We start from the raw sequence: 55,147 nt of genomic DNA, 5'->3' as shown, positions 1-55,147 counted from the left end.
CGTTCTCGGCGGAATGCAGTCCGCCGAACGCTGGGCGACCGCCGACAACCGCGGGGCCGACGAAGGCGTGCCGCAGACGGAAGCCGCGTCGCCGCCCGTCCGCGGCCAGCGCATCGGTCCCGAGAAGTGCGTCTTCATCTACAACACCAACAAGAACCGGATCGAACGCAACTGGTTCGAGGGCTGCGAGATCGGTGTCCACTTCACCGCGGGCTCGGAGGGCAACGACATCACCGGCAACGCCTTCGTGGCCAACGCCAACCAGGTGAAGTACGTCGGCACCCGGCATCTCGATTGGTCCAAGGAGGGACGCGGCAACTATTGGAGCGACAACCCGGCCTTCGACCTCAACGGTGACGGCGTCGCGGACACGGCCTATCGGCCCAACGATCTGATCGACCGGGTACTCTGGACTGCGCCGGCGGCGAAGGTCCTGATCAACAGTCCCGCCGTGCAGGTAATCCGGTGGGCTCAGGCGCAGTTTCCGGCGCTGCTGCCAGGCGGCGTGGTCGACAGCCATCCGCTGATGTCGCCGCCCAAGCGCCGAACGGCCGAGGAGGCGCGGCGATGACCAGCACGGTACAGGTCAGCGACGTCACCAAGGAATACGGCCGGGTCTCGGCCGTACGCGGCGCTTCGTTCGCACTCCACGAGGGCGAGCTGATCGCCCTGATAGGCCACAACGGCGCTGGCAAGACCACGCTGATGAAGCTGATGCTCGGACTCATCCGGCCGACCAGCGGATCGGTCGAGGTCCTCGGCGATAATCCCGCTGCCGGAGAGTTCGCCGGCCGTCGGCAGCTCGGCTATCTGCCGGAGAACGTCTCCTTCGATCCTGCCCTGACGGCGCGCGAGACGCAGGCCTTCTACGCCAGGCTGAAGCGGGAGCCGGTCCCGAAGGCCTTGGAGTTGCTGGATGCCGTCGGACTGGGAGCCGCCAGCCGCCGCCGCGTCAGCACCTACTCGAAGGGCATGCGGCAACGGCTCGGTCTCGCGCAGGCGCTGATCGGACATCCGCGGGTGCTGCTGCTGGACGAGCCGACCACCGGCCTCGATCCGGAGCTGCGCCAGACTTTCTACGAGATCATCGAGAAACTGGCCCGCCGGGGCGCAACCGTGCTGTTGTCGTCTCACGCCCTCACCGAACTGGAGGAGCGCGCCGGCCGGGTGATCATCATGAACCGCGGGATCAAGGTCGCGGATGGATCGATCGAGGAGCTGCGCCGTCTCGCCCGCCTCCCGACCAGGATCCGGCTCAAGGTCAAGGGTTTGGCCGCGAACGAGATGCCGGCTTGGGCGCCGCCGGACGCGGACTGTCGAAGGATCAACGGTCACGTCGTCGAGATCGACGCCGCACCGGACCGGAAGATCGAGCTCCTTCACCGCGCAACGGCCGCGGGCAATTCCGTCGAGGACGTCGACGTGATCCCGCCGACCCTCGACGAACTCTACGCCCACTTCCTCAGGCAATCGGAGCAGGCGCCATGAACGTGCTCATCATCGCGAGGAAGGAAATACATCAGGCCATCCGCAATCGATGGGTGCTCGCTGCGACACTGCTCCTCGCCGGGCTGGCCCTGTCCCTGACCTTTCTCGGCAGCGCGCCGACAGGGAACGTGGGTGTTCGCGCCCTCGACGTCGTCGTCGTCAGCCTCTCGAGCCTGAGGCGCACGGAGAAAAGACCCTGGAAAGCGGGCTCGGCGAAACGCCTGCATGGTGGGCGACGATGAAGCCTCCGCAACCCGACGGCAAGGAGATCCAAAAGATAGAAATCCGCCATCAAGCGCTGACGGCGGCCAAGGACGCGCTCACCATCGGACATTTGGCCGAGCTCCTTGTCGTTCATGAAAGTTACTGCGCAGGGCGCGAAGGCAACGAGAAAATTTCGCCAGGTGTGCGTTACGGCATCTGGTGGCTGGCATTGACCGCCAACCGCCGGTTCACGGCAACAAGACTGAGCCGCTCGTCGCTCAAATGGCCCGATGAATGGAATCCCTACTCCACCCCTGACCAACCCTGGGGCGTTGCCGAATGGCCGCCTGAGTTCGTCAAGGCCAAGCTCCCGTTCATGCTTCCCATCCCACCAATCGGCATTCACATCGCTTGCTGTTGCATGTGGGATTGGGAGGCAATGGTAACGAAAAAAAGGGGTTTCAAGAGGGCAACCCAATGGGTCTTTGCATCGACCAGACGAAAGGCTCGCCGCGGCCATCCGGAGAATCCTGATCCAGGGATTTATCCGAACAGCCTAAACGCCCACCTTCGGGCACTACGTGGCCGAAAAAAGAGCGGCAAGAACAGGACGGACCTGCTCACGGACCTGCCGGACTTCTGGCCTCACCTGATCCGGTCGATAACGACGAACTTCTTCGCGCAGCATCGCAAGACGCTTCCCGCGGCAGCCGCATCCGCAATGCTCGGCCATGTGCTGCCGAGCGATCGAGAAATCGATTGGCGGCAGATGTCGAAGACGACGCTCGACTATTACCTTACGGCTCAGCACATGGACTTGAAGCGCGAAGCTATGAAGCTCTGGAGCGAGAAGCTAATGCAAGCCTACTATGAGGCCGGTGGTACACTTCCGATCCGGAGCGAGCCACGAATTCAGATTAACGACGGCTTGCCGAGAGTCCCCTCCGCGGCGCCTCGTTCACCGGTCCATGAGTCCTCCTTCGTTCCCACGGGAACGGAAAAGGACTAGCGAGGCACAGATTTCAGATATTCCCTGCCCCACATTTCCGATCGACTGAACCCGCGGGCACAAATGAGAGTAACAATTCAAGCATCGCTTTGCAGTCAAACGGCACTTCGCGTGCCGAATGCAGTCGTCTTCAGCGATAGGGCTTCTGCTCGAAGATCGGCCAATATCGCTCCGCGAACTTGCGGTCGAAACCACTGTTATGCGCGATCGTGATGACCGCGTCGTCGACGAATGCGGAGACGGCGGCATCGTCGATCCGCTGGCCGGCGACCATCTCGTCGGTGATGCCAGTGATCGCGGTTATCTCGGGCGGGATGGGAGCGGACGGCTCGTTGAAGGCGGCAAACGTGTCCCTGACGCCGACAATCCTCCCCTCGGCCGTGTAGTCGAATTTGACCATGCCGAGCGCGATGATCTCGTCCTTGCGATCATCGAGGCCGGTCGTCTCTGTGTCGAGCAGGATGCCGGTCCTGGTCTCCTGCTCCGCTGGCCGGGACGGTATGCGCGGGACCAGGCGGCGCAGCACCCGATAGTCCGACGATCGGCTGAGTGCCTCGGCCATGGCCGCGAGATCGGTCGTTTGCTGAAGCATCGATTCTCGAGGGATAGCGCTGTTCGCTTACCGGTGTGGCACAATACGGGCCCGCGAGGTATCCGAGATTCAAGCGATTCACGGCGTTTTCAGGAGCGTAGATGTTGTTCGGTCGGATTGCAGGCGCCGCAGCATCGGCTTCGCGGCTCGGCGGCGGGCCGGAGTTCGGACCGTCTCCCAGGGTTGGGAACACGGGCCAGCCCTCCTGCGTAGCGTCATTGTTCACGACAGGCTGAGCGAGCGGATCGATGGCGAGAAAACTAAAAACCTACATCACGTCGCTGGGCTTCTACGACCAGGCCGTCGCGGCGCCGTCGATGAAGGCGGCGCTGGAGGCCTGGGGCGCCAGCAGCAACCTCTTCCACCAAGGCGCCGCGCGGGAGACGGACGACCCTGACATCGTCGCCGTCACGATGGCGAAGCCGGGCGTGGTGCTGCGGCGTCCGGTCGGCTCGACTGGCAGATTCACCGAGCACGCCGAACTGCCGACCGACCTGGCAGAAGAGGAAGGCGCCAAGCGCCCCAAGCGGGGTCAGGCCAAGCCTGCGAAACGCCCGGCCAAGGTCGACGACGAGGCCGCCCGCAAAGCAGCGCAGGATTTCGAGAAGGAGCAGCGCCGACGGGACGCCGAGCGACGCAAGGAGGAGGCCGCTCGCGAGAGGGACCGCGCCCGCCGCGACAAGGCTATCGCCAAGGCGCGGGCCGATCTCGAGAAGGCGGAGCGGGCGCACGAGGCGAGGGTAAGCAATATCGAAGCCGAGCGGGCCGCGCTCGACGAGCGCGCCGAGGCCGAGGACGCGCGCTGGGAGCGGGAGCGCGAGAAGCTGCAGACGGCTCTCCGGCGGGCGCGAGATTAGGGCGCGCTGGCCCCCGGGCTCAGAACGGCTCGGCTCCCAGGCCGGGGCCGAAGGCCATGGCCGCCAGCAATGACGGCAGCAGGCCGGCACCGCAGAAGATCGCGATGATCTTCAGCTCCTCGGTGCCGACTTCCGCGTGGGCCGCACACGAGAACGCTTTGGCCAAGCTGGCAAGCATCAGTCTTCTCCGAAGAACGGGAGAGGACACCGTAGCTGGATGGGTCTTGGCGCCGTGTGAACTGGGTCTCACATGCTGCGCGATTTGACTCGCGGATTTGGCGCGGACGGCCAGCAACTGCAGTGAGCAGCGGTCGTTATCTCCCATGGAGAATGAGAGAGCCAAATTGCTGGCCCAGGCCGAACGGTGCCGGAGGCTTTGCCTCCATCACGGATCCGGACACGGTCGAGCGTCTCACCGGTCTTGCCGAGGAATGCGAGAGGCGCGCCGCCGAGATCACTTCCCAAGGCGAAGAGGGCGATCAGTGAGGTTCGCTTGAAGATCTATCAGGCCTCGCCAGAGCCTGAGAACAGCACCGTCGGAGGCGTCGCCCGCGATGGCGGGATCGACCTTCCGCCCGAGGTTCCGGGTCTGCTCCTGAGATCGTATCGCTGGGCCAGGTCGAGCAGTCGTCGCCTGGTGAACGGATCCGCGTTCTCGGCCAGATCGCGCGCCCGCTGCGCGAAGCTCCTGTAGAACTCTTCCACGACGCCCCCCCCGCAACATCACTGAAAGCCGAATTTCAACGCGGGGTGGCCGTCGCGTCAAGAGATCTGACGCAGTCGGATAGCTTCCTGCGATCCGCTTGCGCTCTCCTCACGTCGGGAACTAAGCTGCCTGAGGCAGGGGGCCAATGCGATGGCGGTGCTTTTTCAGGTTCGAAAGCCGTGTCCGACGTGCGGCAAGCCTGATGACAGTCGTCCCCGAAAATCCCGCGCACGCCCGGCCGCGCTACGTCTGCCTGTCTTGCGAGGACGATCCGCTGCGCAACCCCGCCGCGCGGAAATGGGCGGAAAGTCCGCTGCGGCCGCCGGCCAAGTAGCCAAAACAGAGATCGGCCCCGGCAACCATATCGCTGCCGAGGCCGATCTTGCTCTCAAACTGTCCAAATGCTTTCGCGGTTCAACCCGCAGTCCCGGGCTTCGTTCCCTCGAACGTGCCCACGGGTCGCTCTCGGAGCCGACGCCGTAACTGCGGTCGCAAAGATAGAGCGGAGCCCGGAGTGCCTAGGAGTCCGGGTCTCCGCAACCGTAACAGCACCGGAGCGCGCTCTTGCCGCTCGGTACGAAAGCAACTCTACGCCTGTGAGCGGGGTTCGCTTTGAGCCACCTCAACTTCGCGTGGCTGCGGCGATGGCGCCGTTCCGCAACGCGTCACGCTGGCGGCAGAGGTCTTCGAGCTTCGCCCGCATGCGCGTCGGCAAGAGCTCGGCGGATGCCGTAGGGACGGCGGCGCGCTGCAGCATCAGGATCTCGCGCTCCTGTGCGCGGAGCTGTCCTCGCGATCAACACGCTGGCACCCTATATGCTGACGGCGCTGATCGAGCGCCCCGATCGACTGGTGTACCTCAGTAGCGGCCTGCATCGCGGCGGCGAGGGCTCCCTCGCCGACCTCGACTGGACGAAGCGCACCTGGGATCCCGCGAAGGCCTATGCCGAGAGCAAGCTTCACGCCGTGGCGTTGGCTTTCGCACTGGCGCGCCGCTGGCCAAATGTCCTGAGCAATGCCGTCGATCCCGGCTGGGTGCGCACGAAGATGGGCGGGCCCAGCGCGCCGGTCGACATCGAGACCGGCCGCCGAACCCAGGCTTGGCTGGCCGTAAGCGATGATCCGGCAGCCAGGGTGAGCAGCCGGTACTGGCATCACCTCCGGCAGGAGCAGCCGGCCCGCGAAGCCGCCGATCGTGAATTCCAGGACTTGCTCGTCGCGAAGCTGGGCGAGCTGACCGGCGTCGCGCTTCCTCCGGATTAGGGATCAAGGCCGGGCCTCAAACGTCCGAGCGCGATCCTCCGGATTCTTACGGCCCCTGCCGCCATCTATCGTTTACGCACTGCTGGTACGATATCTACCGCATGGGCAACGACTTCGATCCTCAAAAACAGGCTGAGGCGGCGCTGAAGGAGGCCGTCAATGCCGATGGTTTCGAACGGCAGCGCTGGATCCGGGTCGCGCAGGCCTGGCTCGAGCTCGCTCGGCCGCATCCCCGATACACCTCTCCTGCCGCGAGGTAGGTCGTCGCTTTCGATAACTCAGCGGAAGTCCCGCTTGTTCATCTAGCTTGCCGGCGGGAACGATTTTCACGCGAAGCCGGTCGCAGCTTCGTTGAACCCCTTCGGCCACGTAGCAGAGGAAAAATAATCGCGGAGGCCTGTCACACCGGCGCCCCCTGCTTCGTCATTGTCTTGACGAATGACACGCATCTTCCGTTACCCCGAAATCGGGTAGCCAAGATGCATCAGATAATTTTCGCTGAGGTGCTGGAATGGCAAGCGATCGCGTGACCGTGACCGTAGAGGAGACTGTTGCTGACGTGCGCCTCAATCGTCCCGAAAAGATGAATGCTCTGGATCCTCCGATGTTTGAGGCCTTGGCGGCGGTCGGTGATCGGCTCAGTCACGACACAAAAATTCGAGCGATCGTGCTATCCGGCGAAGGACGCGCTTTTTGTGCTGGCCTGGACGTCGAGCGGCTCGATGCAATCTCTCGCGGCGAAAGTCTGTTGCCGTTTGCGGATCTTACCCTAGCTTCCCATGGAATTGCCAATTGGGCGCAGCATGTCGTCTGGTTATGGCGGCAGCTTCCCGTGCCCGTGATAGCGGCGGTCCATGGCTTGGCGTTCGGGGGCGGTTTTCAGATCGCGCTCGGAGCGGACATTCGCTATGTCGCACCGGGAACCAAACTGGCAGTGCTCGAGTCGAAATGGGGCTTGGTGCCGGATATGTCGGGCACGCAACTGATGCGTCACCTTGCGTCCGAAGATGTCGTTAGGGAGCTGACCTATACCGGTCGGATCTTCAGTCCCGAGGAGGCTCTGTCTTACAGGCTGATCACGCGCGTGGTTGACCAACCTTATAGCGCCGCGATGAAGACCGCGCGCGACATCGCCTCTCAGAATCCTTTCGCAATTCGCGCCGCAAAACGACTTTTGAACGAAGCGGTTGCTTGCGACGCAGCAACGGGTCTCGCGAGCGAAAGACGGGAGCAACAGGCGCTGATCGGCTCTCCAAACCATATTGAGGCCGTTGCGGCGAACGTCGCCGGTCGGGCAGCGGAATTTGCAGATCCGGAGCCGGCGCTCGCGCGGCACGATGATCAGGCAGGCCGGCCTCGGCAAGTTTCGACGGTCTGATCAGCGCGCCAGCTACAGGACCGAAAAGCCGCGCAATGCGGGCGCTGGTTTTTTAAAGGCAGGATCAGTTCAATGGAGCCGACAATCAAAGTCGCCGTCGTCTATCCTAGCGGTTTCGGCCACACGAAAAGGCAAGCGGAAGCAGTGCGAGACGGAGCTGCAGAAGTTCGGGGCGTCGACGCACTGCTAATGGATGTCACCGAAGCACAGCAACGGTGGAGTGACCTTGAAGCTTGCGAGGCCATCGTCTTCGGTGCGCCAACCTACATGGGCAGTGCGTCCGCGGAATTCAAAGCATTTCAGGACGCCACGTCCCGGCCAGTCATGGCCAACGGATTCGCCTGGTCAGGCAAACTTGCCGCTGGCTTTACAAATTCAGGCGCGCGTTCCGGAGACAAGCTTTCGAGCCTTGTCCAGATGTCGCTGTTTGCCGCTCAGCATGGAATGCATTGGATAAATCTGGGGCTTCCTCCCGCCAACAACTCCTCGAAGGGGTCGGACGAAGATTGGAACCGACTTGGCATTTGGCTTGGAGCGGGAGCCCAGTCCAATGTGGACCAGAGCGCAGATCTGGCTCCTCCCCAATCGGACCTGGAGACGACCAGGTTCCTTGGCCATCGAGTAGCTGAAACGGCCCGCCAGTTCGCTCGGGGAAGGTCACTCATTGAAACGGCTCGAATTCAGCCCGATACGCGTTAGCCTTGTTGCAATCGCGACTCGCTGCCGAGAGGCGAGAGCGTTGCCGAAAGCCAAAAGCGGGGCCGCAAGTTCCGCATGGTTTGCACCTCAGCAACTGGTCCCGTCGGGAAGGCCCAACGGCCATGTCACGAACCCTCGCCGTCCCTCGTCTCTTTGTGGTCAACCGTAAGGAGGCCGCCAAATGTCACCCCGCATCAATCTTGCAAGCCCCAACGAAGGCATCGAGGCCATGCGCGCCGCTAATCACTGGGCGGCGAGCCTTCTCGATCCAAAGCTGGTCGCACTGGTCAAGGTGAGAGCCTCCCAGATCAACGGGTGCAATTTCTGTCTGCACATGCACAGCGCCGAGGCGTTCAAGCACGGCGAAGGTCCTACCCGGCTGCTCCTTTTGGACGCTTGGCGCGAGTCGGCGCTGTTCTCGGATCGGGAGCGAGCGGCGCTGGCGTGGACCGAAAGTTTGACGCGGATTGCAGAAACTCATGCTCCCGACGATGTGTTCGAAGAAGTTCGACGACATTTCTCCCAGGACGAGATCACCGCGCTTTCCGTTGCAATCGCGCTGATCAATGCCTTCAACCGCCTTGCTATCGGAGCGCGTGCCCAACATCCGGACGAACGCACGGCCAGCTAACCATTCAGCGCGGTCTTCCTCTGGAGAGCACCATGACGGATGCCTTGCAAGACCACAGGTTGCCGGAAGAGGGCGGGCACAGGCCCGCGGACCAGTTTGAAAAGCACCGCCGCTATTTGACCGGTTTGGCGTACCGCATGCTCGGTTCAATGACTGAGGCCGAGGACGCTGTGCAGGAGGCCTACCTCCGATGGCACGGAACCGATAGGGCGCGGGTCGAATCCCCGCGGGCGTTCCTCGCCAAGATCGTCACGCGCATCTGCCTTGATCAGATGAAGTCCGCCCGCGCGAAGCGTGAGACCTATGTCGGCCCATGGTTGCCAGAACCGGTGCTGGACGCCGAGACCTTGGGCGCCGAGACGGCAAGCGACTATGCAACTGATTTGTCCGTCGGATTGATGTTGGCGTTGGAACGGCTTTCCCCCCTCGAACGAGCCGCGTTCCTGTTGCACGACGTCTTCGATGTCGAATTCGAGGAGGTCGCACGGCTGCTCGGACGCAATCAAGCGGCTTGCCGGCAATTGGCGGCGAGGGGGCGCGCCCACATCAGAGAATCGCGACCGAGATTCCGGGTTCAAGCCGATAAAGGGAGCGAAATCCTCCAAGCGTTTATGACAGCCTATCGGACCGGCAACGTCGACGGCTTGGCGAGCATCCTCTCAGAGGACGCCGTGTTGTACACCGACGGAGGCGGCAAGCGGCGAGCCGCTCTCAACCCGATCGTGGGGCGTGCCAAGATCCTGGCGCTCCTAGTGGGCCTGGCGCGCAAGCGCGCGCAGCCCGTTGTCGACCTGGGTCCTGCGACTATCAACGGGCTCCCGGGATGCCTGGCGACCCTCGCGAATGGCGAAATTCTTACCATCGCCCTGGAGGTTGCCAACGACAGGATCGGAAGGGTCTATGTGGTGAGGAATCCGGACAAGCTGAGACATATTTCCGAAAGGACGCGCGCTGGGGTTCCCGGAACAGGACTAACCGACCCGTGAGCAAGCCGTTGGCCAGGCGATGTCGGACCGATGTGTGCAAATCGCCACTATCGTTCCCCGCCGCGGGGGAGTGATCAGCCTTGAGGAAATTGGACGATGCAAGATCGCTGGTTCAGCAACACGCCTTCGCTCACCCTGGTCCTCGCCGCAGGCTTGGGCACGGCTGCGTTTATTGCCCTGGCCATTCTCGGGTGGGGTGGGACGCGCCCGTTCTTTTCGCATTCGCCACTCACGGCGCTGACAGTGGTCACGGTCTTACTGACGGTTGCGTCCATGTTCACCGCCGGAAATCTAAGCTCAGGCGTGCGTGAGGATCGGTCGAACCGCTGGGTCCTTGCCGCTTTCGTAGCTATTGGTGTTCTGATCGGTTGGCTTCCGGCTTTCACCGATCGAACAGACTTGGGGACGATCGATGGCAACGCAACGCGTTGGTCTGGCGTCGTTATCTATACGATCGGGGGTGTGCTGCGGCTCTGGCCCGTATTCGTGCTTGGCAATCGTTTCAGCGGGCTTGTCGCGATACAGCCCGAACATCGCCTCGTCACCACTGGGCCGTATCGCCGGATCCGCCATCCGAGTTATCTCGGCATGCTCATATGTATCCTGGGCTGGGCGCTGGCTTTCCGCTCGCTTGCGGGAGTTTTTCTGGCAGCCGCGACAGTCGTGCCGGTGGTCGCACGGATGAATGCCGAAGAAGCGCTGCTGATCGGCGCGTTCGGCGACGAGTACCGAAGCTATCGAGATCGCACTGCGCGTCTTTTGCCTGGCATCTATTAAATTAAAGACAAGATCGCGCAGCCGCGCCACATCAGGGAGTGTGTGTCATGGAGCTTGTGTCCCCCGACCGCGTCATGCGGCTCGATCCAGTTTTCGGAGCCATGGGACTTGAGGCTGCCCGCAGCATCTGGTCGCCATCGCAACTCTCAATGCGCGAGAAGGCCTGCCTGCTTCTTGCCGGAGATGTTGCGGTACGGGAGCTTGGTCTTCCGTTTGAGCTCCACGTCGGGATGGCATTGAGCAAGGCCGATATGTCTGTGGAAGCCGTGCGTGAACTCTTGCGTCATGTCGCGCCAGCGGCCGGCCTCAATCCGACCTCAAGGGCATTCGAGCGATTGGCGGACGTCCTCGTCGAGCTTGGCCATAGACCCGAGAGTAATGCAGTGCGCACTTCGACGCCTCATCCGGCAGCGCCCTATCCAGCAGATGCTCTCGGCGCCCTCCGAGCTGCCGATCCCAAACTTGCGTTGGCCATCGAAAGGCAATCGTCTGAGCTTTGGGCACGGCCCGGGCTGAGTCACCGCGAGCGGCTATTTGCGAGTCTGGCGATTGATATCGCGAGCGGCGCGCTCGGACGAGCCTTTGCCGCGCACGCGCGCATGGCGCTTGGCGCAGGCATCACTGTGGCCGAGATGCACGAGGCTCTGCGCGTGCTGGCCGAATACTCGACGGTGAGGGCATGGGAAGCCACCCTTGTTCTCGAGAGCGCGTTACGATCCGCTCCAACCTCTCGGGGCGGCCTGGTGGCGCGCGGTGAAAGGGGTCGCGAACCGCGCACGGTTGAAAGCTCGGTCGAAGTTGAAAGATACGAGAGGTCGGTCGTGAACGAGGCTGACGCGAGCGGCCTTTCCATCGTCGAGACACGTCTCGTCGAGAAGTTTACTGGCGGCATTGTCGGCGAGGGCAAAGCCACGCATCTCAGGCTCGAACGCGCCGACGGGACCGGCACTTTGATCTGCTACGAGCGCATCGTCGGCTCAGTAGCGGGACTAACGGGATCGTTCCTTCTTAAGGCCGAGGGAGCCATGGAGCCCGGCCCCGTCGTCCATGGCAGGTGGGAGATTGTGGACCGGTCCGGAACAGCCGAACTCCAAGGCCTCAATGGTCATGCGGAGTTTTCGGCCGACCGCGACGAAGCGTCTCCAACGGGGTGGCGCGCTAGGACCTCTTTGATGTACTGGCTCGAGCCATTACTGACATCATAACTTTCTCATGAAACAAAGATGCTTCAAGGGATAGCTGATGGGATCTGGATCTCGGAGGGCACAGACGTGTCCTTCCACGGATTTCCTTATCCGACCCGGATGGTGATCGTCAGGCTTTCTGACGGCGGCATCTGGGCTTGGTCCCCGATCGACCTCAATGACGAGCTGCGCGCCGAGCTCGCTCGCCTTGGTCCCGTATGTCATCTCGTCAGCCCGAACAAGCTTCACCACCTCTTCCTGTCTCGCTGGCAGGAAAGCTTTCCGCAAGCGAATCTGTGGGGTCCGGCGTCGACGATTGGCAAACGGCCCGACCTGACTTTCGAAGCTGCTCTTTCAGATGAGGCGCCAGCGGCGTGGAGGCGTGACATCGATCAAGCCTGGTTCCGCGGCTCGCCGCTACTGGACGAGATCGCGTTCTTCCACAAGGCATCACGTATCGCGATCTTCGGCGACCTCGTTCAGGCCTTCGACGAGGACTATCTTCGCGTGAAATGGAAGCCATGGCAGCGATGGCTGGCGCGACTTTCTGGCATCACGGCACTTGCCGGGGCTCGTGCGCCACTCGACCTCCGTCTATCCTTTATCGATCGCCGCTCTGCGCGCAAGGCGCGTGCCAAGGTACTGAATTGGCAGCCAGAGCGTGTCGTGATGGCGCACGGGCAGTGGCAATCACACGATGGAGCGGCTTTTCTCGCGCGATCGCTCTCGTGGCTGGGATGAGGATTCTAGAACGAGGCCCCCTCGGCGGGCGACCTCGTTCATTGGATCCGCATCGGAACGAAAGAAGGCGCCTCGGGTTGCTGGTTCGAAGTTCGCTCGGCTTGAAAGTGCCGATCGGTTATCGCGACCCGTCGATCTCGTATCGTTTGACGATATCGATCGTCGAGCTTGCAAGCAGAGCGTCAGCCCCGCCATCGGCTGGCGGATAGATGAGTTTCGTGTTGATCTTCTGCTTGAGCGCCTTGGCTTCGCTGCCGGTGAGCTCGACTCGTCGATCCCAACCCTGTGTCCTGACTGCACCCGACCTGCCGAGGTCCAGACAGGTGACATAGTTCGGTTGAGAGTACGGCACACAGGGCATCCCGAGCAGGTCCCGGGCGGCGTTCTCTCCGGCCACCCGGCCGATCTGCAGGGCGTGCTGGCAAGATTGCAGCGCCCGGTGTCCATCGCCAGTGTCCGCCGCCGCAGCATCGCCAGCGACGAAGACCTCGGGCGCGGCGGGCGCCCTGAGGTCCGCACCCACGATGATCCGGCCGAGTTGATCTCGCTCGCCCGGCACTTTGTCTGCGAATGGCGAGGCTCTCATGCCCGTCGCGAGCACGACGGCGTCGGCGGAAAGCACACTGCCGTCTGCAAAGCTCACAAGGCTTGACTCCAGCGCCGTGATTTTTGCGTTAAGTCGGAGCTCGACGCGGGCAGACTGCAAAGCATGCTCGATCTCCGACCGGGGCCCAAGCCCAAGCTCGGGTCCGACCACATCCGACCGGTCGATCAAGACGATGTGCAACCGTTCCGCAGCCTCGGTTGCGCCATGCGCCACGAGTCGATCGCGTAGCTCTAGCGACAGTTCGATGCCCGTGAAGCCCGCGCCAACGACGGCAATGGTAGGCTCCTTGACGTCGCGGGCGATCTCTTCCAGGCGTTGATCGAATTTGATCGCTTCCGCCTGGGTGTCGACTGAATGTGCCTCTGCGGCGCCAGACACGGGCGGACGGCACATGCGGCTGCCGGTGGCGACAATCAAGCGGTCGTAAGCGAGGCATTTGCGGTCGTCGATCGTTACAAGCTTCGCGGTGGTGTCCAGCCCAACCGCTTGCCCGCAGACGAAATTTACATCGACTTTGCTCAAGTGCGGGGGAATTTCGACAGCGAGCCTATCGGGCTTGGCCTCATAAAGTCTCGGCCTGATCTCCAGCTTTGGCTCCCTTGACACGAGAGTGATTTCAGCCGCGGACTTCGCAACTCGGCGGGCCGCTATGGCAGCCCAAAAGCCCGCAAAGCCGCCGCCGATAATCAGAATCCTTTTGGCCATTCTCATTCCTTTCTTCCTCCTCTCAAAAAGGTCCTATCAAGACTGGACGAATTGAGCTTACCTGCTGTGACACAGCATCGGAAAGTTTTGACCTCACGAGTTCAAGGCACGCTCATGCTTCCGGAGAAGGGATTAGAAGCCGTCCATCACAGATCCTCGCGCAGTCCCTTGAAGAAGGGGTGTCGGACCTTCCCCTCCGCCGACTTCGCCCGGTACTCGATCTCCGCGAGGAGTTTTGGTTCGACCCAGATGCCCTTGTGCGCGATCCGCTTGGCGTAGGGTTGCGTCTTCCGGATCAGCGGCTTCAGCCGCTTCTGCAGATCGGCGGCGGAGGCTTCGTCGAAGCCGTGATCGACCTTGCCGGCGTAGACCAGGTCGCCGCCCTTGTGCCGGCCGAGATAGATGCCGTCCCACTTGCCTTCATCGAGGGCGAAGCCGGCGATGGTCAGAGTCTCCCGCTGCGCGCAGGTCTTCTTGACCCGGCTATTGCCGCGGCCGCTCGCGTAGACGCTGTCGCGGACCTTAGAGACCACGCCCTCCAGCTTGAGCTTGCAGGCGTGGGCGAACATCTGGCCGCCGTCGATCTCGAAGCTCTCGCTGAACTGCACGTCGGTGCCCGCTGATCTTCTTGAGCTCGGCCTTGCGGCGGAGCAGCGGCTCCTTCCGGATGTCGCGGCCGTTGAGGTAGAGCAGGTCGAACGCAACCAGGACGATGCTGGTCGACTTGCCCTTGAGCTGTTCTGCAGCACCGAGAAGTCGGTGCTGCCGTCGGCGGCCGGCACCACGATTTCGCCGTCGATGATCGCCGAGCCGGCCTTGATGTGCCAGGCGTCGTCCGCGACTTTCCGGAAGCGCTTGGTCCAGTCGTGTCCGCGCCGGGTGAAGATCGTGACCGCCTGGTTGGACATATGCACCTGGACGCGGTAGCCGTCGAACTTGATCTCGTGAATCCACCGCGCACCGGATGGCTCCTTCTCGATCGAGGATGCCAGGGCCGGTTCGACGAAGCCGGGGAACGGCGCCTTGACGCCGATCGCCGGTTTTCCTCGCGGCGGCGCCACTCACGAACTCCACGCAACAACGCTGTGATTCAAACTGGCACAAATGGAATCGTTCCGGAACCCGCGAATCCCGTGTTGCGTTGGACCGGCGTGGATTCACGTTAGGGAGGATCAGATGGCGGCGAAGACGAAGACGGCGCGCGGGCGCAAGGCGGACCGGGCTCGCATGGCCGGCGGACAGAACTACGAGGTGCGCTACGAGGCGAAGAAAACCGGCCGGTCCGCGTCTGCGGTAAAAAAGGCGGTCAGGAAGGTCGGCAACTTGCGCAAAAAGGTGGAGAAACGTCTCGGCCGGTAGGCCCGAGATCGGGGGCGTCGAACACCTGACCGCCTAGTCAGACCCTGAAGGAAAAGCGGGTGAAGGCCGTCAGCCGCTGCACGCCAGGCTCGGACTGGCCGAGCGATAATGCTGCCGTTATTCTACTCCGAATGACGATGGCACGGAAGGGTGGCGGAAATGGAAGGACGCGAGGGGAATGGTGAGGATGTCGCCTATGACCGCGCGCTGCTTCTGCATGGCGCGAAACGTAACGAGGTACTGACCTTGGAGGAGGTCCGACGATATGGCAGCGACAGCTTCGGCGACGCCGAATACGTCAGGATCTATGGGATGCCGCCTGCGCAATGGTACGGTCGCGGCATTCGATTGCTCGGCCGAACAGCGGTGGAGTGCACGCGCGACGCGCTCGCGGATCTCATCGGGAGCGATGTCGCTTCTCTTGCCGCGAAGATGCCGTCGACGTCCGGCTTCGCCGTCATCGACCCGTTCGCCGGGTCTTGCAACACGCTCTATTGGATCCTCAGGCATCTCGTCAAAGCCGAAGGCATTGCCTTCGAGCTCGATCCTCTCGTCTATGCGCTGAGCAATCGCAACATCGCGGTTCTCGACCGGAACATCGAGTTGGTGCAGGGCGATTACCAGACGCTGCTGGAAAGCCGCCATATCCCGACGGATCGTGGCGTCGTCGTTTTTGTAGCGCCGCCGTGGGGTACCGCCCTGGATGAGCGGATCGGGCTGGATTTGCGACGGACGACGCCCCCAATCGGCGAGGTCGTCAGCCGCATCGAGCGTACATTCTCGGGACGGCCGCTTCTGTTCGCGACGCAGGTCTACGAAAAGGTAAATCCCGCGTCTCTTGCCGATCTTCGCGCGCTGGTGGATTGGTCGGAGCTTCGCATCTACCACCTGAACGATGAAGGCAGAAACCACGGCATCTTGCTCGCCACCAGGGGGTGGACCCCGTAGGCCTCTGGCAACTTCGCATGTGTCGATGTGTGCCTCCCAGAAAAGCCGCGCGAAGCTGAAGTCGAACAGGACGGGCGCGTTGGAGCGAAATGGGGCGCCTCCGTCCGCACTTGCGCGTTCCCGGTGATAGAAGGTCGGGTTGGCTGCGCCCTCCTTGGGTGCTTATGCTATACCGAGCCGGACCGAAGCTGGAGGGAATGCGATGTCTGGTCTTTCCCATTGGCAACTCGACGGCAGCGCGCCGGAGCTCTACGAACGCTATCTTGTGCCCGCGATCACCGTCAAATGGGCGGCCGATCTCGTCGAACGCGCCGGGGTGCGGGCCGAGGAGAAGGTCCTCGACGTGGCTTGCGGCACGGGGATCGTCGCCCGCCTCGCGAGCCATCGGACCGGGCGCGGCAGGGTCACCGGGCTCGATTTGAACAAAGGGATGCTGGCCGTGGCACGCACGGTTCCCGGCGGCGACGGTACGATCGAATTCATCGAAGGAAGCGCCTTGGATCTGCCGTTCGCAGCGGGCGCTTTCGATGTCGTGCTTTGTCAATTGGGTCTGCAGTTCTTTCCTGACCAGAAGAAGGCTCTGCGCGAGATGCGTCGCGTGCTGTTGCCGGGCGGGCGCCTAGCGGTGAGCGTCTACAGCCCGATCGAAAAGACTCCCGGTGCCCACGCCTTCGTGCAAGCGCTCGATCGCGTCTTCGGGAGCGAGGCCTCAAGGATCAAGCGCGGCGAGCATTCGTTCGCTGCAGCGCGCGATCTGGAGGAGCTCCTGCGTGACGCAGCGTTCGAGGACGTCAAGGTCGATACCGTCGTCCAGCGCATCGCTTTCCCGTCTGTTCTCGATTACGTGCGCTTCCAGCTTCTCGCGACGCCTATGGCAGCGCTGCTTGGTGATCGTCCGGAGTCCGAACGTCAGGCGCTGATCGACAAGGTCGCCTCGCAAGTCGCGGACGCGTCCGATCCTACGATGCTGCAAGGGGGCGAATTCTCCTTCCCGCAGGAGGCCTACGTCGGAACGGCTTCGGCTCCGGGCTGAGCCATAGCTTCAACAATCTCAGTTCGGACACTCCGGGCAGGTATCGCCGATCGAATTCAGGACGTCGCGTACCTCCGCGACGGCGTCCGCCGGCGAGACACCGGGCGGCGGTTCGCGGCGGGCCAAATCGAAGGCGCGCTCGCGGGCATGGGGATCGGCGCGGTCCTGCATCCAGCCGTGCTCCTCGCATTCGCGGATAGCGCCGGCCTCTTGCAGTACGCCGATCGCCCAGCCACGCAGCGTCCGGATCGCAGGCCGTCTTTCCTTCGTCATCAGCATCGAGATCGCTCCTGGTGCACTCCACGAATCCTTGAGGATCAGGGTGCGTTCCGCGCTGCTACCACAGCCCAGGGATTCGGAATCGCCGGCACTGGTCTTTTCCACGTGTTCCCTGCTCTACCGCTTTCGGAACAAGGGAGCCGCGGCCAGATTGAATCGAAGAGTGTGTTGCGTGGAGTTGGTCGATGAGCGCCGAGAAGCAGGTGCTGCAAGCTGTCGAGCGGGCTCAGCGATCCTGGCGCGCTACGTGGAGCCCGGCGAGCGGGATTGCGAGCGGACCATCAACGATCTTCTGGACGTGCTCGATCGCAACTAGGTTGTCGCGGCCGTCGAGGAGCTCGAAATGCGTGGAGAGGCCGTCGACGAACTCCGGCGTTTGCTTCAGCGGGGAGCGCCTCCTTGGAGTTCTCATTCGAAGAATTCAGCCGAGCCGGTTGGCGCCGTCCTCTATCAAGATCTCAGACGGCCCCCGTATCGTGTCGCTTAGACCGTCGAACAATTTTCCGCACACGGATGACTGTCTTTGTCATTCTCGACTCCGCTGAAGCATGAATCAGCAGCGACGCCGCCTAGCGACGCCCGGCAGCCTTCGAGTCTTCCTTCTGGATCTCGGTGTCCTGTCGTGCGACCCCTTTCGCAACCGGCGGTGCTCTTTGACTCCGGCTTCCGTGTTGCACGTGACTGTGCGGTTTCGCCGCAATGTCGCCGACCGGCCGGGGTCCTATATTAGCTGCGCTATGGCTTATATGATCAACATTGATACGCGCACGGCGCGTTTTGGTCTTCACGCCGGCCTCCTTCACGCAGGCGGTTAGCCGGACGGTGTGCGCGCCGTCCGGGCTCTCTTGCAGCTTTCGTGATCTCACCCGCGAGATCGTATTGAAGAAGGAGGTTTGTCATGCTGCCTCTTCCAAAAATCGCGCTCACCGCATCTGACTATCCGAGGCTCGAACAGCTCGCCCGCCTTGCCGCCCAACAAGGAGACTTGGACGGCATCTTCCTTATGGGTGAGATCAACAGGGCCGAGATCGTACCCGATGAGCCGGAGGGCATTCCCTCATTGGTGACCATAGGATCATGGGTCACCTATTCCACCAACTGGGGCGTTCCTCGGCGGACCGTCCAGCTGGTTTGGCCCGACGAGTGCCAAGCGGATCTGGCGCGCATTTCAGTTTTGACACCCCTAGGTGCGGCTTTGATTGGACTCCAGGTCGGCGATCAAATGCCATACTTCGTTGCCGGCTGTTTGAACGTCGTCAGGATTCAAAACGTGACCCAGCCAGATGCAAAGGTAGTGCCACTCGTGCGCAGGGCGGCGCGCCGGCAGAGCGGGCAGTTTGATGATGACCCAGGACCATCTGCGGCATAGGAGAGATCAATGGACAATTTCGAAGACGAGAAGAGTCCTGAACAGCAGCTTTTGCCACCGATCCGGATGACCGAGGACGAATCACGGCGTCTCAGCTCCCTGGCGGACTCGATCACGGATCTATTCCCTGGTCTTGCCCAATTCCTTTCCCGCGAGGTGGATCGTGCAACGCTGACGGAGGAGAACGACTTGGGAGGCGTAGTCCGGATGGGATCGAAAGTGAGCTATCGAGATGACGCAACGGGTGCGAGTCGGGATATCGTGCTCGTGTACCCGCACGAAGCGGACTCCGAACTCGATCGGATATCGATCTTAACGCCTGTCGGCGCGGCCCTGATCGGGCTGTCAGTGGGGCAGCGGATCGAGTTCGAGACACCCGGCAAGCGCACCAGGAGTCTGACCGTTCTGGCGGTTTCGGAATGATAGCCGGACAGATCGACCTCTGGCGTGCAGTAAGACCTGATTTTGCGGGGCTTTCTCGAAGCCGTTTTATTATGGCGGAGAGGGAAGGATTCCCGTTAAGGTTGCTGAACTCTCGTTAAAGTCAGAGATTTGTGGGAGCAGCGCTCGCACCCCCGAGCGCCATCGGGGTGATACAGCGCTATATGCGGCCAGATGTGTTGCTCGCGTGCTGGCAGCTCCATCGAACGCAAGGGGGACCGTAAGAATCCGGTCCCCCGACCGGCATCGATGGTCATCGAGAACCGGGAGCGGCCCGGAGCAACTCGCCGGTGACGGTATCGAATTTCGCCTTCACTGGGAGTCCGCTTTCACGGTCGACGATGCGGGCCTTGAAGACCCCGTCGTCCAGCTCGAAGCTGCCGAGATCGTAACCGAGAACCTCGATCTGCCGTTTGATCTGGTCCTGCGCCATCGCCCCGGTTCGCGGGGTCCGGTGGAAAGGGGTATCGGCGTCTTCGCCCAAGGCGATGCCGGTCGAAGCGGCGAACAGGGCGATGGCGGCGTAAATGACTGGCTTGCGCATTTTGATCTCTCGTTTTGGAGGCGCGGCGTCTGCCGCATGCGCAACCGTTACTCCAGCCCGGCCCTCACGACGCTGACGGCCGATGTCAGCAAATCGTCAGGCTTGCGCAACAGTCGTGGACGGCACCGCGTTTTCGGCCGTAACGCTTAACTTCTCGAGCAACGCAGGACTCGGAGCGATTGCCGCCTTCAGGCCGCCGAGCTCCGATGTGGAGAGCTCCAATCCCCACCCGTAGGCGTCCAGAACGTCTTGCGCGATGGCGAGACCTAGGCCCGCTGCGCCACCTCGCTCGTCGAGGCGGGCGCCCCGCTCGAGCACGCGCGACATCTGGTTCGGCTCGATGCCTGGGCCGTCGTCTTCGACGACGAGGGATGGCCGGCTTCCATCGGTGGCAATGCGCACGCGTCCCGCGGCGTGCCGAGCGGCGTTCTCCATCAGATTCCCGAGGACTTCCGCGAGGTCGGTTCTGTCGAAGGGGAGGCAAACACCGTCGGCGACCAAGTCTTCGAGTCTCACTCGTCCGCCGTCGGGAGTACGCGACAAAGTCGCAACGATGGATCCGACCAGCGGCTTTACGGGAGTGGATGCCGGGGCGCTACCTCTGGCGCGGCCGCGGACCCTCGCCCGGGCGAGCTCGCGGTCCACATGGCGCCCCATCGCCTCGCCGACGGCCTCGATATCCTGGGCGATGGCGCGCTCGCCCCGCTCCCGGAGGCGCGACGCATCGGCAGCAAGAGCGGCCAGGGGTGTCTTCAGCCCGTGCGCCAAGTCCGCGGCGCGTCCGCGGGACCGTTCGATTTCGCTCTCCTGCGCATCGATCAGCGCGTTGACCTCCTCCACCAGTGGCAGCACTTCGGGAGGCACCGAAGACGGCAGATGCCGGATCCGTCCAGCCCTGACATCGCCCACTCCGCGACGCAGTCCGGCCAGCGGACGCAAGCCGACGCCGATCTGGATCCACGTCGCAGCGGCCAGCACGCAGCCGAGCAGAACGAGCGCGGTGGCAAGGTCCTTGGCGAACGCCAAGGTTGCCGCCGACACCCTCGCCAAGTCCTCGGCGACGGCGAGGCGGACGATCACCGGCTTCCCGTCCGCGGAAAGCGTAACGGCGCGCTCGGCGACCAGCACGCGCTGGCCTCCCGGTCCCGACGCTTCGTGCTGATGTGTTTCGCCAGGCCCCAGCCGGTCGGCCGGGAGCGTCATGGCGGAATCCCATAGGGAGCGCGAACGCAGGACCTGCCCGCGGTCGTCGCCGACCTGCCAATAGAGCCCGGAAAGAGGATCCGCGAACCGCGGATCGACCGGCGTCTGCGTCAACACCAGCTTGCCTTGCGGGTCGACGTCGATGCCCGCGAGAAGCTGCTTTAGATGGACGTCGAGATCCCGGGCAAGGGTGCGCGAGATATGGCGTTCGAAGACCACGACGAGCGCGCCGCCGGCGACCGCAAGCGCGATCAGGATCGCGATGACCCCGCCAGCGACCAGCCGCAGCCTGAGCGAGTGGCAGTTCATGCGGGTTCCTCGGGCATCAGATAGCCGAAGCCGCGCCGCGTCTCGATGGCATCCGCACCCAGCTTCTTGCGCACGCGGCCGACGAGCACCTCGAGCGTGTTGGAGTCGTGCTCCTCGCCGTGACCGTAGACGTTCTCGTCGATCTCCTGCTGCGAGACGACCCGGCCGCGATTCCGGAGGAGATGGGCGACTAGCCTGTACTCGAGCGGCGAGAGCGCGATCGGCACGCCGCGGCGTGTCACCTTCATCTGCCGCTCGTCGAGCACGATCTCGCCGGCGGTCATGACCGAGGAGCCATATCCCGCCGAGCGCCGCACGATAGACCGCAGCCGCGCCAGCAATTCCTCCATCCGGAACGGCTTCGGCAGGTAGTCGTCGGCGCCGGCATCGATCCCGTCTACGCGCTCCGCCCAGCTACCCCGCGCCGTGAGGATGAGGACGGGCATGTGGCGTCCATTGGAGCGCCAGCGCTTCAGGACCGCGAGGCCGTCCATACCCGGCAGTCCGAGGTCGAGGATGACGGCTCCAAAATCCTCGGTGTCGCCAAGAAACCAGGCGTCCTCGCCGTTGGCGACGGTTTCGACCACGTAGCCCGAGGCTTCGAGCATGCGCGCGACGTCGGACGCGATCCTCGGGTCATCCTCGACAACAAGAACGCGCATCACTTCTCCTTTGTCCACTCGACTTCCCCGCTGTGGGCATCGACGTGGATTTCGAACAGCCGCCCCTTGTCGTCGATGACACGGAATTCGTAGGTCCAAACGCCGGCTTCCCGTTCGAGCTTCACGCCGACAACGTCGCCAGGGAGCTTGCTTTTGACGGCGTTCAGAACGTCTGCGAGCGGGCGGATCTCGCCGGCCTCGACGGCTCGTCGTGCGTCGTCGTGATCGCGGGCGAATGCCGGCGCCCCGGCGCCCGCAACCAAGATGGCGGCAGCAAGGATCAGGGTCCGAAGTCGGTGCGGGCGTAAGGCCATGAAGCAACTCGTCATCCGGAAGATATGGATGCCAGACATCACCTGACAAATAGCTGACTTGGCTCAACAGGCGTCGGTCAGCCCGCTTCTGGCAGGTTGCCCCACATCGCCGGCGCATGGTGCGGCCGGCCACCGTCAGGAGATACCTATGCGCAAGATCGCCATTCTTACCGTCGCCGCCGTGACGCTCGGGGCGGCCACCGCCCAGGCCGGCAGCCTCGGCAAGCCGTGCACGTCGGCCCCCGAGGCCCAGTGGCTGCCGATGCCGCAGTTGCAGACGAAGGTCGAGGCCCAGGGCTACAAGGTCCAGAAGGCCAAGCTCAAGAACGCCTGCGGCGAGCTCTACACGCTCGACAAGAACGGCAATCGGGTCGAGCTGTTCGTCGACCCGACCAACGGCCAGATCGTCGGCCAGATGTAGTGGTTCGCAAATGAGAACCGTGAGCAACACGATCGGAGCCGGCGGAGCGATGCCGCCGGCCATGGTCAAGGTTTGGGATCCGTTGGTCCGGATCTTCCATTGGTCGCTGGTCGCCTTTTTCGTGGGGGCCTACGCCACCGGTGACGAGATCGAGCGGGTACACGTCGCCGCCGGCTACGCCATCGCGGGCCTTCTCGCGATCCGCATCGTCTGGGGCTTCGTCGGGCCGCGGCACGCCCGATTCTCGAACTTCGTTCGTCCACCCCGCGAGGTGCTCGCCTATCTGCGCGACCTCGCTCTGCTGAGGGCGCCCCGCTACATCGGGCACAACCCCGCCGGCGGAGCCATGATCGTCGCGCTCCTCGTCGCGCTGGTCGGCACGTGCGCCACGGGCTACATGATGACGACGGACGCCTACTGGGGCTCGAAGCTGGTCGAACACATCCATGAATTCCTCGCCAACCTGACCGTCGGCCTGGTCGTGGCGCATGTCGTCGGCGTGCTGATCGCCAGCTTCGAGCATCGCGAAAACTTGGTCGCGTCCATGATTTCCGGCCGCAAGAGGGCTGCTGACTAGGCAGCCCTCACCGAACAGAACCCACCAACGTCTGATCGGGAGCCTCCCTGTGCCAGCCACCCCTCATATCGAAAAGCACTTCACATCTTCCGAAAGCGTCCGCGACGTCGTGATCGGGATGGCCGACGGCTTGACGGTGCCGTTCGCGCTGGCTGCCGGTCTTTCGGCGGCGGTGGCCAACACGGACGTCATCGTCACCGCCGGCCTGGCCGAGGTCGTCGCTGGTTCGATCGCGATGGGACTCGGCGGTTATCTCGCGGCGCGGACCGACGCCGAGCACTACGCCGCCGAGGAGCAGCGCGAGCATCACGAAATCGATCACCTGCGCGAACGGGAGATCGAGGAGGTGGAGCAGATCTTCCGCGAGTACGGTCTCCAAGGCGAGGCGCTGAACTCCGTCGTCGGCGCGATTGCGTCCAACCGGCAGCGTTGGGTCGACTTCATGATGCGCTTCGAACTGGGACTGGAACGTCCCGACCCGAAGCGGGCACCCATCAGCGCGGCCACCATCGGCGGCTCCTACGTGGTCGGCGGCCTGATTCCGCTAGTGCCGTACATGTTCACCCCGAACATCTGGACCGCCCTACGGATTTCGGTCGCCGCGACCGGTGTCGCCCTGCTCTGCTTCGGGGCTGTCAAAGGCCATTTCACCGGCGTCAACAAGACCAAGTCCGCGCTGCAAACGCTGCTGGTCGGAGGACTCGCGGCCGGAGCGGCATATTGGCTCGCGCACCTGTGTCGGTTAGAGCCCAGAAGGGCTCGGCGGACTTTCGCCGCGCCCCACCCAGAGGCTTCTTGGCGGGCTTCTTCTGCGCCGCCGTGTCGGCCGCAGCGCCGCCCATGCTCTTCCGCAGCGCGTCCATCAGATCGACAACGTTCTCGCCCTCCGGCCGCTGGGTCGGATGACCTTTCCGGCGCGTTTTTGTTGATGAGTTCGACGAGCGCGCTCTCGTAGTGATCCTCGAACTTCTCCGGATCGAAGCGCCCCGCCTTCTGGTTCACGATGTGCTTGGCGAGATCGAGCATGTCCTTGGTGACCTTCACGTCCTGGATCTCGTCTACTCCTGCTCGCTCCTGACCTCGTACGGATAGCGCAGCAGCGTGCCGATCAGCCCCTTGTCGCGGGCCTCGAGCGCGATGATATGCTCGCGGTTGGTCAGCACTAGCCGAAGTCTCCGCTGCGGGCGCAGAGCTCTCCGTCCGCATCTCGCCAGGCTTCGCTTCCATGAGCTCGAGCAATGCGCGGCCCTTCTCGGTGATCCGCCAGCCGCCATTCAGACGCTCGACTAGACCTTGCCAGAAGATGTCGAGAGTGGGCACGCGAGCCGCAAGGCGCTTTGTCCGCTCGGCCCAGTCGCGCCCGCTCGTCGCCAGAATCGCCATATCGGGCTTGAGGTCCGCCATGACGGCGATCCCGTAGGGATAGCTCACCAGGATCTTGAGCACAGTGACCTGGAAGTTCACTCCCGCCCTCCTCTGCCTATCGCGGGCTTCGACAATGATCAGACCGGGCACCGCATCAAGTACCTGAAGGTCGACGCCGACACTGGCGACGAGTTGCCCAACGAGGACATCGTCAAGGGCTACGAGCTCGACAAGGGGCAGTACATCGAGGTGACCAAAGAGGAGCTCGAGGAGATCGCGCTCGAGTCCACGCGCACCATCGAGATCGACGAGTTCGTCGACAAGACCGACATCGACCCGCGCTACCTGATCCGGCCGTACTACATCCGGCCAGACGGCAAGGTCGGCCACGACGCCTTCGCGGTGATCCGCGAGACCATCCGCGAGATGGACAAGGTCGCCATCGGCTGCCGCAGGCGTGGGCAGCCGGCTCGGCGTTTCTTTTCCTGCAAGCGATCTTGGGCCTTCAGCCCAACGCGGCAGAAGAACGGCTATACGTGGACCCTGTGCTGCCGGATTGGTTGCCCGATATCACACTCGCAGATCTTAGAATCGGGAAGCTACGGTTCGACATTCATTTTCGCCGAGAGGGAGAGGTGACACGCTGGGATGTTCTTGGAGGCGACGAGCCATCTCGTGTCGTAGGCCGAAGCTTTAGGACCGACCGATATCTGCACCCGAATGAGCAGCGCCCCTCTCGATCGGGTTAGCAGCATTCGGGACGGTTAGAGCGTCCGGTGCGTTGAGTGCGAACGTCCTCGACCCCCGTCAACGTTCTTGGCCGGAGCGAGATGAGGCTCCGATCAAGACCGGAGCGATTCGGCCGCTCACGACGCGCGCTCTCCGTTATAGAGCTGGCAAGCGTTCCAACTCCTTCGCTCAACTTCGGGACGAGGTGTCTCTAGCGGGTTCTTTTGATCATTCCTCTGGATTCAACTGCCTTCGATATTCCCGCGCGATCGTGTCGAAGCAGGTACAGGAGACCCGCTGCAATGCCCGGGAATCGAGGATACTGACGAGGCCACGTGAGCTGTGGATCAATCCATCTTTCTCAAGCACCTCGAGACATTCGGTCACGCTGGCGCGTCGAACACCCAGCAGATGACTCAACACCTCGTGGGTGAGCGGCAACTTGTCGTCCTCAAGTGCGTTGCTGGCCACAAGCAGCCACCGCGCCAACCGTTGCTTGAGGGAATGAACGGCATTGCAGACGCCCGACTGCGACGTCTGCAGCAGCACCACGTCGATATATCTGAGAAGGATCCGCTTGAGGTTGGGGAGCTCCGGCAACATGGAAAGAAACTCGCGCGCAGACATCCGTAGCGCGGTTCCGGACACTTGCACGACGCGGCGATGAGGAGGACTTTGATCGATCTCCGTCAAGACCAGGGGAGCACCGATCATCCCCTCGGAGCCGATGAGCCAGGCCTCGACAAATCGATCGTGCTCGACCCGCGCCGAGACGGACACCAACCCGCGCTCCAGGAAGTACACGTATTCCATAGGCAACCGCCAATGATGCAGGATCTGGCGCGGGAGAATCCGCACCGCTTCAGATCTCGAGAGGACCGCCGAAAGCTCATTTTGCGGGATGAGGCGCAGAAGTCTGTTACGCACCGGAACCACATGAACTGGATTTTGACTTCCGGCTTCCATCATCTCTAACGGTTTCCCTGACGAACGACGGGAGTCCAAACAGGGACGGGCTCTCCCAAGTTCCTCGCCGCGAGGTGCGTATGATCGCGTCCAAAGTAGAGCGGTACTGAAATACCCAAGATGGATCATCGCATCATCCGGTTGCGCAACGTCTTGAAGCTCATTTGGGAAACCGCTGATGGCATCAGGGTGCATTGCGGGATCAAGAATCTCTCACGCAAGCCAGGGCCACGTCGACGCCAAACGCAGTTGGACGCCAAGATCGTCGATTTCGTCGCTGCCGCCGGGGCCGCCGGGGCTGACCTCCGAAGCATCCAGCCGGTCGTTCTCTCCGACCGGAGTGCGCCGCGCGATGTCAGCGCAATCCGCCGCCGCGGAATTCGAGAGCCGGCAGAAAGGGAAACTCGCGCCCCCCGGTACAGGGCGGACTGTCAATGCGACGGAGGATCAAGCCATGGCCTCATGCCCTTCGCCCCTGTTCGACGCTTGTTCGCCGAAGCGGAGGGCCGTGCGCACCAGCGCAATATGACTGAGCGCCTGAGGAAAGTTGCCGGCAAGCCGTTCTGCACGTACATCGTATTCTTCCGACAGCAAGCCGAGATCGTTTGCCGCATCGAGAAGCCGTCCAAAGGTCCTCTCCGCCTCGCCCCTCCTGCCCTGCATCAGTTGACAGTCAGCAAGCCAGCCGCTGCAAGCCAGGAAAGCGGCTTCCCTGGCCTCGTGCCTAGGTCCCCAGCGGTGAACATAACCGTCGTGAACCAGCTCGCGCTCGATCGTGGCGACGGTCTTGCAAATGCGTGCATCCGTCACCGGTAGGAAGCCGACAAGGGGGAGATTCAGCAGGCTCGCATCGACCTTATCGCTGCCGTAGAACGCGACAAACGTGCCGAGCGATGGATCGAACGCGCGATCGCAGATTTCGCGATGCATCCTGTCTCTCAGCGCGCGCATCCGATCGATTTGGCCCTGGTCCGACTGAGAATGGAGGTCTTGGCGCCTGGCGAAACGATCAACGGCCGCCCAGGCGGAGACCTTCGAATAGGTGTAGTGACGTGGTTTTCCCCTGAGCTCCCAGAGCCCATGATCCGGAAGGTCCCAAACCCGCTCGACGTGTTCGACCATGGACGTGATCAGCGCGATCTCCCGCTCGGAAGGGCTGATCCCTGCCTTGGCGGCGGCGGAAACGGAATCCACCAGCTCCCCATAGACGTCGAGCTGGAATTGAGAGGCGGCCGCGTTGCCGATGCGGACCGGTTCAGCCCAATTGAATCCCGGCAGCCAGGATGCAACCCATTCCTCAAGACGTCTTGAACCGTCGACGCGGTACATGATCCGCATCTTGTCCGGCTCGCCGCCCGCCGCTCTGAGAAGCCAGTCACGAAAGGACTTGGCTTCCTCATGGTAGCCGGCGTCCAGAAGAGCGCTCAGAGTGAAGGTCGCGTCGCGAAGCCAGCAATAGCGGTAGTCCCAATTCATGTCGCCCGCCATGGCCTCCGGAAGAGAAGTCGTCGGTGCGGCGATGATGCCGCCGGAGGGGCGGAAGATCATGGCTTTCAAGGTAAGAAGAGAGCGCCGAACTGCCTCCTGCCATTTCGTCTTAATCCGGAACTGTTCGATCCAGGAGCGCCAATATTGCTGAGTTGCGGACAGACTGCTTTTCGCTCCCAACGGGGGCGGCGGATCGGCGGTGGAGAGACCGTATCGCAGGCAGAAATCGACCTGCTCTCCCTCCTTGATCTCCAGCTCCGCCATGACGATGGAGCCCTCCCGTCGGAGTAGGGTTGGCGAATGCAGGACGACCAGGTCCGGTCCCACGAAAGCGACCGCGCGCTCACCTTGGACCTCGAGCGCGGGCCTCAATGATCCGTAGTCGAAGCGAAGGTCCAGCTCGCTTCGGACCTGCACCTTTCCTCGAAGGCCCTGGATCACTCTCACGACGGCGCAAGCCCCGTCGTGGACCGGCATGAAATCGACGAGTCTGATGGACCCCGAAGACGTCTCGAGCTCGGTCTCAAGGACCAGGGTATTGGCCTGGTAGCGGCGATGGATGCAACGATAGGACGTGCTCGGCGCCACCTTCCAGCGGCCATGCGCGGAGGTTCCCAACAGGGCGGCGAAGCACGCATCGGAATCGAATCGAGGCCAACACAGCCAGTCGATCGAACCGCTGCGATCGACGAGCGCCGTCGTCTGGCCGTCTCCGATCAGCCCGTAGTCTTCGATGAACCGAGGCACGATCAGCGCGCCTCGAACCGGCCGGTGCGCCGCTGCTCCGCACGCACTGCCGCCCGACTGCCACCGGGCCAGGCCCAGACAAGAAGCAGTCCCAGCACGGTACCACCCAAAAGGGTGACGGCGTACGGTGCCCAACGGTCGAGCGTACCGGGCGAGATAGGTACGGTTGTCCCGGATTCGGCGCTGAAACTGCCGCGGGTGCGGTGAAGCGAATGCACCGGCTCGTACAGATTGTCGATCCGATCGGGACCGATCGGATCGTCGGTCTGCTGGCCTCCGATGCAGACCTTCGCGAGATATCTATCTAGGAAGCTCGGCATGACCATGTTGCCCAGAATGACCTTCACGGTGCTCAACCCGATCCAGTACTCCCGGGCGGGCTTGCATACGGCCTCGAACACGGCGTCTGCGATAACCTCGGGCTCGACCACCGGGGCGACCGGCCGCGGAGCTCGCGCCATGTGCGCTCTCGCCCAGTCGAATTGCGGGGTGTTGACCGCGGGCAGTTGGAGCATGGTGAGATTGATCCGGCTCCGTTCGTGGATCAGTTCGCTGCGGAGGGAGTCCGTGAAACCTCTGATCGCATGTTTTGCTCCGCAGTAGGCTGATTGCAAAGGGATGCCCCGGTAGGACAGCGCCGACCCGATCTGAATGATCGATCCTCGATTGGCCGGCCGCATGTGACGTAGGGCGGCCATCGTGCCGTGAACGAACCCGAGGTAGGTGACCTCGGTCACGCGTCGGAATTCGTCCGCAGTGATTTTCCAAGTGGGGGAAAACACGGTCACCATGGCGTCGTTTACCCATACGTCGATGTGCCCGAAAGTTGCTGCCACTCGGTCGGCCGCGGTGAATACTGCAGCGGCGTCTGCCACATCCAAGGCCAGGACGATGGCGGTCCCTCCGAGCTTTTCGATCTCGTCCCGCACGTCCTCGAGAGCTGCCGCGTCGCGGGCCACGAGCCCCATGGAGAACCCAGCGCGGGCGAATCGATGCGCGATCGCACGTCCGACACCTGCGGAGGCCCCCGTTATCACGACCACCTTGCTTGGCTTCACCGGCAAGTCGTTCATGGCTTCGCTCCTTGGCCGATGTCCTCGAGCGCGGGAAAGGCAATGGTCGTGAGCAGCGCCATTCCCGGTTGTCGGGAGTCGAGCCTCGTATGTTGAACGATGACGGGGACATTGGCCTCGATGAGAGAGGCGTAGCTTGTGTCCCGGGGCACCGGAGCGGGATCGTCGAGATCGTTGAAGCGCATATGGAGAGTGCGTCTGGCAGGCACGGTCACCAGATACGGACCGACGGGCTCGCGGGTCTCGAAGAACAAGGTGATCTTCACCTCGGCATCCCGATCGCCCGTGTTCAGAAAGCATGCCGCTTCGTGGGAGACGAGATCATGGGCGTCGCTGACGCTGTCGCTGGGAATGTAACCTTCCGGGATGGCCCAGACCGTGCAGCCGATAACTCGCATGTCAGTTCTCCAACCTGATCAGCGCCAGTCCGCTTTGAGGATCCTTTCTCTTGCGCAGATGTGCAGGGCTCTCCTCGATGATGATCTCGAGCGTTGGGCGAACCAGGCCCGATCCCAAGTGTCCGGCCAAGGCCGTCCCGTCCCGCCGGCCGACCACCAGATGAACGTGAACGGAAGGCTCGCCCGAGGGATCCAGGACGACGTCACCGATCAGAGAAGCCACCTCGACCTGCTCTCCCACGTGGTTGCTCAAGTATTCCCTTCGTTCCCAGTCGAAGTATTTCAGGACGACCTCGCCGAAGGCGCCGATCCCGGTGATCTGCGCGGCCGATAGTCTTTGCTCTTTCGCGAAGGCGGACAGGCGCTCCATCGCCTCTTCGCCGGTCTCGAGCACCACGGCTAAGGTGCGCTGGCCTCCGCTTTCATTCAGAACTTTGTGTCTCATTTGCATTCCTCTTTCCGTTGCAGGAGACATTCGAGTCGCGCCAGAGCCGGATCTCTCCTTGACGCGCCAGAACGCGAATGCGGTCCGCGGTCCTGCACGCGATCGCCTGAATCGTCAGCGACGGGTTGGCGCCTCCGACCGTCGGAAACACCGAGCCATCACAGATCCACAAGTTCGGAATGTCCCAGCTGCGACAGTCCGCATCGACGACGCTGGTCCGGGCATCGTTCCCCATGCGCGCCGTGCCATTGAGATGACAGGTATCGTCGTCCTGGATCCAGATGTCGCTTGCGTCGACTGCCTCCAGCGCGCAGCTCATGAACTTGAGGGAGTGATCGATCAGACGCTTGTCGTTGTCGCACCAGGAATATGTGACGCGGGGAATTCGCAAGCCATACTGGTCGACCTCGTCGGCCAGGGTCACCCGATTGGATTCCTGAGGCAGCATCTCGCCGACGATCTTGAGGCCGACGACGTGATTGTAGTCTTTCATGGCCTCGACCAGGCTCTCGCCCCATAGGCCGCGAGCGCTGAACAGCGTGTTCGCCCAGAGCTGCGGTAGCGGGCCCTGGCTCATGTAGGAATAGCCGCCGAAGAAATCCTTACCCTTGTCTTCGTAGTTCCAGTGCTCGGTGATGGCGAGAGACGGCGGCCCTTTATAGGAGCGAACCTCGTGCTCCAGCCGGCCCCATACCGCCTGATTGGACTGCGCCATCAGGTTCTTTCCGACCAGGCCCGAGCTGTTGGCGAGGCCGTCCGGAAAGCGAGACGTCGCGGAATTCAGAAGAAGCCGCGGCGTTTCGATGGCATAGCCCGCGACGACGACGTTGCGTGCGCGCTGAAAGCGCCACGCGCCGTCCCGATGATAGTGAACTCCGGACACGAGCCCTGACGGCTCGACTTCGACGCGACCGACCATCGCGAGATCCCGGATTTCAGCGCCTGCGGCGATCGCACGCGGAATCCATGTGACCAGCGCGCTCTGCTTGGCGTTGGTCGAACAGCCGGTGACGCAGAAGCCGCGATAGACGCAAGGATGGGCCAGACCTCGCGGCGCCGACAGCGTCGCAAGCGGCGTCTCGGTCCATTTGATGCCCAGCGCTTCGCAACCCTTGGCCAGGGCTCGCGCCGCGCCGTTCAAGGGATGGGCGCGATAAGGGTAGCGCGGACGCGGCGGTCCCCAGGGATAGGTCACGGGTCCGGAGATCTTCAGAGCCTGCTCGACTTCGGTGTAGTAGTCCCACATGTCGCGCCAATCGAGTGGCCAGTCGGCGCCGTAGCCGAGCAGGGTGCGCGACTTGAACCATTCGGGACGGAAGCGCAGCGAGACCATTGCGAAGTGCACCGTCGAGCCGCCCACCGCCTTGCCGCTGTTATTGCTGCCGAGCTGCAGCGGATTGGCGCCGTCGACGATACGATCATCGGTCCAGTAGAGCTTGGTCTGCTCGGATTCGTCGGAGGCGAAATCCTCGAGCGGCCTGAAATAAGGGCCGGCGTCGAACGCAACGACCGAGAAGCCGTATTCGGCCAGCTTGCAGGCGAGCGTACCGCCGCCTGCGCCCGTGCCGACGATGGCGAAATCGACCGGCTCGCTCTCGCGGTATTGCCGCATCGGCATCCAGCCGCCCGGACGGAACACGTCGGGGGCCCGGCCATCGCACGCGCGGGGCACATGCAGGGGATCATCGGACACGGCGATTGCTCCGGCGTGCTGCAGCATCATTGCCGTCTTTCGCCTCGGCGGCTTCCCAGGGGTCGCGCTCGTCCATATCGAGGCGCACGTAGCCGCGTGGACTGGCAGGACCGCCCCAGCCGATCTCGCTCCACGCCGTCGGGTGAGCGTAATAGGCGAGCACGATGTCCCGTCCCATGCGATGCCTAAAGAAGGCGTCGCAGTGCAAGCTGCCCCATTCGGCCGCTTTCAATTCACCGCTTTGCGCGGCGCGGAGCAGCTTGTCCTGCAGGCCCTCTGGCAACGCTGCAAAGCGCTCGCCATACGCGGCCGAGGCCTCCGCATTCAGCGCCTTGAGGCCCAGCCGCCATGCATCACCGTCTCGGGGCACGCCGGGCCGGCGAAAGCCGTCCATGATCTGCGCGTCCAGCTTGCGATCGACCAGCGCGGCGATCGGCACCGGCGGACGATCGGGCGGCTGCGGAACGATGCGATCTGCGATCGCCACGACGGTGTCGTATTCGTCGCGCGTGAAGAAGCGCGGCTCGGGCACGATCGACAGCCGCCGCGTGATGACCTCGCGCGTCTTGTCGTTCCACGATGGTCCCGACCATTTGGCGAGCACCTCATATTCGGGATAGCGGTCGCGACGTTCATGCATCGGGATGCGCCCTCATGAGACCGAGTGCGGCAAGGCCGGCCAATGCGAGGCCGGCGAAGCTCGGCGGCGCAGGGATCGGCGGTCCGTTCAAGATGTTCTGGCTCCAGTTGCGCCAGCCGCCCATGTTTCGCGACACGCCGTACGCGTGGAAGCCGACACCGGCCGCGCCCATGGCCGTCAGCACACGCATCCACCACCGGGTGAAGCGATGCGTCCTGCCGGAGCCGCCCCCGGCCACCGACAGCAGCAGCGCTGCGCCGATCGGCGGCAGCGTCACCGGGAGAAGCATAAAAGGATTGTGATAGGCTCCGCGGAAATGCAGCAGGCCGGCCTCACCGGTCGTGCCGAGCAGGCCTGCGCTCGCAACGGCGGCGATCGTGCGTCCCGCCGGCAGCCCGAAGATGCGCGGCCGCGTTCGCCTCGCTTCCCGCACCCGTTCTGAACAGAAGCCGAGCAGCCCGGAGAGCAGGATCGCCATCGGCGCGCCGATCGGCGCGCCGTAAAACAGGTTCTGCCAGCTGAAGCCGCCCACGCGCTTGCCGACGTTGTAGAGATGGAATCCCGAGCCGACCAGCCCCGTCGCGGCCGCCAGCAAATAGGTCGCGTCGCGGGCCTCGTGGGCGAGCGGACGCATGTCGGCGGTGCCGTGGAGGCTCATCGCCAGGGTCAGCGCCGAAACGGCAAGGGGGGTGTACATCGCCTTGTTCTTGAAAGAGCCGCGGTAATGCTCGACGCTGGAATCGGCGAGCACGGAGGCGGCGAGCGTTCCCGCAGCCCGGTTGAGCTCCCGCGCGGTTTTGACTGTGGCTGCGCGGCCCGCACGCATGCGACGCGGCGCGAGGCGCGAGCCGGACCTGCGAGCCGCCGCGGTTGCCGAAAGCAGCGAGACAAGCGCCACGCCGGATGTAGCGATCCCGGCCAGAGCAAGCAGATCGCGTTCCGCCGGTTGCCTCATGCTGCCTCCGATACGGCATACGCGGCGGCATCGTCGCGCTTGAACACCAGGCCGTTTCCCGCCGCCGTCAGATCGGGTGCGATCCGGCCATCGCGCGGCTGCGGCGTGCCGTCGAAAAACATGCGCTCGATCCGGACATGGTCGTGAAACCATTCGAGATGGCGCATTCGCGGCGCGGCACAGGCGACAGAGAGATGCAGCGCCGGCGCGCAATGACCGGAGAGGTCGACGTGAAAGGCATCGCAGAGCGCCGCAATCCCGAGAAAGCCGGTGACGCCGCCGCACCGCGTCGCGTCCGCCTGCTGCACGTCGACAGCACCGGCCGCAAGCATGGTGCGCACATAATCGGCAGTATAGGCATATTCGCCGGCCGCCACGTCCATTCCATCGGGTGTGTGCTGCCGCACCATGGCCAGGCCGGGCAGATCGTCGGACGATACGGGCTCTTCGAACCAGCTGACGTCCTGTTCGCTGAAGATGTCCGCCAGCCTGATCGCTTGCCTGGGGGTGCAGGCGCCGTTGGCATCGACGAACAGGGCCGCATCGCCAATCGCGCGCCTGGCCACCGCGACGCGATGCGGATCCCGCTCCGGCTCGGAGCCGATCTTCATCTTGACGTAAGCGCAGCCGTCCTTCGCGACCCAGCCGCCGAGCTGCTGCTCCAGCTCGTCGTCGGAGTAAGTGGTGAAGCCGCCGCTGCCATAGATTGGAATCGAGGTGCGGCGCGCGCCCAGAGCAACGACGAGCGGCAGATCGAGCAGACGCGCCTTGAGGTCATGCAGGGCAGTGTCGACCGCTGAGATGGCCGTCGCAGCCAAGCCCTCACGCCCGAGGTTGCGGACCGCCCGCTGCATCGCTTCGAAACAGGCCTGCGGCGCGAGCGCGTCCTTGCCCGCGATCACCGCGGCGAGCTTGTCGCGGATCAGTCCCGAGATGCAGGCACCGCCATAGGTGTAGCCGAGGCCGACCCGTCCACCACCCTCGACCTCGACAAGCACGAGGGTGGTGGAATTCCAAGCTATGGTTCCGTCCGCCTCGGGGCGATCAGTCGGCACCGTGTACGCCTGCGCGCGCACGCTCCGGATTGGGACCTCGCACAGCATCAGTCTTTTCCCGGCAGAACACTCGTCAGCAGCTCCTTGGCGCTGTTCTTCAGCACGCTCCCCAATTCCGGCTCGGATGGGATCATGCTGACGAAGTTCTTGGCGTCCTTCAGAGTAATGTGCGGGGGGAGCGGTGGCACGTTGGGGTCGGTATAGGCCTCGAGGATGACTGGCCGATCGGCCGCGAGCGCCTCGTCCCACGCCGCACCGACGCGATCAGGATTGTCGACGAAGATGCCTTTCAGGCCGAGCAGCTCGGCGTAGCGGTGATAGGGGAAATCCGGAATGCTCTGGGTCGACTCGGTCTTTCCGGCGCCGAGCATGATGCGCTCTTCCCAAGTCACCTGATTGAGATCGCGGTTATTGAGCACCAGCACGATCAGCCGCGGGTTCGACCAGCGTTTCCAGTATTTGGAAATGGTGATCATGACGTTGAGGCCGTTCATCTGCATCGCGCCGTCGCCCATGCAGGCGATCACGGTGCGCTCAGGGTAGGCCATCTTTCCTGCAAGCGCGTAAGGTGTGCCGGCGCCGAGAGAGGCAAGACCGCCCGACAGCGACGCTTTCATGCCGCGCCGCATTCTGAGATCGCGCGCGTACCAATTGGCGACCGAGCCGGAATCGGCGGTGATGATGGCGTTATCAGGCAGCCGCGGCGACAACTCCCAGAACACCCGCTGCGGATTGAGTGGTTCGGCCGAGTTCATCGCTCGTGCCTTCAGCGTGTCCCACCAATCGGCCATGCCCTTCTCGATATCGCGGCGCCAGGACGACTCCTTCTTCTGCGTGAGCAGCGGCAGCAGCGCGCGCAACGTCGTTGCGCTGTCACCGACCATGTTGACCTCCATCGGATAGCGCAGGCTGAGCCGGCTGCCGTCGATGTCGATCTGCACGCCGCGCGCATCGCCCGGCTTGGGCAGAAACTCGCTGTAGGGGAAGGCGGAGCCCACCATCAAGAACGTGTCGCAGTTCTTCATGAGATCCCAGCTTGGACGCGTTCCCAGCAGCCCGATCGAGCCGGTGACAAACGGCAGGTCGTCCGGCACGGCGGCCTTGCCGAGCAGCGCCTTGGCGACGCCCGCCTGCACGCGCTGGGCAACTTCGATCACCTCGTCCGTCGCATCAAGCGCGCCGGCACCGACGAGCATGGCAACCTTGCTGCCGGCGTTGAGAACGTCGGCCGCGGCTCGAAGCGTGGCCTCGTCCGGCAGCTTTGCCGGTCCGGCATAACCGACGCCGGTGTGGGTCGCACCGTGGGCCAGCGGCGGATCCTTGTAGTCGAGCTCCTGCAGATCGTTGGGCAAGATCACGCAGGTGACGGCGCGCTTGGTGTGCGCAATGCGGACCGCCCGGTCGATCAAATGGCGGACCTGCTCGGGAACACTTGCCATCGCGACGTATTCGGTCACACCCTGGAACAAGGTCTGGAGGTCAACCTCCTGCTGATAGCTCGCGCCGATTGCGCTGCGCGCCTGCTGACCGACCAGCGCAACGACGGGAACGTGATCCATGTTGGCGTCGTAAAGTCCGTTGAGCAGGTGAATCGCGCCAGGGCCTGATGTCGCGTAGCAAAGGCCGACTTCGCCAGTGAACTTGGCGTGGGCCGAGGCCATGAAGGCCGCCATCTCCTCATGGCGAACCTGGACGTAGTCCATTTTGTCCTTGGCCTTTTCGAGGGCGACATCGAGACCGCCAACGCCGTCGCCGGGATAACCATAGACGCGCTTCAAACCCCATTCGGACAGGCGATGCCAGACATATTCGCTGATGTTCATTGGATAATCTCGATGATGGCGCCGAAAGCGGCGAAACTGACATGAGGAGCCAACGTGCACTCTCCGCAAACGTTGCAGGCTTACCGCTTATTAAGGTCGCTCAGAGCAGGAAATCGCCGCTGCATTGTACGTTAGCGGACGGACCGAATCGCTCGCGGCGCGGACAACTTCCTGGGTCCGGAGAAGTCGGACGTGCGACGGTCTGACGCTCGGGCTACGCAACGCCCAATCGGAACGCAACTCCATGACTGCTCGTTCACCGGCACACCACCCAATCAAGGAGCCATGCATGAGCTTGCGAAGTTCTTTTCTGATTCTCACCTCCGTCGCGGCTATCTCGGTCACGTCGGGCTCGGCCGTGCTTGCTGCGCCGATCGTTCCTTCCGTGATCGGCCCGGTCGGCGCATCCGTCCAAACCGTGCAGTACAGGCATTGGCACGGGTGGCACCGACCCTACTGGCACCGGGATTACGGACCGGGCGCCGCAGTCGTCGGTGGTCTAGCCGCTGGAGCTCTCATCGGAAGCGCGATCGCGAACAGTGAGGCAAGGGCAGACGCGGGTGCATATTGCGCGCAGCGCTACAAATCCTATGACCCTGCATCCGGCACCTATCTCGGGTACGACGGCGCCCGTCATCCCTGTCCATAGCCAGGGTTTTCCGCGTTTCCAAAGCCGTGCTTCCCGTGCGGCTTTTTAGGAGCCGAGTGGAGACGTGCGAATGGACAGGGCCGAATTCACGAAGCGCGTCGCGATCGCGGTGGCGATCGCCGCGCTTCCGTTCCTGCCTTGGTATTTTCGCTCGGTCGTCCTGGTCGCGGTGGGTGCGACGCTGCTGTCCGTTGTGCTGGATTTGCTCAGCCACCCGTTGCGCTGGTGCGGACTTCCCAGGGCAGCTTCCGTCGCTTTGACCCTGCTTCTTCTGTTCGCATTGCTTGCAGCGGCCGGGTGCGTTTCGGTACGACTCCGTCGAATGAGATGGAGGACGTGATCAACCGCGCCGATCTCGCGGCCAGGACGATAGCGGGCGATCTGCAGGGATCGCAGTGGGGCGCCGCCGTCCTGAAGCGCATAGATGCGAGCCAGCTTTCGCGGCGAGCTGGACCGGAAACATCGTCAGCGTGAGCAGCAGCGTGTTCGCCTCGATCGTGGTCATGATTGCAATGGACGGATACATCGTGGCTCAGCCGGGTCTGTATCGGGCGGAAGTCCGCAAGTTATTGCCCAGGACAAGTGCCGGGAGGGTCGAGATGACCGCCCGGCACATTTCTGTGTCGCTCAAGCTGTGGTGCATCGGACAAGCGATTCAGATGCTGCTCGTCGGCGCGCTTACCGCGCTTGCCGTCTGGCTGATCGGCTTGCCCTCACCGCTTGCCCTAGGCGTCGTCGCCGGTCTTGCCGAATTCATCCCCTACCTCGGTCCCTTGATCGCGGCAATACCGGCGCTGCTCGTGGCTACATCCCAAGGGTGGTCGCTCCTGGCTTGGACCGTCCTGGCCTATGTTGCAATCCAGCAGATCGAGGGAAATCTACTGCTTCCGATGATCCAGCGCCGACTCGTGGCCATCCCTCCGGCAGTCATACTGTTCGGAATCCTGGCGGTCGGCGCGTTCTTCGGTTTGCAAGGAGTTGTTTTCGCTGCGCCCATCACCGTGATGGTCTATGCCGCGATCGAGAAACAAGCTTCTGGCAAAGCGGCCGGGGCTTGCGCCTACCAATGAAAGTATGGCCTCGGCCGCTTTCCCATGCATAGACCGCCCGTTGGAGAGCCCCCGATGTCATCAAGTAGCGCCGACAGGATCGAGCATGACAAACCGTCCATGGTGCTTATGTCGCTACTTGTCCTGATCCCGATCTCACTTGGTCTAAAATACGCGGAAGCACCTGTCCTGACAACGTTCGTCGCCAGCGCCGGCGCCATTGCGGTGCTCGCTGAGTGGATCCGCCGTGGAACGGAGCAGTTGGCGCGACACGCGGGTCCGACGATCGGCGGCCTCGTCATGGTTAGCTTCGGCAGCGTGGCCGAACTCGTGTTGGCCCTCTTCGTCCTTGCGAGCGGCCAGCCTTCCGTCGTGCAGGCGCAGATCACCGGCTCGATCATCGGAACAAGCCTTTTGGGCCTGGGCATAGCCATTCTGGCAGGTGGGCTGTCACGACGGCGCCAGACCTTCAGCTCCAGCAAGGCCAGCCTCCTCTCGACCCTTCTGATCTTGGCAGTGATCGCGCTGCTCCTGCCTGCGATATTCGACTACGCCGCCCGGCAAGACCATTTGCACAACGTCCGTCTGACCGACGAAAAGCTAAGCCTTGGCGCATCCGTCGTGCTGCTTGTGCTCTACGGCGGAAATCTCGTCTATACATTGATCACCCATCGCGATGCTTTCGCCGACGATGAGGCTCACGGCGAGCCGGCGTGGAACCTGCGCATCGCGATCGGTGTCGTCGTGGGCTGCACCGCTCTCATTGCGGTCGAAGCGGAGATCGTCTCGAAGGTGCTGACGCAGACGGCGACCGCGCTGAGCATTTCGGAAGTGTTTCTGGGCGTCATCGTGCTGGCGCTGGTGGGTACTTCGGCCGACCTGTTCGCGGCAAGCTGGTTCGCTCGCGCCGACCGGATGACGCTGGCATTGAGCATCTGCATCGGATCCGCGATTCAGCTGGTCCTGGTCGTGACCCCGGTTCTGGTCCTGATCTCCGCCTTTATGAACAGACCCATGAGCCTCGTGTTCGGCAACCCCTGTTCGCCATCGCGAGCACGGCGTTCATCGTCAATGCCGTCGCCCGCGACGGCGAGACGACCTGGTTCGAGGGCCTGCTTCTCGTGGGAGTGTACGTTCTGTTCGCGCTCGCCTTCTTCTTCATCGGCCCGGGCTGACGGCTGCGCAGCGCCGCGCCGCCACGTCCCTTCGGCTTTCGGAAAGCGTTGCAGCTTCATCGGTATGGACCGCTTCCGAGCTCCGCTTCTTGTGCTCTCTCCGGAAAATGTGTCGGCTGATCTGGCGGTTCCGCCTGAAGGCGCCTTTCATCGTCTGGTAGGCGGCAATGCCGGGCGTCTCCTTCGACTTGTCTGACGCGCCGTAGGCTGCCGGAGCGAGGACCAAGCATGGCCGCGAACGTCAGCAGAACAAAGCGTTCGAAAAGGATCATTTCGCTTCTCCTCTTCCCTGAGCGGACTCACTTGCGATCGAGTGCCGCACGTCGGCGACTTTAGATGCCGAGACCGGAGGCGCCGAGTTTCCCCAAGCGTTCCTGACGTAGGTGGCGAGGTCGGCAATCTGCTGGTCCGAGAGCTTCCATCTGAAGGCGGGCATGGAGACCTGCGTAGGCCTTGCGTCGGTCGATGCCGCGTGGGCGCCGTTCAAGATCAAGCGCACGATGGTGGTCGGATCCCGGTCCTGGACGGCGCTGTCACCCTGAAGCCGAGGAAACATAGCCGGTACGCCTTGACCTTCGGTCTGGTGGCAGGCCGAGCAATTGTCGACGTAGAGCGCGGTGCCGGCGGTCAGGACCTTACGATCGGGCTGGGTCTGGTCCTCTTTGTGTTCTCCAGCACTTGAAGGCACTTCCTTGAGGTAGGTCGCGATCGCCTTCAGATCGTCGTCATTCAGCTTCGAAGTTGAGAAGGTGATGACCTCCGACATGGGGCCGTACGCGACCGTGCGAGAATTGCGCCCCGTCTTGAGAAACGCCACGATGTCATCCACGGACCAGCTTCCCAAGCCGGACCGCACGTCGGCAGTCAGATTGGGAGCATACCAATCTTCGAGCTTCCCGCCCCGAAGCGTGGACTGCTTTTCCGAAGCTCCGAGCACGTTGGTGGGCGTGTGGCAGGCTCCACAATGTCCGAGGCCCTCGACCAGATAGGCTCCCCGATTCCATTCCGGTGATTTCCGGCTGTCGGGCTTGAAGGTACCTTCACGGAAGAACAGCTCGTTCCACCCCTTCATCACGAGGCGTTCATTCAAGGGCCACACGAGTTGGTTTGGCGGAGGGGAGTTGGATACGGGGTCTAGCGAACTCAAAAATGCCCTGAGAGCATCGGCGTCCTCGCGGGTGACTTTGGTGTACCAGGGGTAGGGAAAGGCGGGATAGAGATAGCTGCCATCGGCCGATACGCCCTGGTGCAGGGCGCGGTAGAATTGATCGTCCGACCAGTTGCCTATCCCGGTCTTTGGGTCTGGCGTGATATTGGCCGAGTAGATGGTTCCGAATGGGGTTGGAATTGCGCGGCCGCCGGCGAACGGCTTGCTTCCGGGCGCCGTGTGGCACGCCTCGCAATCTCCGACGGCCGCCAAATAGCGGCCTCGCTCGACTTGGCCGAATGACTGTTGCTCGGCCTGGGCGGGGAAAACGCAGAATGCTGCGGCCAAGGCGCAGGAGCAGGCCAGCGCGAACCTTACGAGAGCAAACGACATCGCGCCTCTCCTACGCTTGAACCAGCGGCCCGGGACTTTTCAGATATTGCGTTCTGATGGCGTGAGCGGACCAGAGCGCCAGCGCGGCAACGGTGCCGGTCGGGTTGTAGCCTGGGTTCTGCGGGAACGACGAGGAGCCCATGACGAAAAGGTTCGAGACGTCCCAGTGCTGCAGATAGCGATTGATGACGCTCTCCCCCGGATTGGAGCCCATGATCGCGCCCCCGGTGTTGTGGGTCGTCTGGTACGGCGTGATGTCGTAGTGCCCCTTCCGGGGATTGCTCCTGATCTCCCGCGGCTTCATCGCGCGGGCGATCTCCTCGGCCTTTCCCGTCAGGAAATCCGACATCTTGTGTTCGTTGTCGGTGTAGTCGAAAGTCATGCGCATCAGGGGCCGCCCAAGAAAATCGCGGTAGGTGGGATCCAGATCGAGGTGGTTTCCCCGGTGGCTCATCACCGCGCCGTGGGTCGCTATGGACATCGAGTTCAGGTAGTTCTGCACCACGGCCTTCTTCCACTTGGTGCCCCATTTCGGCGTACCGTCAGGGACAAGGTGGGTCTCGATCGGACGTCCATTTGTGTTCCAGCAGGCGATGTATCCGCCGCCGAGAAAGCCGAGATTGGTGTGGTCGAAGTTGTCGCCGTTGAATTCGTCTACGACAGTCCCTAACGCACCGGCGCCGATGAAGGGGTTCAGGATCTTGTCGTCGTAGAACACATCGACGCTCGACACGATCTGATATGCGTAGTTCTTGCCGAGCGTCCCGGCTTTCGTGTTGGGGTCGTATGGAGTGCCGATCCCCGACAGCAGCAGAAGATGAACGTTGTGCAGAACGAACGCGCTGAGAACGATCAGATCCGCCGGCTGTTCGTACTCTTCGCCTTGGGCATCGACATAGGTGACGCTGACCGCCCGCTTCCTGTCGCTATCCAGGTTGATCTTGATGACTTCGCATCCGGTCTTCAACGTGAAGTTATTGTTTCGGAGCAGAACCGGCAGGATCGTCGTCTGGGGACTCGCCTTGGAATAGTTGCCGCAGCCGAACTTCTCGCAGAATCCGCAATAGGTGCACGGACCGAGTTGCATCCCGAGCGGGTTGGTATAGGCGCGGGACATGTTGGCGGAAGGAGCCGGGAACGGCTTCAGTCCGATGTTTCTGGCCGCGTCTGCGAAAAGAGTCGGGCCGTACGTCATCTCCATGGGCGGGTTTGGATAGTCCCTGGCGCGCGGACCTTCGAAAGGATTCCCGCCGGGCTGGATCTGCCCCTTGATGTTGCCGGCCTTGCCCGAGATGCCGCAGAGATACTCCCACTTGTCGTAGTAGGGCTCCAGATCATCGTACGTAACGCCCCAATCCTGTATCGTCATGTTCTCGGATATCGCCGCGGCGCCGTACCGGTCGGTGTTGTGGCTACGTGCCAGGAAGTCGCTCGGCAGGAAGCGCCAGTTCTGTCCGTTCCAGTGGATTCCCGCTCCACCGACGCCCGTCCCGGGGAGGAAGGAGCCGAGTCGGCGCATCGGTAGAGCGGTCTCGTTTGCCGAGTTTCGGAAGGTCAGCGTCTCACGGGTCGGCTCCTGGAAGAGCTCATAACGGTAGTAGTATCGGAGTTCGTCTTGAATGAACGTGGTGGCGAAATCGGTGGTGGTGTCGCGCCAGCCACCCCGCTCGAGCGCCAGGACGCTCAGCCCGGCATCGGTCAGCTCCTGACCCAGCAAGGCGCCCGTCCAGCCGAAGCCCACGAGAAGCGCATCGACCGGCGGCAACTTGGTGGCCATATCGGAGTCTCCTATGCTTTCGAGGTCCAGTCGCGCCGGCCGTAGATCGCGACGGGCGGCAACGGATAACGCTTGCCATGTTGACCGACGAACTCGCGATAATCGTACCTTGCACCGGGAAAACCGATCATCTTCCAGGCCGCCATATCCTTGTTTCCGCCGTACATGGGATCGGCGAAGTAGCCTTCCTGGGTGTTGAGGAGGAGCTGTTTGAAGAACGCCTTGGCGTCCACGTTCTCAAGCTTGGCTTTTCCTTCTTCGAGCTCACCGAGCAACGTGTCCTGCTGCTCGGCGGCAAGTTCAACAAAGGATTTCCCGCCGAACTTGTCGCGGCAATGGGCGTCGATCGCCTTTATCGCCGCACGGTACATTTGCGCCGGCGTCATCCTCGACTGGTAGCCTTGACTGTCCGTGCCCTTCGACCAAGGCCCGGCCATGTACCAGCGCTCGGCTCTGCCGTACGCTCCGGCGAGCTGGCGATCGATGAATAGCGTGACGCCGAGCTCGCGCGCGCCGGGCCCCGTCTCGTCCTGTGGTATCAGTCGGGAAACGGCAGCATCGAGCCACGCCGCTTCGTCCTGCGAGAGAAAGCGGTAATCGGTCCCCTCGACGGGGGACGGCGTGTTCGCCTCGCCGGGTGCCCAAGGGACCTGCTTCGAGATTGTATCTGCCGCTGCGGGGATTGTGGGAAGCGCAAGAGACGAACCCGCAGCGAGCCCGGCGGTAAGCAGGTCGCGCCGGTTTACTCCGGACTTCATCCCTCTTGAACTCGACATGACGGCAAACCCTCTTGTGGCGGCATCAACACGTTGCTCAGCGCGAGGTTCGCCCCCGGGGCACCGACTTTGCGGGGAAGTTGGTACGCTTGCGCACCGTTCCAGCAGGAGGTCCTCGGATTGCTCAGTCGCGGCTCCGCGGCTCGTCTTGGAGCAACCGCGCAAACTCCGAATCGTTTTCGGCTTGTGTCGCCTTGAGGAGACATCGATCCCGTTCTTTGCCCGGAGGCAACTCTTCCGCGGCCTGTTTGGCTCTTTCGGCGAGCTGCTTAAGTCGCTCCGGCAGTGGCACAATTACTTCAGCACGCGGACGGCGCCGGCGTTTTGCCGGATCCTTTCGACGACCTCGCCATGCTAACCGCTTCATGCCATTTCCAATCAAGCTGGAGCGCTGAACGCGGCGCTTTTACTTGGAATTTTGTTTGGAGTTGCCCTGGCTGGGCGAGGCGGAGCCCGTGGTGTTCTGCGATGAGCTACCCGACTTTGCGCCTTTGCTGTCGACGTTCATGGCTTCGAACACGGACATGCCGTGCGGTCCTATGGTCATCACGACCGGGTCTCCGTTCTTGCTCTTGGCCTGCACTACGAAGGACTCGGCGACCACGTTAACGTCCGTGAATCCTGCCTTCTGCAAATCCTGCTGGACCTGCTGCGCAGCCGCGAGCTTCTGATCGGAGGTAGCAGATTGCTGCGAGTGCGGTTGAGAGCCGGTCGAGGCGTTCTGGGCAAGAGCTGGACTTGCGAGCGCGAGCGCAACCATCGCGGAGGCCGTCATCAGTAGGTTTTTCATAGGGGGACCTTTCCTCTGGGAAATCAGATGTCTGGATAGCGGTCGAACCGACCATACGTTCCGGTTGCGAGCCGCCTGCCGCGAGAAGGTCTGTACGACAGCGAACAAGACGAGACGCCGCCCCGTGCTTTGTACGGTAGCGCGCAAAGATTCCGGGACCACCCCGCGCTTACCAAAGGCACTGCGCCGCTCTGAAATCGTTGAGCGTCACCTGGCTGCGGGCGCGCTGCAGACGCCAAACTTGGGGGATCAGTTTATGCCGGAAATTCGAGCAGACGTCTGCAGTTCTGCGAGGCACGAGCCAACTCGCCTTTGCGAGCGTTTCGAAAATCGTCGGCGGACGTCAGCAGCTGCAGACCGAGGACGATGAACGATGGAAGCAGCGATGAGGTGCTGCCAGCCGGGCCAGGTGCATGCAGATTTTCCGCCCAGGCGCTGACACGATCGCGAGAGTGCTCCTCGCCTCGTGCGGCGCCATTCCCGTCCTTCTAGTCGGACTCGCCTACGGGATCATGAGTTCGCCTTACGCAACCGGAGAAAACGTGACTCCAAACCAGCCCATTCCGTTCAGTCACGAACATCATGTCGGCGGTCTTGGGCTCGACTGCAGATATTGTCACACCTCCGTGGAAAAGGCGCGTTTCGCGGGCCTGCCTCCGACCGAAACCTGCATGACCTGCCATTCACAACTTTGGACGAATGCGAAGATGCTGGCGCCGGTGCGGGCGAGCCTCGCGCAGCACAAGCCGATCGCGTGGCAACGCGTCAACAGACTTCCTGATTACGTCTACTTCGATCACTCCATTCATGTCGCCAAAGGTGTCGGATGCACGACCTGCCACGGTCCAATCGGCCAGATGAGGCTCACGCGGCCGGCCGCCCCCCTGACGATGCAGTGGTGCATCGATTGTCACAGGGCTCCAGAGAAGGCCCTGCGCCCGCGGGACGAGGTGTTCGATCCGAAATGGTCGCTGCCCAAGAAACAGGAGGAGCTCGGTCGAAAACTGATGGCCGAGTATCACATTCGGGTCGATCATCTGACGGACTGCTCTGTATGTCACAGGTAAATGAGCTACCCATCAGAAGGCTCTCGCGCTCCAACCCCAGGATCGATCGTCGGCGCGCCTTGAGCCTCCTGGCAGCCGGGATTGCGGGTGGGCTAAGCGCTTGCACCCGGCCCGATGAGCAGATCTTGCCGTATGTGACGATGCCGGATCGGCTGGTGCCGGGTGAGCCGATGAAGTTCGCGACCACCTTGGCCCTGTCCGGCTACGGGCGCGGAGCGCTCGTGGTCTCGGTGGACGGGCGGCCGATCAAGGTCGAAGGCAATCCGAAGCACCCGGCGAGCCTAGGCGCGACCGACGTCTTCATGGAAGCGGCGGTACTGTCGCTGTACGATCCAGATCGCTCTCGGACGGTGTTGCACGAGGGAGCTATCGCCCCCGCAGACGCCTTTCGCACTGCTTTGGTTCATCAAAATCAAGCGATGAAGGAAGGCAGGGGCAAGGGGCTGCGGATTCTAACAGGCCGCGTTACTTCGCCCACCCTGCTCCGGCAGATCGACGATCTGCTGGACCGGTTTCCAGGGGCGTCCTGGCATGCCTATGATCCGATCGATGATCCCGGTGCGCGCGCCGGCGCGCTCATGGCCTACGGGCGAGAACTCGATATCGTGCCGCATCTCGATCGCGCGAGCGTCGTGGTCGCTCTCGATGCCGATCCACTCGGCCACGGTCCTGACCAACTTCGCAATGCCAGAGGTTTCGCGGATGGCCGTCGGCAGCGCGATGGTGGCTTCTCGCGGTGGTACAGCTTCGAGTCGGGCCCGACCCTGACAGGCGCGAAGGCCGATCATCGTCTCGCTCTCCAACCAGCGGTCATCGAAGAAGTAGCCGTCGCGATCGCGGGCGCGCTTGGCTCAGGCGTGCGGGCAGCCGCGATACCGGACGAAATGCAGCGGCTCGTGCATCAAATCAGCTCGGATCTTGGGTCCGCGCTGGGTCGATCCATCGTCCTTGCCGGACGAGCTCTTTCGCCACAAACCCATGCTCTTGTCCATTGGATCAACGCCTATCTCGGTGCGCCTCTCGACCTCGCCGAGTCGATCGATCGCACGCCCTCGGGACGCAAAGGCAGCACGCTTTCCGAACTCGTCGGCGATCTGCACGGCGGCGCCGTCGAGCAGCTCGTCGTCCTCGGTGCCAACCCGGCGTATGATGCATTCGCCGACCTCGGTTTCGCCGAAGCGGCTCGCCGTGCGCCGTTTCGACTGCACATCGGCTGCTATGCCGACGAGACGGCCGCCCTGTCGACCTGGCACCTTCCGCAGACCCACCCGCTCGAAGCATGGTCGGACCTGCGCAGTATCGATGGAACGGCCAGCCTCGTGCAGCCCCTGATCCGGCCGCTATATCGTACCCGAACCGACCACGAGCTTCTCGCGCTCCTCACTGATGGTGTCGACGCGCGCCCGCGCGACCTGGTGCGCCAGACCTGGCAGCCGCAAGGAGGAAGCGATTTCGAGACGTTGTGGACGCGCGCACTGCATGATGGCGTGATTTCCGGCAGCGCCAAGCCGCCCGAGCCGGCGCAAAAGCCGAAGCTGCCCGACCTTCCCGCAGCAAAAGCGGGGTCAGAGTTCACACTGGTGCTGCAGCCCGATCCGGCCGTCTGGGACGGCTCATTCGCAAACAACGCCTGGCTGCAGGAATGCCCGAAGCCGCTCACGAAACAGGTGTGGGGCAATGTCCTCACGCTCAGTCCGCCCGATGCTCAGCAGCTTGGAGTTTCGCTGGGCGACGTCGTGTCAATCCGATCGGACCACGGCTCGACCGAGGCGCCCGTGCTTATCGATCCCGCAGCGCCTGCAGGCGCCGGCAGCCTCACGCTCGGCTATGGCCGCAATCAGGCAGGGGCCATCGGAAACGGAATCGGTTCCGACGCGAGTCGGCTGCGCGCATCCGACACCCCCTGGATCGTGACAAACCCTACCATTGCCACGACGTCTCGGAGGCAGCAGCCGCTCACGACGCAGAACATCGTGCGTGCCGCAGACTATGTCGGCGACCTCTATCCCGTTCGCAAGCTGGCGGAAGCCGGGCGGAAGGTCAGCCCACCGGATGCCGAGCACGCTTCCCTGTTGCCCCGGTCGCCGCCACGAAGCGGCGATGGCTACGCGTGGGCGATGGTCATCGACACGTCGGTGTGCATCGGCTGCAATGCCTGCGTCGTCGCCTGCCAGGCCGAAAACAACGTGCCCGTCGTCGGACCCGAGGAAGTGGCGCGTGGCCGAGACATGCACTGGCTGCGGGTAGACGTCTACGATCACGGGACCGCGCATAGTCCGGCTCTTGGTTTCCAGCCTGTCCCGTGCATGCATTGTGAGCATGCGCCCTGCGAACCCGTCTGCCCCGTGGCCGCCTCCGTGCATGACAGCGAGGGCCTGAACGCGCAGGTATACAACAGGTGCATCGGCACGCGCTTCTGCGAGGCCAATTGCCCCTACAAGGTCCGCAGGTTCAATTTCCGAGGTTACGCCGACGGGCAGGAGTACGCCAATCTCGGCCTCGAATCCTATCGCGCTCAGAAGAATCCGGAGGTGACGGTCCGCGCCCGCGGCGTAATGGAAAAATGCACGTACTGCGTCCAGCGGATCAGCGGTGCCAGGCGAGCGGCCGAACGCGAGGATCGCTCCATCGGCGTCGATGAAGTAAGGACCGCCTGCCAGAGCGCCTGTCCCACCAGCGCGATCGAATTCGGCGATCTCAACCAGAGCGCCTCGGCCGTCAATCAACGCAGATCCGATCCACGGCATTATGCGCTACTTGCTCATTTGGACACACGCCCGCGGACGACCTACCTCGCCGATATCCGCAATCCTCCACCGCATTCCGATGGAGACGGCGAATGACTCTAGTCCTTGAGCCGAACGAGGCCGCCCCCGCCCCTTGGTTCTCAGCTTATCGTGCGAGCGACGTCGAGATCACCCAGGCCGTAACCGCTCCTCTTTTCGCGAGCCCCGGGAAGGCCTGGTGGCTCGCGCTTCTTGTCAGCCTACCTTTCGCGGCTTGGTTCGTAGCGGCCCTTGGTTGGGTGTTTTACTGGGGCATCGGCGTGTGGGGGGTCAATTCCACGGTCGTATGGGGCGTTGCGATCGCCGATTACGTCTGGTGGATCGGCATCGGCAACGCCGGGACCCTCATCTCCGCTATGCTACTATTGACGCGGCAAAGGTGGCGCGCTTCCATCAATCGCTTCGCCGAGGCGATGACTTTGTTCGCGGTCGCCATCGCCGGGCTGATGCCGATCGTGCATCTGGGCCGTCCGATCTACGCGTACTGGCTCGCTCCCTACCCGAACACGATGTCGCTCTGGCCGCAGTGGAGAAGCGCGCTGGTCTGGGATTTCTGGGCGATCATCAGCTACCTGTTGTTCTCGATCCTCTTCTGGTACGTCAGCCTCGTTCCTGATCTCGCGACAATGCGGGACCGGACCAAATCGCGGACCGGCCAATTGCTGTACGGCGCCTTCGCGCTCGGCTGGTGCGGTTCGGTGCGGCAATGGCGCGCAATGAAGATTCTTCATACCACCATGGCCGCACTTGGCGTGCCCCTGGTCTGCTCCGTGCATTCCATCGTCGGTCTGGATTTTGCAGCCAGCCTGATGCCGGGTTGGCAGGAAAGCATCTTCCCGCCCTACTTCGTGGTCGGCGCCATGTACTCCGGGTTCGCCATGGTGGTGGTGCTGGCCCTGGCGATCCGTTGGGGCTTTCGGCTACAGGCCATCATCACACGCAAGCACCTGGACGTGATCGCGCGTGTTTTGCTGATGTCGTCCATCGTCATGGGCTACTCGTACGCGACCGAGTGGTTCATGGGATGGTACGGTGGCGCGCGCAGCGACCGCAGTCTAGTGGCATTCGAGTTCGCCGGCACCTACGCGCCGGTGTTCTGGACTTTGCTCGGCTGCAACGTCTTCCTGCCCCAGATGCTCTGGTTCCCGCGCGTCCGTAGGTCCCTCGTTGCCCTGTTGGTAATCGCGATCGCGATCAACGTCGGGATGTGGCTCGAGCGTATCCTGATCGTGTGGAACACCCTTTCACACGGCTACATGCCAAGCCTCTGGCGAGCGTTTCACTTCACGATCTGGGACTTGGCGTTCGTCATTGCCCCTCTCGGCTTCTTTGCGTTCCTGTTTTTGATCTTCGTGCGGTTGATCCCTGCCGTCTCCATGTTCGACATGCGCGAGCTCGCCCACCGGGAGAAGCTGGCATGACCGGGCCTTTGCTCGCCGAATTTCCAGATCCGGCCACTCTGATCGCCGCTGCCCGCGGCCTGGAAAACGTTCCGCGCTTGACGGCGCTCGAGGCGTTCACGCCTTTCCCGGTCGAAGAGCTCGAAAAGCTTCCTCGCGCCAGGTGCTCGGAAATCCGACCCACGATGTTCCTGGCCGGGTTCTGCACCGCGGCGTTCGCCTTCGGCCTACAGTGGTACAGTGCGGTCGTCGACTATCCGATCAACAGTGGCGGCCGGCCTCTCAACTCCTGGCCGGTTTTTCTCCTAGTTCCGTTCGAGGTCGGGATATTCGCCGCCGCTCTCGCCGGATTCATCGCCCTGCTCTGGACAACGGGTCTGCCGCGACTGCACGACCCGCTTTTCGACGTGCCGAGCTTCGAGCGGGCGACACAGGACCACTATTTCCTGCTCGCAAAAGGAGAGAACGAGGAAACGTCGCTCGATCTTCGGGATCGTCTTCGAACCGCCGGCGCATTGAGAGTCACCGAGGTACGAGTGCCATGATCGAGCGGCTCGCTATCCCGGTCTGCGCAGTGTTGCTGCTGTCCTCGTGCGACGACGTCTCGATGACCCAGCAGAAGCGCTACGGAACTCTCTCCCGCGCCGCACTGTTCGAAAACGGCAGTGAAGCACAGCCGCTGCCGGAAGGGGTGGTCGCCCAAGGTGACGTGGAACGTAAGAACCGGACCCAGCAAAGACCCCACATCAGCGCCGGGCTGCTCGCGCGCGGCCGCGAGCGCTACGACATTTACTGTTCTCCATGCCATGGTTTATCGGGGCAAGGCGACGGAATGATCGTCCAGCGCGGCTTCCCGGCGCCCCCTTCCTATCACAGCAGCCGCCTACGGGCCGCACCCGCGGCGCACTTCTTCGATGTGATCACCAACGGCCACGGGGTGATGTTCTCGTACGCCGCGCGGATTGATCCGAGCGATCGATGGGCCATCGTCGCCTACATACGGGCGCTGCAGGAATCCCAAGGCGCAAACGTAGCGGACACTCCCGAACTGCGGACGAGATTGCCATGACTGCACAGGGCGGCGCCCTCCGTTATCAGGATTTGCGCCGATGGCCCGCGGTCTGCGGAATTCTGCTGCTGACCGTCGCCTTGATCGTGACAAGCGCCTGGAGAACGCCAGCTCTCTCCCGCGGCTGGCTCGTTGCGTTCGCCGTTTGGAGTTGCGTGCCGGTCGGCAGCATGGTGCTGTTGCTCATACATTCCCTGACGGGAGGCCGATGGGGGGAAGCGACCACAGCGATCTTAAGACCGTCGGCCGCGCTTACATCCGTGGTCGCCATCGTGTTTATCCCTATATTGGTGAGCTACGGGCAGCTGTACCCTTGGGCACAGGCCGGCTCGCCGGTCGCGCAGGACGTCATCAAGTGGTACCTGAACTGGCCGGCCTATGTCTCGCGCGCTCTGCTTGCGTTATGTGGATGGTGGGTTCTCGGGACGACATTCGCTCTGGGCAGGGGTCGTCCTTTGCTGGCGGGACTGGGGCTTGCCTTCTACGGCGCCACGATCAGCCTGGTTGCGTTCGATTGGTACCTTTCCGTAGAGCCCCGCTATGTCGCGACGGCATTCCCGGCGACCCTCGCAATCCAGCAACTTGCTGCGACTCTTGCTTTCGTCGCAGTCTTTGCGGCGCCGTCGCTGGATGAATCCGTAGCGTCCGACATCGGGGCGCTTCTGCTCGCGACGCTTCTCGGCGTCGTCTACCTGGAATTTATGACTTACCTCGTAGCATGGTATGGCGATCTGCCCGATAAGGCGGCCTGGTATCTGAAGCGAAGCTCGTCCGCCTGGGCGGCGACCATCATCGTTGCTTTCGTATTCGGGGCGGTTTTGCCGTTTTGCATCTTGTTGCTGCGCAAAGGCCGACGGAGCCGCTACGGACTGCAGTCCGCCGGAATATCCGTGCTGCTCGGCTCGGTCCTCCACTTCTGCTGGCTCATCGTACCCGCATTCGATCATCAGGTGCTCGTGGCCGCGGCGGCTGCGAGCGCTTTCGTCGTGTTGAGCGTCGGTTCGATACTAGTCGGTCGTGTCCTGATCCCGGAGGCCGGTCATGTCCGATCGTGAGATGGCGGACCGAGCGCTGCCGCAATCCCCAGACGTCGCCACACGGAGCATTCTCGTCTCGGTCTTCGGCTACCTGGGCTTCGTGGCCGTGGGCATGGTCGCGATGTTTTTCTACGTCAAGGCGGACGCGCCGGCAGCTTTCAAACCCCCGCTCGAACGTCGGTTTCCGCAACCCTCCCTGCAGACATCTCCGGAACAGGATCTGGCGGAGATATTGCTAAAGCAGCGACAACCTCTGTCGCAATACGAGTGGATCGACAAACGCAAAGGCCTGGCGAGGATCCCAATCGACGAAGCGATGGAAATCGTGACCGCTCGGGGCGAGCGGGGTTACGATTCTCTCGAAGCTCCCCTTGCGCCACCGGCTCAGACTGATCCGGGAGCGCAACAATGAGACTGTTTGCGCTCATTCTGATCCTGACCACCTGGTCTTCCTCCGCTCTGGCCGGATTGACCGAACAGCAGCTCGGCGGCTTGGGACTCGCCCCGGCACCTCAGGCGCAGGTGCCGATGGAGCTCGGATTCAAGGACACCAACGGGAAGGCAAAATCGCTCGGCGAGGCCGTAGGCGGGAGGCCGACCTTGTTGTTGCCGGTCGACTTCACGTGCTCGCAGATCTGCGGGCCGGCGCTCACGATTGTTGCTGGCGCCCTGCAGCAGACCGGATTGACGGCAGGCCGGGATTACAGCCTGGTGGTGTTTGGGATCGATTCCCGCGATGATGCTATTGCGGCCCGGCGGTTCGTCGCGGGCCAAGTCGCCGGGCCGGGAGTTTCCGTACTTATAGGAAGCGGAGCCGCCATCAAACGGCTCACGACGGCCATCGGTTATCGCTTCCAGACAGACGGTCAGAATGATGCCGTCGCCCACCCGGCGGCCTTCGTGACACTCACCCGCGACGGTCACGTCTCGCACGCCTTCTCCAGCCTAGGCCTGCAACCGTTCGATCTCAGACTAGGATTGCTGGAAGCTGGACGCGGTACAATAGGCGGCCTGGGCGGACGCATAGCCCTGCTCTGCTATGGATTCGATGCGGTGCACGGGGTCTATACCAAGCAAGTCGCATCCGCGCTAAGGCTCGGTTGCGGACTCACGCTCATATTGCTGGCTTCGGCGATAGTCTTGATGTGCCGGCGGTCGAGGCGCGGGGTGGCCGCATGAACGCGATATTCACCCTGCCGGAGGCTAGTACGCAGGCGGTAAAAGTGGACGGCATTCTCGCCGTTCTCGTGATCGTCTCGGCGCTCACGCTTGCGCTCGTCTTCGGTCTGCTCGTTACCTTCGCCATTCGCTACCGCCGGGGCTCCAACGCCAGGCGGGGCCCATTACCCCAAATAGTAAATCGCGAATTCGAGGTAGGTTGGACAGCCGCGACATTCTTCCTTTTCGCCTTCCTGTTTTGGTGGGCCGCTTCCGCCGACGTCGGCGCACTAACAGCACCGGCTCGGGCCTTGGAAGTGCATGTGCTCGCAAAGCAGTGGATGTGGAAGACGCAGCACGCCAACGGCGCACGTGAAATCGACGAACTGCACGTTCCGATCGGACGGCCCGTCCGGCTCGTCATGACGTCCCAGGATGTCATTCACTCCTTCTTCGTGCCTGCCTTCCGCATCAAGCAGGACGTGGTGCCCGGGCGAAACACGGAGACCTGGTTTCAAGCGACTAAGCTCGGCGTCTTCCCTCTGCTCTGCGCCGAGTATTGCGGCACGAACCATTCGGCGATGCGCGGCCGGGTCACAGTGATGCGCGAGGAAGAGTTCGCGAAATGGCTGAGCGTGCAGCCGGAAGGCGACGACCTGGCCCACATCGGCGCGAAGCTGTTCGTGTCGCAAGGCTGCTCCGGATGCCATGCGGCATCCTCCGGCGTGCACGCTCCCAAACTGCAGGGGCTTTACGGCCGCACCGTGCAATTGTCCGATGGACGACACGTCAGGGCCGACGACGCCTACATCCGCGACTCGATGCTCGAACCGAGGCGCGACGTCGTCGCCGGATACGATCCGATAATGCCGAGCTTCGCCGGGCTGTTGGATGACGGCGAAATACAAAGCCTCACGGCTTACATCCGCTCTCTCGGACAGGAGCAAGGCCATGACTGACGCGGTCCTCGCAGAGGAACTGCCGTTTCCGCCACGCCCGGACTACCTTTGCGCCGGGAGCACCCTCCTGTCCTGGTTGACCACCACGGACCACAAGCGCATCGCCATTCTTTATGCGCTGACCATCACGGTCTTCTTCTTCATGGGAGGTGCGGCGATCACGGCGGTCCGTCTCGAGCTGTTCGTTCCAAACGGCTGGTTCCTCACTTCCGACACCTACAATCGGCTGTTCTCGTTCCACGGCATCATCATGGTCTGGTTTTTCCTGGTCCCATCGATCCCGAATACGTTCGGCAATTTCCTGATGCCTCTGATGATCGGAGCGCCGGATGTGGCATTTCCGCGCTTGAACCTGTTCAGCTGGTACCTGACCTTGGTCGGCGGGATGTTCGCCGTGTACACGCTCCTCGCCGGGGGGGTGGACACGGGTTGGACCTTCTACACGCCGTTCTCGACGATGTTCTCCAACACGCACGTTCTGACCGCCGCTGCGGCCGTGTTCGTCGTCGGATTCGCGAGCATTGCAACCGGCGTGAACTTCATCGCGACCACCCACATGCTGCGCGCGCCCGGGATGACCTGGTTCAGGCTGCCGATGTTCGTCTGGTCGATCTACGCCACCTCCATCGTCATGGTGCTCTCCACGCCCGTGCTCGCGATCTCCCTAATGCTCGTCATCGCCGAGCGCTGGTTGGGACTGCCGATCTTCGATCCAGCGCGCGGCGGCGATCCGATTCTTTTCCAGCACCTGTTCTGGTTCTACTCCCATCCCGCCGTCTACATCATGGTGCTGCCGGCCATGGGCGTGGTCTCGGAGATCATCCCCTGCTTCGCGCGGCGTCGGCTGTTTGGCTACGATTTCATGGTGTACGCCATCGTCGCCATCGCCGGGATCGGCTTCTTCGTTTGGGGACATCATATGTTTGTGTCAGGACAATCGCCCTACGCCAGCCTAATCTTCTCGTTTCTTTCTTTCGTCATCGCGGTGCCGTCGGCGATCAAGGTGTTCAACTGGACCGCATCGCTATACCGAGGGCAGATCAGCTTCAACTCGCCTATGATCTACGCGCTGGGCTTCGTCGGGTTGTTCACCACCGGCGGGCTGTCAGGACTATTTCTGGCGTCCATACCGGTCGACGTGCACGTGACCGATACCTACTTCGTGGTCGCTCACTTCCACTACATCATGGTCGGCGGTTCGGTATCCGCCTTCTTCGCCGCACTGCACTTCTGGTGGCCGAAGATCACGGGA

59 protein-coding genes and 6 pseudogenes (2 of these 65 cut by a window edge) are annotated in these 55,147 nt (G+C 62.8%); 38 read left to right on the top strand and 27 right to left on the bottom strand.

Annotated elements, in window-relative coordinates; all coding sequences use genetic code 11:
• The 4 genes and pseudogenes from XH80_RS16645 to XH80_RS16630 all read left to right on the top strand — a co-directional run.
• Positions 1-571, top strand: partial view of a nitrous oxide reductase family maturation protein NosD gene (locus tag XH80_RS16645; RefSeq protein WP_271599495.1) — the end only. Its footprint begins 815 nt before the window's first position; the window shows 571 of its 1,386 coding nt (coding positions 816-1,386); its start codon lies beyond the left edge, outside the window; the stop codon is at positions 569-571.
• Positions 568-1,488, top strand: a complete 921-nt coding sequence (locus XH80_RS16640; RefSeq protein ID WP_271599494.1) for an ABC transporter ATP-binding protein — start codon at positions 568-570, stop codon at positions 1,486-1,488. Before XH80_RS16645 ends, XH80_RS16640 begins: the two co-directional genes overlap by 4 nt.
• Positions 1,485-1,664, top strand: a pseudogene (locus XH80_RS16635) (ABC transporter permease); the annotation flags it as partial. The gene XH80_RS16640 and the pseudogene XH80_RS16635, both read left to right, overlap by 4 nt.
• Positions 1,665-1,726: 62 nt before the next feature.
• The gene (locus XH80_RS16630; protein WP_271599493.1) at positions 1,727-2,701 is read left to right on the top strand and encodes a hypothetical protein; all 975 of its coding nucleotides are present in this window, start codon (positions 1,727-1,729) and stop codon (positions 2,699-2,701) included.
• A 130-nt stretch (positions 2,702-2,831) separates the two neighbouring features.
• On the opposite strand, the gene XH80_RS16625 is transcribed toward XH80_RS16630, so the two are convergent.
• A complete protein-coding gene (locus XH80_RS16625; RefSeq protein ID WP_333968775.1) occupies positions 2,832-3,293 on the bottom strand; it encodes an exonuclease domain-containing protein in 462 nt (153 codons plus the stop codon).
• Between the two features lie 248 nt (positions 3,294-3,541).
• Between XH80_RS16625 and XH80_RS16620 the strand changes: the two genes are divergently transcribed.
• The gene (locus XH80_RS16620) at positions 3,542-4,150 is read left to right on the top strand and encodes a cell envelope biogenesis protein TolA (RefSeq protein WP_271599492.1); all 609 of its coding nucleotides are present in this window, start codon (positions 3,542-3,544) and stop codon (positions 4,148-4,150) included.
• A gap of 19 nt (positions 4,151-4,169) precedes the next feature.
• On the opposite strand, the gene XH80_RS16615 is transcribed toward XH80_RS16620, so the two are convergent.
• Positions 4,170-4,328, bottom strand: coding sequence for a hypothetical protein (locus XH80_RS16615; protein ID WP_271599491.1), 159 nt, complete (start codon positions 4,326-4,328; stop codon positions 4,170-4,172).
• A gap of 326 nt (positions 4,329-4,654) precedes the next feature.
• Positions 4,655-4,855, bottom strand: coding sequence for a hypothetical protein (locus XH80_RS16610; RefSeq protein ID WP_271599490.1), 201 nt, complete (start codon positions 4,853-4,855; stop codon positions 4,655-4,657).
• Between the two features lie 203 nt (positions 4,856-5,058).
• Here XH80_RS16610 and XH80_RS16605 point away from each other — a divergent pair, with 203 nt between their 5' ends.
• From XH80_RS16605 to XH80_RS16560, 10 genes and pseudogenes are all read left to right on the top strand, one after another.
• Positions 5,059-5,190 (top strand): hypothetical protein, encoded by a 132-nt coding sequence (locus XH80_RS16605; RefSeq protein ID WP_271599489.1) that lies wholly within the window; start codon positions 5,059-5,061, stop codon positions 5,188-5,190.
• 455 nt (positions 5,191-5,645) lie between these two features.
• A pseudogene (locus tag XH80_RS16600) lies at positions 5,646-6,119 on the top strand (SDR family NAD(P)-dependent oxidoreductase); the annotation flags it as partial.
• A gap of 101 nt (positions 6,120-6,220) precedes the next feature.
• A complete protein-coding gene (locus XH80_RS16595) occupies positions 6,221-6,379 on the top strand; it encodes a hypothetical protein (protein ID WP_271599488.1) in 159 nt (52 codons plus the stop codon).
• Positions 6,380-6,630: 251 nt separating this feature from the next.
• Positions 6,631-7,497 carry a crotonase/enoyl-CoA hydratase family protein gene (locus tag XH80_RS16590; protein ID WP_271599487.1) on the top strand — a complete coding sequence of 289 codons (867 nt, stop codon included), beginning with the start codon at positions 6,631-6,633 and terminating at the stop codon, positions 7,495-7,497.
• Between the two features lie 72 nt (positions 7,498-7,569).
• Positions 7,570-8,196 (top strand): flavodoxin family protein, encoded by a 627-nt coding sequence (locus XH80_RS16585; RefSeq protein WP_271599486.1) that lies wholly within the window; start codon positions 7,570-7,572, stop codon positions 8,194-8,196.
• A 181-nt stretch (positions 8,197-8,377) separates the two neighbouring features.
• Complete coding sequence (locus XH80_RS16580) at positions 8,378-8,827, top strand: carboxymuconolactone decarboxylase family protein (RefSeq protein ID WP_271599485.1); 450 nt, start codon at positions 8,378-8,380, stop codon at positions 8,825-8,827.
• A gap of 32 nt (positions 8,828-8,859) precedes the next feature.
• Positions 8,860-9,813: a sigma-70 family RNA polymerase sigma factor gene (locus XH80_RS16575; protein WP_271599484.1), complete on the top strand. Its 954-nt coding sequence runs from the start codon at positions 8,860-8,862 to the stop codon at positions 9,811-9,813.
• Positions 9,814-9,909: 96 nt separating this feature from the next.
• Entirely contained in the window at positions 9,910-10,590 is a 681-nt protein-coding gene (locus tag XH80_RS16570; protein ID WP_271599483.1) for a methyltransferase family protein, read from the top strand.
• Between the two features lie 47 nt (positions 10,591-10,637).
• On the top strand, positions 10,638-11,795 hold the full coding sequence (locus tag XH80_RS16565; RefSeq protein ID WP_271599482.1) for a DUF3224 domain-containing protein: 1,158 nt from the start codon (positions 10,638-10,640) through the stop codon (positions 11,793-11,795).
• A gap of 66 nt (positions 11,796-11,861) precedes the next feature.
• Positions 11,862-12,515: a DUF4336 domain-containing protein gene (locus XH80_RS16560; RefSeq protein ID WP_271599481.1), complete on the top strand. Its 654-nt coding sequence runs from the start codon at positions 11,862-11,864 to the stop codon at positions 12,513-12,515.
• A 118-nt stretch (positions 12,516-12,633) separates the two neighbouring features.
• Here XH80_RS16560 and XH80_RS16555 read toward each other — a convergent pair whose 3' ends face one another.
• The gene (locus XH80_RS16555; RefSeq protein ID WP_271599480.1) at positions 12,634-13,827 is read right to left on the bottom strand and encodes an NAD(P)/FAD-dependent oxidoreductase; all 1,194 of its coding nucleotides are present in this window, start codon (positions 13,825-13,827) and stop codon (positions 12,634-12,636) included.
• A gap of 146 nt (positions 13,828-13,973) precedes the next feature.
• A complete protein-coding gene (locus XH80_RS16550; protein WP_442869149.1) occupies positions 13,974-14,888 on the bottom strand; it encodes an ATP dependent DNA ligase in 915 nt (304 codons plus the stop codon).
• A gap of 115 nt (positions 14,889-15,003) precedes the next feature.
• On the opposite strand from XH80_RS16550, the gene XH80_RS16545 reads away from it, so the two are divergent.
• The 3 genes from XH80_RS16545 to XH80_RS16535 all read left to right on the top strand — a co-directional run bounded on the left by XH80_RS16545 (position 15,004) and on the right by XH80_RS16535 (position 17,167).
• Positions 15,004-15,186 carry a DUF3606 domain-containing protein gene (locus XH80_RS16545; RefSeq protein ID WP_271599479.1) on the top strand — a complete coding sequence of 61 codons (183 nt, stop codon included), beginning with the start codon at positions 15,004-15,006 and terminating at the stop codon, positions 15,184-15,186.
• Positions 15,187-15,345: 159 nt separating this feature from the next.
• Entirely contained in the window at positions 15,346-16,134 is a 789-nt protein-coding gene (locus XH80_RS16540) for a hypothetical protein (RefSeq protein WP_271599513.1), read from the top strand.
• A gap of 265 nt (positions 16,135-16,399) precedes the next feature.
• Positions 16,400-17,167, top strand: coding sequence for a class I SAM-dependent methyltransferase (locus tag XH80_RS16535; protein WP_271599478.1), 768 nt, complete (start codon positions 16,400-16,402; stop codon positions 17,165-17,167).
• Between the two features lie 18 nt (positions 17,168-17,185).
• On the opposite strand, the gene XH80_RS16530 is transcribed toward XH80_RS16535, so the two are convergent.
• Entirely contained in the window at positions 17,186-17,446 is a 261-nt protein-coding gene (locus XH80_RS16530) for a hypothetical protein (protein WP_271599512.1), read from the bottom strand.
• A gap of 226 nt (positions 17,447-17,672) precedes the next feature.
• Positions 17,673-17,858 carry a hypothetical protein gene (locus XH80_RS16525; RefSeq protein WP_271599477.1) on the bottom strand — a complete coding sequence of 62 codons (186 nt, stop codon included), beginning with the start codon at positions 17,856-17,858 and terminating at the stop codon, positions 17,673-17,675.
• A gap of 486 nt (positions 17,859-18,344) precedes the next feature.
• Here XH80_RS16525 and XH80_RS16520 point away from each other — a divergent pair, with 486 nt between their 5' ends.
• Both XH80_RS16520 and rnk read left to right on the top strand, forming a co-directional pair.
• The gene (locus XH80_RS16520) at positions 18,345-18,815 is read left to right on the top strand and encodes a GreA/GreB family elongation factor (protein ID WP_271599476.1); all 471 of its coding nucleotides are present in this window, start codon (positions 18,345-18,347) and stop codon (positions 18,813-18,815) included.
• 9 nt (positions 18,816-18,824) lie between these two features.
• Positions 18,825-19,238, top strand: a complete 414-nt coding sequence (gene rnk / locus XH80_RS16515) for a nucleoside diphosphate kinase regulator (RefSeq protein ID WP_271599475.1) — start codon at positions 18,825-18,827, stop codon at positions 19,236-19,238.
• Positions 19,239-19,509: 271 nt separating this feature from the next.
• On the opposite strand, the gene XH80_RS16510 is transcribed toward rnk, so the two are convergent.
• The 4 genes from XH80_RS16510 to XH80_RS16495 form a co-directional block, all read right to left on the bottom strand.
• Complete coding sequence (locus XH80_RS16510; protein ID WP_271599474.1) at positions 19,510-19,800, bottom strand: PepSY domain-containing protein; 291 nt, start codon at positions 19,798-19,800, stop codon at positions 19,510-19,512.
• A 96-nt stretch (positions 19,801-19,896) separates the two neighbouring features.
• Entirely contained in the window at positions 19,897-21,312 is a 1,416-nt protein-coding gene (locus XH80_RS16505) for a sensor histidine kinase (protein ID WP_271599473.1), read from the bottom strand.
• Entirely contained in the window at positions 21,309-21,974 is a 666-nt protein-coding gene (locus XH80_RS16500) for a response regulator transcription factor (RefSeq protein WP_271599472.1), read from the bottom strand. The genes XH80_RS16505 and XH80_RS16500 overlap by 4 nt, the downstream gene beginning before the upstream one ends.
• Entirely contained in the window at positions 21,974-22,288 is a 315-nt protein-coding gene (locus XH80_RS16495; protein ID WP_271599471.1) for a PepSY domain-containing protein, read from the bottom strand. Before XH80_RS16495 ends, XH80_RS16500 begins: the two co-directional genes overlap by 1 nt.
• Before the next feature lie 148 nt (positions 22,289-22,436).
• Between XH80_RS16495 and XH80_RS16490 the strand changes: the two genes are divergently transcribed.
• The 3 genes and pseudogenes from XH80_RS16490 to XH80_RS16480 all read left to right on the top strand — a co-directional run.
• Positions 22,437-22,709 (top strand): PepSY domain-containing protein, encoded by a 273-nt coding sequence (locus XH80_RS16490; RefSeq protein ID WP_271599470.1) that lies wholly within the window; start codon positions 22,437-22,439, stop codon positions 22,707-22,709.
• A 10-nt stretch (positions 22,710-22,719) separates the two neighbouring features.
• The gene (locus XH80_RS16485) at positions 22,720-23,286 is read left to right on the top strand and encodes a cytochrome b/b6 domain-containing protein (RefSeq protein ID WP_271599469.1); all 567 of its coding nucleotides are present in this window, start codon (positions 22,720-22,722) and stop codon (positions 23,284-23,286) included.
• 49 nt (positions 23,287-23,335) lie between these two features.
• Positions 23,336-24,022, top strand: a pseudogene (locus XH80_RS16480) (VIT1/CCC1 transporter family protein); the annotation flags it as partial.
• Positions 24,023-24,074: 52 nt separating this feature from the next.
• Here XH80_RS16480 and XH80_RS16475 read toward each other — a convergent pair.
• Together XH80_RS16475 and XH80_RS16470 are read right to left on the bottom strand one after the other, a co-directional pair.
• Positions 24,075-24,455: pseudogene (locus XH80_RS16475) on the bottom strand (Ku protein); the annotation flags it as partial.
• A 39-nt stretch (positions 24,456-24,494) separates the two neighbouring features.
• Positions 24,495-24,750, bottom strand: a pseudogene (locus XH80_RS16470) (hypothetical protein); the annotation flags it as partial.
• Between the two features lie 33 nt (positions 24,751-24,783).
• On the opposite strand from XH80_RS16470, the pseudogene XH80_RS16465 reads away from it, so the two are divergent.
• A pseudogene (locus XH80_RS16465) lies at positions 24,784-25,098 on the top strand (Ku protein); the annotation flags it as partial.
• Between the two features lie 510 nt (positions 25,099-25,608).
• Here XH80_RS16465 and XH80_RS16460 read toward each other — a convergent pair.
• The 10 genes from XH80_RS16460 to XH80_RS16415 all read right to left on the bottom strand — a co-directional run bounded on the left by XH80_RS16460 (position 25,609) and on the right by XH80_RS16415 (position 36,663).
• Positions 25,609-26,349: a Crp/Fnr family transcriptional regulator gene (locus XH80_RS16460; protein WP_271599468.1), complete on the bottom strand. Its 741-nt coding sequence runs from the start codon at positions 26,347-26,349 to the stop codon at positions 25,609-25,611.
• Positions 26,350-26,793: 444 nt separating this feature from the next.
• Positions 26,794-28,581: a glycoside hydrolase family 15 protein gene (locus tag XH80_RS16455; RefSeq protein WP_271599467.1), complete on the bottom strand. Its 1,788-nt coding sequence runs from the start codon at positions 28,579-28,581 to the stop codon at positions 26,794-26,796.
• Positions 28,582-28,583: 2 nt separating this feature from the next.
• Entirely contained in the window at positions 28,584-29,645 is a 1,062-nt protein-coding gene (locus XH80_RS16450; protein WP_271599511.1) for an SDR family oxidoreductase, read from the bottom strand.
• Between the two features lie 5 nt (positions 29,646-29,650).
• Positions 29,651-30,052, bottom strand: coding sequence for a sensory rhodopsin transducer (locus tag XH80_RS16445; RefSeq protein WP_271599466.1), 402 nt, complete (start codon positions 30,050-30,052; stop codon positions 29,651-29,653).
• A gap of 1 nt (position 30,053) precedes the next feature.
• Positions 30,054-30,503 (bottom strand): PPC domain-containing DNA-binding protein, encoded by a 450-nt coding sequence (locus XH80_RS16440; protein WP_333968766.1) that lies wholly within the window; start codon positions 30,501-30,503, stop codon positions 30,054-30,056.
• Complete coding sequence (locus tag XH80_RS16435; protein WP_271599465.1) at positions 30,475-32,190, bottom strand: GMC family oxidoreductase; 1,716 nt, start codon at positions 32,188-32,190, stop codon at positions 30,475-30,477. Before XH80_RS16435 ends, XH80_RS16440 begins: the two co-directional genes overlap by 29 nt.
• Positions 32,180-32,830, bottom strand: coding sequence for a gluconate 2-dehydrogenase subunit 3 family protein (locus XH80_RS16430; RefSeq protein ID WP_271599464.1), 651 nt, complete (start codon positions 32,828-32,830; stop codon positions 32,180-32,182). The genes XH80_RS16435 and XH80_RS16430 overlap by 11 nt, the downstream gene beginning before the upstream one ends.
• The gene (locus tag XH80_RS16425; protein ID WP_271599463.1) at positions 32,823-33,785 is read right to left on the bottom strand and encodes a hypothetical protein; all 963 of its coding nucleotides are present in this window, start codon (positions 33,783-33,785) and stop codon (positions 32,823-32,825) included. Before XH80_RS16425 ends, XH80_RS16430 begins: the two co-directional genes overlap by 8 nt.
• On the bottom strand, positions 33,782-34,888 hold the full coding sequence (locus XH80_RS16420) for an enolase C-terminal domain-like protein (RefSeq protein ID WP_271599462.1): 1,107 nt from the start codon (positions 34,886-34,888) through the stop codon (positions 33,782-33,784). The genes XH80_RS16425 and XH80_RS16420 overlap by 4 nt, the downstream gene beginning before the upstream one ends.
• Positions 34,888-36,663, bottom strand: a complete 1,776-nt coding sequence (locus XH80_RS16415; protein WP_271599461.1) for a thiamine pyrophosphate-requiring protein — start codon at positions 36,661-36,663, stop codon at positions 34,888-34,890. The genes XH80_RS16420 and XH80_RS16415 overlap by 1 nt, the downstream gene beginning before the upstream one ends.
• Before the next feature lie 289 nt (positions 36,664-36,952).
• Here XH80_RS16415 and XH80_RS16410 point away from each other — a divergent pair, with 289 nt between their 5' ends.
• The 4 genes from XH80_RS16410 (at position 36,953) to cax (ending at position 39,732) form a co-directional block, all read left to right on the top strand.
• Positions 36,953-37,312, top strand: coding sequence for a BA14K family protein (locus XH80_RS16410; RefSeq protein ID WP_271599460.1), 360 nt, complete (start codon positions 36,953-36,955; stop codon positions 37,310-37,312).
• A gap of 70 nt (positions 37,313-37,382) precedes the next feature.
• On the top strand, positions 37,383-37,652 hold the full coding sequence (locus XH80_RS16405) for a hypothetical protein (RefSeq protein ID WP_271599459.1): 270 nt from the start codon (positions 37,383-37,385) through the stop codon (positions 37,650-37,652).
• Positions 37,653-37,707: 55 nt separating this feature from the next.
• Complete coding sequence (locus XH80_RS16400) at positions 37,708-38,382, top strand: AI-2E family transporter (RefSeq protein ID WP_271599458.1); 675 nt, start codon at positions 37,708-37,710, stop codon at positions 38,380-38,382.
• A 54-nt stretch (positions 38,383-38,436) separates the two neighbouring features.
• Entirely contained in the window at positions 38,437-39,732 is a 1,296-nt protein-coding gene (cax, locus tag XH80_RS16395) for a calcium/proton exchanger (protein ID WP_271599457.1), read from the top strand.
• A 72-nt stretch (positions 39,733-39,804) separates the two neighbouring features.
• Here the strand turns inward: cax and XH80_RS16390 are convergent, their stop codons facing one another.
• The 4 genes from XH80_RS16390 to XH80_RS16375 all read right to left on the bottom strand — a co-directional run bounded on the left by XH80_RS16390 (position 39,805) and on the right by XH80_RS16375 (position 44,419).
• Complete coding sequence (locus tag XH80_RS16390; RefSeq protein WP_271599456.1) at positions 39,805-41,076, bottom strand: c-type cytochrome; 1,272 nt, start codon at positions 41,074-41,076, stop codon at positions 39,805-39,807.
• Between the two features lie 10 nt (positions 41,077-41,086).
• A complete protein-coding gene (locus tag XH80_RS16385; protein WP_271599455.1) occupies positions 41,087-42,853 on the bottom strand; it encodes a GMC family oxidoreductase in 1,767 nt (588 codons plus the stop codon).
• Between the two features lie 11 nt (positions 42,854-42,864).
• Entirely contained in the window at positions 42,865-43,611 is a 747-nt protein-coding gene (locus XH80_RS16380) for a gluconate 2-dehydrogenase subunit 3 family protein (protein WP_271599454.1), read from the bottom strand.
• Between the two features lie 424 nt (positions 43,612-44,035).
• Entirely contained in the window at positions 44,036-44,419 is a 384-nt protein-coding gene (locus XH80_RS16375) for a hypothetical protein (protein ID WP_271599453.1), read from the bottom strand.
• A 413-nt stretch (positions 44,420-44,832) separates the two neighbouring features.
• Between XH80_RS16375 and XH80_RS16370 the strand changes: the two genes are divergently transcribed.
• The 10 genes in view from XH80_RS16370 to XH80_RS16325 are tightly spaced (each overlapping or abutting the next) and all read left to right on the top strand, a layout consistent with a single transcriptional unit that may run on beyond the window.
• Complete coding sequence (locus XH80_RS16370; RefSeq protein WP_271599452.1) at positions 44,833-45,486, top strand: cytochrome c3 family protein; 654 nt, start codon at positions 44,833-44,835, stop codon at positions 45,484-45,486.
• Positions 45,474-48,329: a 4Fe-4S dicluster domain-containing protein gene (locus XH80_RS16365; protein ID WP_271599451.1), complete on the top strand. Its 2,856-nt coding sequence runs from the start codon at positions 45,474-45,476 to the stop codon at positions 48,327-48,329. The genes XH80_RS16370 and XH80_RS16365 overlap by 13 nt, the downstream gene beginning before the upstream one ends.
• Positions 48,326-49,693 carry an NrfD/PsrC family molybdoenzyme membrane anchor subunit gene (gene nrfD, locus XH80_RS16360; RefSeq protein WP_271599450.1) on the top strand — a complete coding sequence of 456 codons (1,368 nt, stop codon included), beginning with the start codon at positions 48,326-48,328 and terminating at the stop codon, positions 49,691-49,693. The genes XH80_RS16365 and nrfD overlap by 4 nt, the downstream gene beginning before the upstream one ends.
• Positions 49,690-50,217 (top strand): DUF3341 domain-containing protein, encoded by a 528-nt coding sequence (locus tag XH80_RS16355; protein WP_271599449.1) that lies wholly within the window; start codon positions 49,690-49,692, stop codon positions 50,215-50,217. The genes nrfD and XH80_RS16355 overlap by 4 nt, the downstream gene beginning before the upstream one ends.
• On the top strand, positions 50,214-50,741 hold the full coding sequence (locus XH80_RS16350; protein ID WP_271599448.1) for a c-type cytochrome: 528 nt from the start codon (positions 50,214-50,216) through the stop codon (positions 50,739-50,741). The genes XH80_RS16355 and XH80_RS16350 overlap by 4 nt, the downstream gene beginning before the upstream one ends.
• Complete coding sequence (locus XH80_RS16345; RefSeq protein ID WP_271599447.1) at positions 50,738-51,796, top strand: hypothetical protein; 1,059 nt, start codon at positions 50,738-50,740, stop codon at positions 51,794-51,796. The genes XH80_RS16350 and XH80_RS16345 overlap by 4 nt, the downstream gene beginning before the upstream one ends.
• Complete coding sequence (locus XH80_RS16340; protein WP_271599446.1) at positions 51,783-52,190, top strand: hypothetical protein; 408 nt, start codon at positions 51,783-51,785, stop codon at positions 52,188-52,190. The genes XH80_RS16345 and XH80_RS16340 overlap by 14 nt, the downstream gene beginning before the upstream one ends.
• Positions 52,187-52,957: an SCO family protein gene (locus XH80_RS16335; RefSeq protein ID WP_271599445.1), complete on the top strand. Its 771-nt coding sequence runs from the start codon at positions 52,187-52,189 to the stop codon at positions 52,955-52,957. Before XH80_RS16340 ends, XH80_RS16335 begins: the two co-directional genes overlap by 4 nt.
• Positions 52,954-53,895 (top strand): cytochrome c oxidase subunit II, encoded by a 942-nt coding sequence (gene coxB, locus XH80_RS16330; protein WP_271599444.1) that lies wholly within the window; start codon positions 52,954-52,956, stop codon positions 53,893-53,895. Before XH80_RS16335 ends, coxB begins: the two co-directional genes overlap by 4 nt.
• Positions 53,888-55,147: the 5' portion of a cytochrome c oxidase subunit I gene (locus XH80_RS16325; RefSeq protein ID WP_271599443.1), read on the top strand. Its footprint extends 414 nt past the window's final position; 1,260 of the gene's 1,674 nt are visible here — the first part of the coding sequence; the start codon lies at positions 53,888-53,890; the stop codon falls past the right edge of the window. The genes coxB and XH80_RS16325 overlap by 8 nt, the downstream gene beginning before the upstream one ends.

The organism is Bradyrhizobium sp. CCBAU 45384 (genome assembly GCF_028128665.1).
Lineage (GTDB): Bacteria > Pseudomonadota > Alphaproteobacteria > Rhizobiales > Xanthobacteraceae > Bradyrhizobium > Bradyrhizobium manausense.
Note: the sequence above shows the minus strand (reverse complement) of the source record. Positions and strands in the feature narration are given on the sequence as shown.

Coding starts and splice junctions, on each gene's coding strand:
- XH80_RS16640 (WP_271599494.1), top strand. CDS start 568: ATGACCAGCACGGTACAGGTCAGCGACGTCACCAAGGAATACGGCCGG.
- XH80_RS16630 (WP_271599493.1), top strand. CDS start 1,727: ATGAAGCCTCCGCAACCCGACGGCAAGGAGATCCAAAAGATAGAAATC.
- XH80_RS16625 (WP_333968775.1), bottom strand. CDS start 3,293: ATGCTTCAGCAAACGACCGATCTCGCGGCCATGGCCGAGGCACTCAGC.
- XH80_RS16620 (WP_271599492.1), top strand. CDS start 3,542: ATGGCGAGAAAACTAAAAACCTACATCACGTCGCTGGGCTTCTACGAC.
- XH80_RS16615 (WP_271599491.1), bottom strand. CDS start 4,328: ATGCTTGCCAGCTTGGCCAAAGCGTTCTCGTGTGCGGCCCACGCGGAA.
- XH80_RS16605 (WP_271599489.1), top strand. CDS start 5,059: ATGACAGTCGTCCCCGAAAATCCCGCGCACGCCCGGCCGCGCTACGTC.
- XH80_RS16595 (WP_271599488.1), top strand. CDS start 6,221: ATGGGCAACGACTTCGATCCTCAAAAACAGGCTGAGGCGGCGCTGAAG.
- XH80_RS16590 (WP_271599487.1), top strand. CDS start 6,631: ATGGCAAGCGATCGCGTGACCGTGACCGTAGAGGAGACTGTTGCTGAC.
- XH80_RS16585 (WP_271599486.1), top strand. CDS start 7,570: ATGGAGCCGACAATCAAAGTCGCCGTCGTCTATCCTAGCGGTTTCGGC.
- XH80_RS16580 (WP_271599485.1), top strand. CDS start 8,378: ATGTCACCCCGCATCAATCTTGCAAGCCCCAACGAAGGCATCGAGGCC.
- XH80_RS16575 (WP_271599484.1), top strand. CDS start 8,860: ATGACGGATGCCTTGCAAGACCACAGGTTGCCGGAAGAGGGCGGGCAC.
- XH80_RS16570 (WP_271599483.1), top strand. CDS start 9,910: ATGCAAGATCGCTGGTTCAGCAACACGCCTTCGCTCACCCTGGTCCTC.
- XH80_RS16565 (WP_271599482.1), top strand. CDS start 10,638: ATGGAGCTTGTGTCCCCCGACCGCGTCATGCGGCTCGATCCAGTTTTC.
- XH80_RS16555 (WP_271599480.1), bottom strand. CDS start 13,827: ATGGCCAAAAGGATTCTGATTATCGGCGGCGGCTTTGCGGGCTTTTGG.
- XH80_RS16545 (WP_271599479.1), top strand. CDS start 15,004: ATGGCGGCGAAGACGAAGACGGCGCGCGGGCGCAAGGCGGACCGGGCT.
- XH80_RS16540 (WP_271599513.1), top strand. CDS start 15,346: ATGGAAGGACGCGAGGGGAATGGTGAGGATGTCGCCTATGACCGCGCG.
- XH80_RS16530 (WP_271599512.1), bottom strand. CDS start 17,446: ATGCTGATGACGAAGGAAAGACGGCCTGCGATCCGGACGCTGCGTGGC.
- XH80_RS16525 (WP_271599477.1), bottom strand. CDS start 17,858: ATGAGAACTCCAAGGAGGCGCTCCCCGCTGAAGCAAACGCCGGAGTTC.
- XH80_RS16520 (WP_271599476.1), top strand. CDS start 18,345: ATGCTGCCTCTTCCAAAAATCGCGCTCACCGCATCTGACTATCCGAGG.
- rnk (WP_271599475.1), top strand. CDS start 18,825: ATGGACAATTTCGAAGACGAGAAGAGTCCTGAACAGCAGCTTTTGCCA.
- XH80_RS16510 (WP_271599474.1), bottom strand. CDS start 19,800: ATGCGCAAGCCAGTCATTTACGCCGCCATCGCCCTGTTCGCCGCTTCG.
- XH80_RS16505 (WP_271599473.1), bottom strand. CDS start 21,312: ATGAACTGCCACTCGCTCAGGCTGCGGCTGGTCGCTGGCGGGGTCATC.
- XH80_RS16500 (WP_271599472.1), bottom strand. CDS start 21,974: ATGCGCGTTCTTGTTGTCGAGGATGACCCGAGGATCGCGTCCGACGTC.
- XH80_RS16495 (WP_271599471.1), bottom strand. CDS start 22,288: ATGGCCTTACGCCCGCACCGACTTCGGACCCTGATCCTTGCTGCCGCC.
- XH80_RS16490 (WP_271599470.1), top strand. CDS start 22,437: ATGCGCAAGATCGCCATTCTTACCGTCGCCGCCGTGACGCTCGGGGCG.
- XH80_RS16485 (WP_271599469.1), top strand. CDS start 22,720: ATGAGAACCGTGAGCAACACGATCGGAGCCGGCGGAGCGATGCCGCCG.
- XH80_RS16460 (WP_271599468.1), bottom strand. CDS start 26,349: ATGATGGAAGCCGGAAGTCAAAATCCAGTTCATGTGGTTCCGGTGCGT.
- XH80_RS16445 (WP_271599466.1), bottom strand. CDS start 30,052: ATGCGAGTTATCGGCTGCACGGTCTGGGCCATCCCGGAAGGTTACATT.
- XH80_RS16440 (WP_333968766.1), bottom strand. CDS start 30,503: ATGCAAATGAGACACAAAGTTCTGAATGAAAGCGGAGGCCAGCGCACC.
- XH80_RS16430 (WP_271599464.1), bottom strand. CDS start 32,830: ATGCATGAACGTCGCGACCGCTATCCCGAATATGAGGTGCTCGCCAAA.
- XH80_RS16425 (WP_271599463.1), bottom strand. CDS start 33,785: ATGAGGCAACCGGCGGAACGCGATCTGCTTGCTCTGGCCGGGATCGCT.
- XH80_RS16420 (WP_271599462.1), bottom strand. CDS start 34,888: ATGCTGTGCGAGGTCCCAATCCGGAGCGTGCGCGCGCAGGCGTACACG.
- XH80_RS16415 (WP_271599461.1), bottom strand. CDS start 36,663: ATGAACATCAGCGAATATGTCTGGCATCGCCTGTCCGAATGGGGTTTG.
- XH80_RS16410 (WP_271599460.1), top strand. CDS start 36,953: ATGAGCTTGCGAAGTTCTTTTCTGATTCTCACCTCCGTCGCGGCTATC.
- XH80_RS16405 (WP_271599459.1), top strand. CDS start 37,383: ATGGACAGGGCCGAATTCACGAAGCGCGTCGCGATCGCGGTGGCGATC.
- cax (WP_271599457.1), top strand. CDS start 38,437: ATGTCATCAAGTAGCGCCGACAGGATCGAGCATGACAAACCGTCCATG.
- XH80_RS16390 (WP_271599456.1), bottom strand. CDS start 41,076: ATGTCGTTTGCTCTCGTAAGGTTCGCGCTGGCCTGCTCCTGCGCCTTG.
- XH80_RS16385 (WP_271599455.1), bottom strand. CDS start 42,853: ATGGCCACCAAGTTGCCGCCGGTCGATGCGCTTCTCGTGGGCTTCGGC.
- XH80_RS16380 (WP_271599454.1), bottom strand. CDS start 43,611: ATGAAGTCCGGAGTAAACCGGCGCGACCTGCTTACCGCCGGGCTCGCT.
- XH80_RS16375 (WP_271599453.1), bottom strand. CDS start 44,419: ATGAAAAACCTACTGATGACGGCCTCCGCGATGGTTGCGCTCGCGCTC.
- XH80_RS16370 (WP_271599452.1), top strand. CDS start 44,833: ATGCAGATTTTCCGCCCAGGCGCTGACACGATCGCGAGAGTGCTCCTC.
- XH80_RS16365 (WP_271599451.1), top strand. CDS start 45,474: ATGTCACAGGTAAATGAGCTACCCATCAGAAGGCTCTCGCGCTCCAAC.
- nrfD (WP_271599450.1), top strand. CDS start 48,326: ATGACTCTAGTCCTTGAGCCGAACGAGGCCGCCCCCGCCCCTTGGTTC.
- XH80_RS16355 (WP_271599449.1), top strand. CDS start 49,690: ATGACCGGGCCTTTGCTCGCCGAATTTCCAGATCCGGCCACTCTGATC.
- XH80_RS16350 (WP_271599448.1), top strand. CDS start 50,214: ATGATCGAGCGGCTCGCTATCCCGGTCTGCGCAGTGTTGCTGCTGTCC.
- XH80_RS16345 (WP_271599447.1), top strand. CDS start 50,738: ATGACTGCACAGGGCGGCGCCCTCCGTTATCAGGATTTGCGCCGATGG.
- XH80_RS16340 (WP_271599446.1), top strand. CDS start 51,783: ATGTCCGATCGTGAGATGGCGGACCGAGCGCTGCCGCAATCCCCAGAC.
- XH80_RS16335 (WP_271599445.1), top strand. CDS start 52,187: ATGAGACTGTTTGCGCTCATTCTGATCCTGACCACCTGGTCTTCCTCC.
- coxB (WP_271599444.1), top strand. CDS start 52,954: ATGAACGCGATATTCACCCTGCCGGAGGCTAGTACGCAGGCGGTAAAA.